Consider the following 48,091-nt stretch of genomic DNA (forward strand, 5'->3'; position numbering starts at 1 on the left):
ATCGACTCCGATACAAAGGAAGGCCGACTAAAACCGGACTTTGCGTCCAACGTCGGCATACCCCTATGAAGGGGCATGTTTCCTTTATCTCCTACAGGGTATGTTCAATTAAGTTCGCCACTTTGCGTGGCAACATTGAACCACCTGGCATGACCAGGCGCAGTCCGTACGTCGCAAAGCGGTCGCTCTGCGCTTTTCTTACTATAATAGAATCTATAGGGTTGTGCAATACTTGATTATGCAAAAGTATTCTCTTAGCCTTTACAAATATTGACGAAATGCCTAAAATCACGTAAGCTTAAGCTTGATAAGATAATTTATGGAGGAAATTCAAAATATATGATAACTGTTTCTAACGTTAGTTTACGATATGGTGATAAAAAATTATTTGAAGATGTAAATATTAAGTTTACATCTGGAAATTGCTACGGTGTTATTGGAGCAAATGGGGCTGGAAAATCGACATTTTTAAAGATCCTTTCTGGTGACATTGAACCACAATCAGGACATGTATCGATGTCTCCTGGTGAGCGTCTAGCTGTACTAAAACAGGACCATTTTGCATATGAGGAACATGGTGTTCTTGATACTGTATTAATGGGACACGAACGTCTTTATGAAGTAAAACAAGAAAAAGATGCTATTTACATGAAAGCTGAGTTTACTGAAGAAGATGGAATGCGCGCTGCTGAATTAGAAGGTGAATTTGCTGAAATGAATGGTTGGGAAGCTGAATCAGATGCAGCAGTCCTTCTAAAAGGTCTTGGTATCGATGAATCGATGCATATGATGAAAATGGCTGATATCCCAGCTGATCAAAAAGTGAAAGTATTACTAGCTCAAAGTTTATTTGGTAATCCAGACATTTTATTACTGGATGAGCCGACAAACGGATTAGATATTCAAGCGATTCAATGGTTAGAGGATTTTTTAATTAACTTCGAGAATACCGTCATCGTTGTTTCCCATGACCGTCACTTTTTAAATAAGGTATGCACCCATATTGCAGATGTTGACTATGGGAAAATTGAAGTGTACATCGGTAACTACGATTTCTGGTATGAATCAAGCCAATTAGCAACTAAAATGGCTCAAGAAGCAAACAAGAAAAAAGAAGAGAAAATCCAGGAACTTCAAGCTTTTATTGCACGATTTAGCGCAAATGCATCAAAGTCCAAACAAGCAACATCACGTAAAAAATTATTAGAGAACATTACATTAGATGATATTAAACCATCTTCTCGTAAGTACCCTTATATTGCATTTACACCAGAACGTGAAATTGGAAATGATTTACTTCGTGTAGAAGGATTAACAAAAACAATTGGGGACAAAAAGGTTCTTGATAATGTTAGTTTTACGATGAACAAAGATGATAAAATTGCTTTAGTAGGTAGTGATGACATTGCTAAAACAACGTTATTTAAAATCTTAATGGGAGAAATGGAACCTGATGCAGGTTCTTACAAATGGGGTGTAACTACCTCTCAATCATATTTCCCTAAAGACAATAGTAAATTCTTTGAGAATAATGATTTACCATTAGTTGATTGGTTACGTCAATACTCACCTGAAGATGAAACGGAAACATTTTTACGTGGATTCCTTGGTAGAATGTTATTCTCTGGTGAAGAGGCACTTAAAAAAGCAAGTGTTTTATCTGGTGGAGAAAAAGTTCGTTGCATGTTATCTAAGATGATGTTGAGTAATGCCAACGTTCTTTTATTAGATGAACCAACGAACCACTTAGACCTTGAATCGATTACAGCATTAAACAATGGGTTAATTAAATTTAAAGGCTCCATTCTATTTACTTCTCACGACCACCAATTCGTGCAAAGTATTGCGAATCGCCTAATTGAAATTACACCAAACGGAATAATCGATAAAGAAATGAGCTACGATGAATATGTAGCAGATAAGAAGTTACAGAAACAAATTAAAGAAATGTATGCTAGTTAAGAAAAAGCTGTCCTATATAGGGCAGCTTTTTTGTTATCATTATAATAAAGATCTCAAAAAGCGCCCTTACAAAAAGAGCGCTTCTCAAATCTTTATTTAACTTTTTCTGCGATTTTCTCTAACATTTCCTTTGTCATTGCATCAATATCATAATCTGCTTTGAATCCCCACTCTTTTGTTGCAGCTGAGGAGTCAATACTGTTTGGCCAGCTATCTGCTATCTTTTGCCTTACTGGGTCAACCTCATAAGAGATTGAAAACTCTGGAATATGTTTCTGAATTGCTTTTGCAAAATCCTCTGGAGCCGCAGAGATTGCTGAAATATTAAAAGCATTTCGGTGTTCTAATTTATCAGCATCTGCCTCCATTAATTGAACAATGGCATTTAACGCATCCGGCATATACATCATATCCATGTAAGTGCCTTCTCCAATATAAGAAGTATACGATTTATTCTTAATCGCTTCATAATAAATCTCAACAGCATAATCCGTTGTACCACCACCTGGAGGAGCAACATATGAAATGAGACCAGGATAACGAACACCTCTAGTATCTACCCCATAACGATGATAGTAATAATCACATAACAATTCACCGGATACTTTGTTCACGCCATACATCGTAGTTGGGCGTTGTAACGTATCTTGTGGCGTATTATCTTTTGGAGTGGATGGACCAAACGCACCTATTGAACTTGGAGTGAAAAATTGTAAATCAAGCTCTCGCGCTACTTCTAACGCATTAACAAGACCACCCATATTAATATCCCATGCTACTTTTGGCATTTTTTCTGCTGTTGCTGATAACAAGGCAGCTAAATGCATTACCGTATCGACGTTATACTCCTTTGCAACATCAAACATACGCTGTGGATCTGTTACATCTAATTTCTCAAAAGGTCCCTGCTCTTTTACACCGGGAAGTTCTTTAATATCGGTAGCTATTACATTGGACGAACCATAAATATCTCTAAGTTTTGTAACAAGCTCTGATCCAATCTGACCAAGTGCTCCGGTTACTAAGATTCTTTTCATGCTTTTACCTCACTAACAATAAAATTAAATCAAGTTCATTTCTTTTCCGACTTTTTCATAGATCGCAATTGCTTGATCAAGCATTTCCTTTGTATGTGCTGCTGTTGGCATATTACGTACTCTTCCTGTCCCACGCGGTACAGTAGGGAAGACAATTGACTTAGCATAAACTCCTTCTTCATAAAGTCGTTTACTAAATTCCTGTGCATCCTTTTCATCACCAATAATACATGGAGTAATAGGTGTTTCACTATCTCCAATATTGAATCCTAGACCCTTCAATCCCTCTTTTAAGTAATTACCATTTTCCCAAAGTTTATCGTGTAGTTCTGTGCTTTCCATTAGAATTTCAACGGCTTTTTTACTTGCAGCAGCATCAGCAGGGCTTACTGCAGTAGAGAATAGAAATGGTCTAGAGCGTACTTTCAACCAATCGATTAGATTTGCTTTACCAGCTACATATCCACCGATAACTCCAATTGCTTTTGATAATGTCCCCATTTGAAAATCCACTTTGTCTTGTAAGCCGAAATGTTTAACCGTTCCTGCACCTTTACCTAGAACACCTGAACCATGAGCATCGTCTACATAAGTAATTAGGTCAAATTCCTCTGCTATCTCAACAATACCTGGTAAATTTGCAACATCACCGTCCATAGAGAAAACTCCATCGGTAATTACCATGATTTTATTATATTGACCAGATTCTACTGCCTCTTTAGCTTTCTTACGTAAATCCACCATGTCAGAGTGGTTAAAACGGATTATTTTTGCCTTCGATAAACGGCATCCATCAATAATCGATGCATGGTTCAACTCATCAGATAAGATTGCATCATTTTTATCCATAACTGCTGAAATAGCCGCCATGTTACAGTTAAATCCAGATTGATATGAGATAACAGCTTCTGTCCCTTTGAACTCTGCTAACTTTTTCTCTAGCTCTATATGTAAATCCAATGTACCATTTATAGTTCTAACAGCACCTGCCCCAACACCATGGGAATCAACTGCATTTTTTGCAACCTGCTTTAATCTGTCATCTGTCGCAAGGCCTAAGTAGTTATTAGAAGAAAGGTTAATTAATTCTTTCCCATCAACCTTAATAGTTGGTCCATTTGCACCTTGAACAGGATCGATTTCATTATATAACCCTTTACCCTTAAGCTCAGCTATGTTCTCATCTAAAAATGTATTCAAAATTTTACTAGTCATCTTAATACCTCCTATTTTATGTAAGCGCTTAACATACTTATCACCACTCAAAACGTGGAAGCTTCCTCTTTAATCTGAAACCATTTTACCATAATTGTATCGAAATGTTTACTAGAAACAAATTGTATGGAGACTTACTGCTATAGTAATGATATTATAATAAAAATCTTACATAGACTAATGCCTTATTACAAGTAAAAATTTCCTTATTATTTATGTCAAAATATGTAGATTTTAATCTATAAATTTATTATACTTTTACATAGTGACAAACTTAGAAGGAGGCAGCTATGGTACGTAAAATTTTATTGACGCTATTTATTATGTTAATTATCGGTATTAGTGTTGTAGGGTTCACTCAAACGGATACAACTGATGAGATTATTAATGAGGAAGACACTACTAATGAAATCAAACTATAACAAAAGGAAGCATCATTTTATAGAATGCTTCCCATACATAATCATCTATTCTTCAATTATAGTAACTTCAACCTCACGAACACCCCACTGAAACGCTTCTTTTTTTGTTGGCACATGAATATCAATTCGTTTACCTTTAATGGCACTTCCAATATCAGCTGCAATGGCATAACCGTATCCTTCAACATGAACTTTTGTTCCTAAAGGAATGACAGTTGGATCAATAGCTATAACTTTTGCATTAGGATTTGTATTTAAGTCGACTCCAGTATACGTAATTCCTGAGCACCCATCACATTTAGCTGTATATGCAGTAGCTTTTACCATTATTTTTTCATTACTTTTTTTTACATCTTGCTCCGATTTATTTATAGTTTTTGTTGACTTCACTTCTGTTTTAGGAGCGTCTAATGTTTTTATCTCTAAATTCTTCTTTTTACTGTTTAGAAGTTTCAACTTTTGGCCTTCTTCCAGTAATTCTGCTTTTAGGTTATTCCATTTTTTAATATCTTTTTCAGACACGTCATGTTTTTCGCCAATTTCTTGTAAGGTCTCACCTTTTTGAACTAAATAAGTTTTATAGATTGATAGTTTTTGTTTCTCTATATGATCACCTGTGACTATAACACGTTCAGTATTGCTTGTTAACTTGTCAGCCGAAATGGGTATTCCAAATGAACTTACGATAATTATTATTGTAATTAGTGTTGCTAATAGTTTTTTCATCATGTTTTCCTCCTTGAAATGCGCAACATTGACTAGTCTATCACACTAAAAGCCTTATTTCCTTTACAAGACTTTTAAAAGACTATTACAAGGATTGCCCAAAAGGAGAGAAAATATTACAAGTTTAATAGAATTTAATATACGGAAAGATTACTCGACTCAATAACCCAAAAAAGAAGAAGCCTCATAGAGGACTTCTTCTTTTAATAACTATTAATTATTCAGCAACTACTGGCTCTTCTTCAGTTACAGCAAGTTGATATAGGTAAGTATCAGATCCAGCTGACATATCGTAGTTAACAACACGTTTGTTAACAGGAATTACTAGAGCACGATATAGAGTAGGGAATACTGGAATTTCTTCAGCCATAAGTTCTTGCCACTCACTGTATACAGATTGACGATATTCAACATCGAATGCTTCTTCAGATAATCCTTCTGCTAATAAGCGATCATTTTCTTCGCTAGCATAACGAGGGAAGTTGAACATTGCGTTACGTCCGTATAATCCAGATGGATCAACGTCAGAACCTACGCCCCAAGCACCTTGGTAAATGTCAATTTCAGGATCATCTTCACCTTTTTGACCAACGCGATCATAGAAACTGTTGAATTCTAATAGACGTCCATCAATTAGTTCTACTTTTAGACCAACATCAGCCCAACGTTGGATGTAGTATTGTGCTAATGGTTCAGCAGTGTCTCCACCAGACATAGAAGCAAAGTTAATTACTAACGGTTCACCATCTTTGTCCTCACGGATACCATCACCATCAACATCTTCATATCCAGCTTCATCTAAAATACGGTTAGCTTCGTCTGGATCATATGTTGGTGTTTCAATTGAATCATCATGATATGCAGGGTGAGATGGAACAATTAGAGTTGTTGCATTCCAACGTAAACCATTATAGAAACGGTCACCTACTGCATTATTATCTACAGCGTACCACATTGCACGACGTAAGTTAACGTCAGCCATTTTCTTGTCTGGGTCTGGAGCTACTTCACCAGCTTCATGGTCCCAAGTACCAAGTTTAAACCCAATATAAGTGTAAGCTAGGTCAATATCACCTAAGAAGTTAACGTTAGACATTTCATAGTTATCTAAGAATTGGTCAGTTGGGAATCCGTCAACCATGTCAACTCCACCAGTTTCCAATTCATTAACTACAGTTTCTGGAGCAATTACACGTAATGTAACTTCTGCAAGACCAGGTGTACCTCTCCAGTAGTCATCATTACGTACATATGTTACAGACTCACCAGGAGTGATTGTATCTACTTCGTATGGTCCAAAACCAATTGGATTTTTACGTACTGCATCAGATTCTTCCATTTCTGCTACTTCCATATCTCCAAAGATATGCTTAGCTAAAGCATATGGCCAGATTCCACCAGTTAATAGTGCAGGTGTAGAATCTTTATAAGTAATTTTTAATTGTTTCTCGTTTAATACTTCAATACCTGAAATAGAATCAGCTTCACCATTGTGGTATTCTTCAATACCTTCAATGTTTGTCATAGAACCACTGTAACGTACACCAGGGTACTCAGGATGTGCAATTACTTCGTGAGCAAATGCCCAGTCTTCTGCTGTTACAGGCTCACCATCATGCCAATTAACATTGTCACGGATAGTGAAAGTAAAGATTCTTCCATCTTCTACTTCAAATGTAGCAGCACCATCTTGTGTATACGTATAGTTTGCATCCATACCTAGTAGTGCTTCATCAAACCAACCGATAACTTCAGCATCAGGAGCACCTGAATAGAAGTTCCAGTTTAATGTACCTTCAAACACTGTGTCAGATACTAAACCATAAGTTAAAGTACCATCTTCAAGTCCTTCACCTGAAGGAGCAGCTGTTTGGAAGTCTTCGATACTGAATACTCCCTCTTCATCTGGTTGAGGACTAGCAAATGCATCCCCTTCATCTCCTTCGTCGTTACCTTCAGAGTTGCCTTCATCATTGTTGCCCTCGTCATTGTTTTCGTTATTTTCAGTGGAATTATTATCGTCTCCACCATTTGATGCATTACCATCATTGTCGTCTCCACCACATGCAGCTAACACAAGTAAGAATACAAGCATTAGAGCAAGTAGCCATTTCGAAAAGCCTTTCTTTCTCATAATTGAATACCCTCCCTTTTATTTTAACCATTTAGGTTTTTTGTCGATTGATTAGATCAAATCGACATTTATACACAACATCAAAAGTTGATGTAGGTAACAATAATCACCACTACCTAGTTATTAAAGCCTCACCCCCTTAAAGTGTTAGTACGATAGATTACTAACCTCTTCTTTGTCTAGCATCAGTTGCCCGTTTCAGTGCTTGCCCTACATTGTTAACAGCTAACATTAGTAGTAGGATAAGGACTGACGCTGGAACCCAAATCCACCATCTATACTCCAATGTTTGTGGATTTCTAGCATAACTTAGCAATGTTCCGAGACTTGGTGTACTTTCTGGAAAACCAAACCCTAAGAATGAAAGTCCTGATTCAAGACCAATATTAGCTGCTAATCCTAATGTCATGGTTACAATAACTAGGGAACTAATATTTGGTAATACTTGTGTAAACATAATTTTTAAATTTGACGATCCTAATGTTTTGGATGCCTGCACATAATCCAGTTCTTTTTCCTGTAAAACCTTCGACCTAATAAGCCGGGCTATTCCCATCCACAAAAAGGCCGTCATTATAAGTGAGAAAGTCATAATGCTATATTCAGGTACGATAGCTACAAATACGATAATAATCATCATAAATGGTAGTACTAGGAAGAAATCAAGAATACGCATTAGAATGTTATCGATATGACCACCATAGTACCCAGAAACTAATCCGAATACGATTCCGATTATCCCACTCATTAAGGTAACTAAAAATCCAATAGAAAGTGAGTTTCTAGTACCTATAATTAATTGCCCGAATACATCACGTCCACCGTAATCTGTACCTAACCAAAAGTCTTCAGAAGGTGGCTTATGGATTTCAAATAAATCAACCCTTACAATTTCTTCTTGATCTAAGAATATTGCAACGCCATACACAAAGACTGAAATCAAGATTAGAAATATCAAGGAAAATAAAGCTAATTTATCTCTGACTAGTTCACGCCATATAATATTAACGCCTGAAGGACTTTTCTGCGCTTTAAGCTGTTCGTTACTAACTTTTGCTGTTGATGTTGCCAATTCTCTCACCTCACAATCTATTTAATTCGAATTCTAGGATCTACTAGACTTAAGATAATATCTGATAACAATGCACCAACGATTGCTGCGATCCCAAATAATAAGGTGACAGCTGTTACAACACTGAAATCACGGAGTAAAATGGATTCTAAAAATAATTGACCCATTCCTGGATATCCAAAAATATTCTCAATAAAAATGGACCCTCCAATTAATGAAGTTATCTCAAATCCAAAGAAAGCTGCAATCGGTAATAGTGAGTTTCTTAGAATATGACGGTTGTATACTCGTGATTCGGGAGCACCCTTTGCTCTCGCTGTTAAAATAAAATCTTTTTGTTTCGTATCGACAATATCATTTCTTAAATATTGAACGGTATTAACTGTAGCAATTAACGCCATCGATAAGGATGGAAGTATTAAGTGATTAATTTTACTTAGTACATATTCGAATGTTCCTGGCTCCAATCCTGGGGTGACACTACCACTAGTTGGGAACCAACCTACCATAAATCCAAATACCCATAACATTACTAATGCGAAAATGAATAATGGTGTCGCAAAGCCAATGTATGTATAAGTTGTAATAGTCTGGTCAAGTAATGAATCATTATAGCGACCACTTAAAATACCTAAAGGAATTGCAAGAAGATATGTAAAAATTAAAGTTGCCAGCGACAGCCAAAACGAGTTAACAACTCGCTGTCCAATAAGTTCCGTAACATCCATTTTGAATCGGAAAGACTTACCAAGGTCCCCTTGCATTAATCCTCCAACCCAATCAGCATATTGCTTATGCCATGGATCATAAAACCCGTGCATATGCCTAAGTTCTTCAATTCTCTCTGGGTCAATGTTTGGATCGATCAATCCAGATAACGCATCACCTGGCATCATTTTAGCTAATACAAAGATGATAATACTTAATAAAATTATTTGAGGTATCATTATTAATAATCTTCGTACGGTAAATTTCCACATACAATCAACCTTTCTCCGGTAAAGCCACACGGTGTGTTTCTGTTACTGGCTGTAACTGATAAGCTAAACCTTCCTCATCAAAGTAATCATTGAAGGATTGTTCATATTCTGTTTTAACCTCTTGACGGAATTGTCGTTGTGCTTCGCGATTTTTAGGGTCGATATCAGGAATTGCTGCTACCAGTCTCTTCGTATAAATATGTTGAGGGTTTGTGAAAATTTCTTCTGTACTCCCCTCTTCTACATAGCGACCTCTATACATAATTCCGATGTTGTCACACATGTGTTTGATAACACCTAAGTCATGACCTATAAAAAGATAGGTTAAATCCAATTCTTCTTGAATATCTTGCATAAAGTTCAGCACTTGCGCCTGTACGGAAACATCTAGTGCCGATACAGGTTCATCAGCAATAATAAGCTTTGGTTTTAAGGCAACCGCTCTAGCAATACCTATACGCTGGCGCTGTCCACCAGAGAATTCATGTGGGTATTTCAAAATACTTTCTGGACTTAGGCCAACTAATTCCATTAATTCCTGCACTCTAATTCTTTCTTCCTTCTTTGTGAGGTTTTCGTAGTTTCTTAAAGGTTCCGAAACTATGTCCAACACTCTCTTTTTCGGATTTAATGAAGAATATGGATCCTGAAATATCATCTGTACATCTTTTCGGACATCTGACTTATTCTTTAAATTTGTAATATCTTGACCATCAAAGGTGACGGTCCCAGCAGTTGCTTTCTCTAATCCAATGATTGCCCTGCCAGTAGTTGTTTTTCCTGAGCCTGATTCACCAACAAGTCCGTATGTTTTCCCTTTTTCTAGAGAAAGAGAAACACCATCTACAGCCCTCACATGATCAATCGTCCTGCCGAATATTCCACCCTTAATAGGGAAATGTACTTTTAAATCTTCAACTTCTAGAAACGCCATGCTGTTCTTCCTCCTCACTGCTCTCACCAGGGAATTCGAAGTGTTTGTAACAGGTACAACGTACAAAGTGCCCTGGTGCTACTTCATGTAATGATGGATGCTCTTCATGAACCGATTCGTCAATCCATGGTATTCTAGGTGCAAAACGGCATCCTTCACGTGGAAGATTTTGTAGAGATGGTACGATTCCTTGAATCACATGTAATTTTGATTTTGCTTCCGCTTTATTAGGTACTGAATCAAATAATGAACGAGTATATGGATGTAATGGTTCATTAAATAATGTATGAACATCCGCAACCTCTACAATTTGACCTGCATACATAACAGCAACTCGATCTGCCATTTCAGCAACAACACCTAAATCATGCGTGATTAAGATAATTCCTGCATCCATATCTTCTTTTAATTCATTTATCAAGTCTAATATCTGTGATTGAATGGTTACATCAAGAGCTGTAGTTGGTTCATCCGCAATTAATAATTCAGGATCATTTGCAATAGCGATTGCAATAACAACCCTTTGTCTCATCCCACCTGATAATTCATGTGGAAATTGTTCATAAACATGCTCCGGTCGAGGTATACCAACTTTATTTAATAATTCAATTACTCTTTCTTTACGCTGCGTTTTAGAAAGTTCACTGTTATGCAACAGTAATGCCTCTCCAATTTGGTCTCCAATTATCATTAAAGGATTTAAAGCCGTTAACGGGTCTTGGAAAATCATTCCCATGTCTTTTCCACGCAACTTATTTAACTTATTTGGTGGTAGATTAGCAATATCTTGATCCTTAAAATAGATATTCCCTTCAATTTTTGCGCGATTATGAAGCCCCATAACTGAAAATGCAAGTGCACTTTTGCCACAACCTGATTCTCCTACAATAGCAAGCACTTCATTTTTATTTACTGTAAGATGCACATTATCAACAGCTGCGTAGTAATCATCCTTAATTCGAAAAGACGTTTTTAGATCTTTTATCTCGAGTAATTTATCAGACAATTGTGCTCCTCCTAACTACCTATGTATTATGCGAACAATAAAGTTGAGAAATTAAAACAATAGAAAAAGCAGATTTCTCATGATGTACCAATCTTTTATGTTATACTGCCCATCTCATCATTATTAGTTTTAATTTTTAAATAATTTAGGTTATGTATTATTACCTACATTATAAATATTAAGATAATTCTCTATAAAAATCAATGTAGAATTTTGTCTACATGAGTAACTCGTAATGAATTTGTAATATAGGTTTGATTTTTTAAAGTATATATTATTTTTATAATTTAGACAAGTGGTTTTTGGGATTTTTATATAAATTTTTTTAAAATTTGCAGTTTATGTAATAATACAATAGGTATTTCGAATGTATAAAATTATTACTTTCTATACATATTAGGACAAGTTTTTTGCAATTTAACGACAATAATATTAATAACAGTGCAAGGCATGCTCCCCACAAATTGTTCCAAATCATATGAACTCAAGATGAGGGGACCTTAGTCCGTGATGAGGATTGACTTTAGATCTCAGAAAGGCTGGAAGCGACTATACTTTCATTAGAGTTATATATAGCTATATATTTTCTATGCAACAAAAAAAGATTGCCGAGTAACTCGACAATCTTTCTTCTATTAGTAATTATTCAGCAACAATTGGCTCCTCTTCTGTTACACCAAGTTCATGTAAATATACACCAGTTCCATCACCAATTGCAAAGTTAACAACACGTTTGTTAACTGGTACTAATACAGAACGGTAAACAGTTGGGAATACAGGTACTTCTTCTACCATTAATTCTTGGAATTCATTGTAAACTTGTTGACGATATTCAAGATCGAATGCTTCGTCAGAAACACCTTTCTCCAATAGTTCTAATTGTTCTTCACTAGTCCAACGAGTATAGTTAGAAACTGCATTACCCCATAGTCCACGAGGGTCAACGTCAATACCTACACCCCAAGCACCTTGGTAGATGTCAATATCAGGGTCATCAGCTTCAACACGATCGTAGAAAGTATTGAATTCCATTAGACGACCATCAGTTAGTTCTACTTTAAGACCTACATTTTCCCAAGCTTGCATATAGTATTGTGCAATTGGTTCTGCAGTGTCTCCACCTGACATAGATGCAAAGTTAATAACTAACTCTTCACCATCTGGATCTTCACGCATACCATCGCCATCAACATCAACGTATCCAGCTTCGTCTAGTAATGCTTTTGCTTTTTCAACATCATAAGTACGACCAGGGTTTGTTTCATCATGGAACTCTGGATGTGACGGTGGAATTAATGTTGTTGCATTCCAACGTAAACCATGATAGAACTTCTGTCCTAATGTATCGTTATCAACTGCATGCCACATAGCTTGACGTAATTTCTTGTTAGCCATTTTAGCATTTGGATCAGGTACTACTTCACCATTTTCTGCATCCCATTTACCTAGTTTGAAACCAATGTAAGTGAATGCACGGTCAACATTACCTAAGAATTCAACATTTGATAAATCAGCATTATCAGGATATTGATCCGTTGGGAATGAACTTACTGAGTCCACGCCACCAGTTTCTAATTCGTTTACTACAGTAGTTGAGCTAATTACACGAACAGTTACTTCGTCTAAGTTAGGCTCTCCACGCCAGTAATCATCATTTTTAACATATGTTACAGACTCACCAGGTACGATTTCATCTACTTTAAATGGACCGAAACCAATTGGGTTTTTACGCACTTCATCAGATGATGACATTTCAGCTACTGGGATATCTTCAAAGATATGTTTAGCTAATGGATATGTCCAGATACTACCTGTCACAAGTGATGGAGTAACATTTTTATAAGTAATTTTTAATGTTTTTTCATTTACAACTTCGATACCTTCGATTGAATCAGCTTCACCATTGTGGTATTCTTCCATACCAACAATGTTAGTGAAGTCAGAACCATAACGGATACCGTCATAATCCGGATGACCAATTACTTCATGAGCAAACGCCCAGTCTTCAGCAGTAACAGGTTCACCATCATGCCAGTTTACATTATCACGAATTGTGAAAGTGAATGTGTTGCCATCTTGTTCATAAGTTGCAGCACCATCGTTAGTGTAAACATAACTATCATTCCAAGTTAGTAATGCTTCATCAAACCAAGAAATAATCTCTGCATCTGGATTTCCAGAGTAGAAGTTCCAGTTTAAAGTACCTTCAAATGCAGTATCAGATACTAAACCGTAAGTGAAAGATCCACCTTCAATAGGCTCCCCTTCATTTGATACATATTGACTGAAGTCATCAATAGAATAAAGACCATCTTCATCTTCATCATTTGATTCTTCAGTGTCGTTATTGCCACTGTTATTGTTTGAATCATTCGAACTGCTTGAGTTCTCATCATCACCGCCACCACACGCAGCAAGCGCTAGTAACAGTACAAGCATGAATGCTAAAAGTAGTTTATTTAAACTAGACTTTTTCATACTTGATCAACCTCCCTTTTTTATGTTTGTTGGTAAGCATAAATGCTGAACCGATTAATTAATACCCAACATCTAGGATGCAAGTATTCACAGACCACTAATTAGTGTAATTGTTCTGACAATTTACTGTTAATCAGCTTGTCTATGTAAGTTATTATACTATTATTTAAATATTATGCAATAGATTTTTTAAAAAATTTTATTATTTTGTACGATTTTTTTTATTACCAATACATTATTGGTTTCAAAACATTGATATATTAATGTTTTTGACTATTATCAACTTTAAATTTTTCATAATCTGCCAGAGAGTTACGCATATATTTTTTAATAAATCAGATATATCTTTTATCATTATTTTTTGAATATTTCGTGTCGCTAAGTAAAAATTTTTCCATCCTATAATACGTGTCTGTTCATATAATTCATGTCGCTAATACAAATAAAAACATCTGGGATTTGAGCCCAGATGTTTTTATTGAATAAATTATTCAGCTGTCATTGGTTCTTCTTGTGTTACACCAAGTTCGTGAAGATAGATTCCTGTTCCATCTCCAATTGCAAAATTAACAACGCGGTTATTTACCGGTACTAGCACAGCACGATAAACAGTTGGGAAGACAGGAACTTCTTCTACCATTAGTTCTTGCCATTGGTTATAAATGTCTTGGCGATACTCAAGATTAAACGCTTCATCAGATACCCCTTTTGCTAACAGGCTATCATTCTCTTCACTTGTCCAACGAGTGTAGTTTGATACTGATTCCCCACCCCAGAGACTACGTGGGTCTACGTCAATACCTACACCCCAAGCACCTTGATATACATCAATACCGGGATCATCATTTTCAACACGATCATAGAATGTGTTGAATTCCATCAAGCGACCATCTGTTAATTGCACATTAAGGCCAACTTGTTCCCAAGATTGTATATAATACTGCGCAATCGGCTCTGCAGTATCTCCACCAGACATGGATGCAAAGTTAATCACTAACTCATTACCGTCTGGATCTTCACGCATTCCATCATCATTTACATCAACATATCCTGCTTCATCAAGAAGTTGTTTTGCTTTCTCTTGGTCAAATGAACGACCAGGATTTGTTTCATCATGATATTCAGGGTGTGAAGGTGGAATTAATGTTGTTGCATTCCAACGTAACCCATGATAGAACTTCTGTCCTAAAGTATCGTTATCAACGGCATGCCACATCGCTTGACGAAGTTTTTTGTCAGCCATTTTCGCATTTGGATCAGGCACTACTCTTCCTTCTTCTGCATCCCATTTACCTAATTTAAATCCGATGTATGTGAATGCACGATCTGTGTCGCCTAAAAATTCAACATTACTCATATCTGCATTATCTGGATATTGATCAGTAGGGAAACTACTTACTGTATCAACACCACCTGATTCTAATTCATTCACAACAGTTGTTGAACTAATAACTTTTACAGTCACTTTATCTAAGTTAGGCTCTCCACGCCAGTAGTCCTCATTTTTCGTAAATGTAACAGACTCACCTGGAACGATTTCTTCTACTATATATGGTCCAAAACCAATAGGGTTTTTACGCACAGCATCAGATGATGACATTTCAGCTACCGGAATATCTTCAAAGATGTGTTTTGCTAATGGATACGTCCATATGCTTCCTGTTAGTAATGATGGAGTTACTTCTTTATAAGTGATTTTTAATGTTTTTTCATCGACAATTTCAATACCTTCAATTGTATCTGCTTCACCGGCATGATACTCTTCCATTCCAACAATATTTGTAAAGTCAGAACCATAACGAATACCATCGTATTCCGGATGTCCAATAACTTCGTGAGCAAAAGCAAAATCTTCTGCAGTTACTGGCTCACCATCATGCCAATTTACATTGTCACGAATAGTAAAAGTTACTGTGTTCCCCTCTAACTCATAAGTTGCCGCTCCGTCATTTGTATAAACGTAGCTTTCATCCCATGTTAGTAAAGGCTCATCAAACCACTGAATAATCTCTGCATCTGGTGCTCCAGAATAGAAATTCCAATTTAGTGTCCCTTCAAAAGCTGTATCTGATACAAGACCATATGTAAATGACCCTCCATCGATTGGTTCACCTTCATTGGTTTTCACATTAGTGAAATCTTCAATTGAATACAATTCGCCCTCTTCAGAGCCTTTGTTACTTGATGAATCAGAATTGTTGTTTCCTTCGTCATCACCACCGCCACAAGCTGCAAGAGCAAGTAACAATACCAGCATGAATGCTAAAGTAAGTTTATGAAAACTAAACTTTTTCATACTATAAAAACCTCCCATGTTGTAATTTTCTAGTTGTGCAATACGGGTTCGTAAAACAAACTAAATTTATACTCAACACCTTTATGGTGTTAGTATCAGAAAAAAACCAAAAAGTATTCCCCAAAGGCTTAACTCCTTCAGGGAATACATATTTTTTACAATAGCGCTTTTATCTTTACTTATTAACCTCTTCTTTGTCTTGCATCTGTTGCACGTTTTAATGCTTCACCAACGTTACGGATAGCTAACATTAATAGAAGGATTAATACGGATGCAGGAACCCAAATCCACCATCTAAATTCAAGAGTTTGTGGATTACGAGCATATCCTAACAAAGTACCTAAACTTGGCGTACTCTCAGGGAAACCAAATCCTAAGAAAGAAAGACCTGATTCTAACCCAATATTAGCAGCTAAGTTTAAAGTCATCGTTACGATAATTAACGAGCTCAAATTAGGTAGTACTTGCGTAAACATTATTTTAAAATTAGATGAACCTAATGTTTTAGATGCTTGTACATAATCGAGTTCTTTCTCCTGCAATGCTTTTGACCTTATCAGCCGGGCTATCCCCATCCAGAGGAACGCCGTCATAATGAGTGAGAAAGTTAACACACTATATTTAGGTACGATAGCAACGAACACAATTACGATCATCATGAATGGTAATACTAGGAAGAAATCTAAAATACGCATTAAAATATTATCCACGTGACCACCATAGTAACCAGCCACTAATCCAAATACTATACCAATTATTCCAGTCATTAACGTAACAAGAACACCAATTGTTAGTGAGTTACGCGTACCGATGATAAGTTGCCCAAAAATATCACGTCCACCATAGTCTGTACCTAACCAGAATTCTTCAGATGGTGGTTGGTGAATGGAAAATAAATCAACCGTAACAATTTCGTCTTGATCTAAAAATATTGCTGTTCCATAAACAAATACTGATATTAAAACTAAGAAGATTAACGAACCAAAGGCTAGTTTATCTTTTACAAGCTCTCGCCATATAATGCTAATACCTGAAGGACTTTTTTGTGCCTTTAAGGCTTTTTCATCAACAACACCTTTATTTGTTTCCATTATTTTCACCTCACTGTTTGCCTAAGATTATTTAATACGAATACGAGGGTCTACTAAACTTAGAATAATATCTGATAGTAAAGCCCCTACGATGGATGCGATACCGAAAAGTAAAGTTACAGCTGTAACTACAGTGTAGTCACGCATAGTGATTGACTCTAGGAACAACTGGCCCATCCCAGGATAACCAAAAATATTCTCAATAAAGATGGTACCCCCAATTAGACTTGTAATTTCGAATCCAAAGAAAGCGGCAATCGGTAATAGTGAGTTTCTTAAAATATGACGATTATAAACTCGTGATTCAGAAGCCCCTTTAGCTCTTGCTGTTAAGATAAAATCTCGCTGTTTTGTATCGATAATTTCATTACGCAAATATTGAACGGTACTAACCGTAGTTATTAATGCCATTGATAAAGCAGGTAAAATTAGATGGTTCACTTTACTTACAAAGTACTCGAATGTCCCTGCCTCAAGACCAGGAGTAACACTACCACTAGTTGGGAACCAGCCTAACATAAAGCCAAACACCCATAACATAACAAGACCAAAAATAAATAATGGTGTTGCAAACCCAATGTAGGTATAACCTGTGATTGTTTGGTCTAATAATGTGTCATTATAACGTCCACTAATAATACCAAGTGGTATAGCTATAAGGTATGTGAAAAGCAGTGTTGCAAGGGATAACCAGAATGAGTTAACAATACGTTGACCTATAAGTTCAGTTACATCCATTTTAAAACGGAAGGATTGTCCTAAATCACCTTGCATTAGGCCGCCTACCCAATCAGCATATTGTACATACCACGGGTCGTTCCAGCCATGTTTTTCACGAAGTTCTTCTAATCTTTCTGGGTCTACATTTGGATCAATCATCCCTGAAAGTGCATCCCCAGGCATCATTTGTGCCAAAACAAATATAACGATACTCAGAGCAATAATCTGAGGAATCATGATTAATAATCTACGTACTGTAAATTTCCACATCTGTTCATCAACCTTTCTCAGGTAAAGCCACTAGATGAGTATCTGAAATTGGTTTCAAATCGTAGGCTAAACCCTCTTCATCAAAGTAATCATTAAAGGATTGCTCGTATTCCGTTTGTACCTCTTTACGGAAAGCACGTTGTTCTGCACGTTTATTCGGATCAATATCTGGTATTGCTGCTACAAGACGTTTCGTATAAATATGTTGTGGATTTGTAAAGATATCATTTACTGTTCCTTCCTCAACATAACGTCCTCTATACATAATTCCGATATGATCACACATGTGTTTGATTACTCCTAAGTCATGTCCAATAAACAAGTATGTGAGATCTAATTCTTTTTGAATGTCTTGCATGAAGTTAAGAACTTGTGCTTGTACAGATACATCCAATGCAGAAACCGGCTCATCGGCCACAATTAATTTCGGTTTTAACGCAACTGCACGAGCAATACCAATACGTTGACGTTGTCCACCAGAGAATTCATGTGGATATTTAAGAATACTTTCTGGACTTAATCCAACAAGCTCCATTAATTCTTGAACACGTATTCTTTCTTCTTTTTTTGTCATGCTCTCAAAATTACGAATCGGTTCAGCAACGATGTCAAGAACACGCTTTTTCGGATTTAATGAAGAATAAGGATCCTGGAAAATCATTTGAATATCTTTACGTACACTTGATTTCGCACGGCGAATATTCGTAATATCTTGTCCCTCATATGTTACCGAGCCAGATGTAATATTATTTAAACCGATAATAGCTCTTCCAGTCGTCGTCTTTCCTGAACCAGACTCTCCAACTAAGCCATAGGTTTTTCCTTTTTCAAGTTCAAATGACACACCATCAACAGCTTTTATATGATCAACCGTACGACCAAATATTCCACCCTTAATTGGAAAATGAACTTTTAAGTCTTTTACCTCAAGAAATGCCATGTTGCTGTTCCTCCTCATTATCAGGGAAATCAAAATGTTTATAGCACGTACAACGAACAAAATGCCCATCATTTACTTCGTGCAATTCTGGGTGATCCTCATGCTCTGACTCTGCAACCCAAGGTATTCTAGCACTAAATCGACATCCTTCACGCGGAAGGTTTTGCAATGATGGTACAATCCCCTGAATAACGTGTAATTTATCTTGTGCCTCGTTAGAATTCGGTACAGAATTTAATAACGAACGTGTGTATGGATGTTTTGGATTAGTAAATAACGTATGCACATCAGCAATTTCTACAATTTGTCCAGCATACATTACAGCCACTCTATCAGCCATCTCTGCTACAACACCTAAATCATGCGTGATAAGAATGATTCCTGCATTCATATCTTGTTTTAAATCATTAATTAGTTCTAAGATTTGTGATTGAATCGTTACATCAAGCGCAGTAGTAGGCTCATCAGCAATGAGCAATTCAGGTTCATTCGCAATAGCCATCGCAATCATCACCCGCTGCCTCATACCACCCGATAATTCGTGTGGAAACTGACCATGAACTTGTTCCGGACGTGGTATTCCTACTTTATTAAGCAACTCAATTACTTTCTCTTTACGTTGTTCTTTTGATAGTTGCTTATTATGAAGTAATAACACTTCAGCAATTTGTTCCCCAATTTCCATCAATGGATTTAAAGAAGTTAATGGATCCTGAAAAATCATACTCATTTCTTTACCACGGATTTTATTTAAATCTGAAGGAGAGATATTTGCAATATCCTTATCCTTAAACATGATATTACCTTCTATTTTCGCACGAGTATGAAGTCCCATAACTGAAAAGGCAAGTGCACTTTTCCCACAACCTGATTCTCCAACAACCGCTAATACTTCATTTTTATTTACTGTTAAGTTTACTCCATCAACAGCTGCATAATAATCGTCTTTTATACGAAAAGATGTACGAAGGTCCTTGATTTCTAATAATTTCTCAGACATAGTTAATTCCCCCTATACTATTGCTAGATACAAACGAATGATTATCTAGGGTGTACTCATTATTATTGTTTAATCTAAATTACATTATTATTGTATAAATTATTCTGATAATTTTGCTTTATTGTATTTAATTGCGTAATTTTGATTATACTAGCTTTCGACAAAAATTGCACGATATTTTTTCAAAAATTATCAAATTTGATAGTTATTTATTTTCTAGATAAAAAAGGAAATTAATTGCCAAACTCATGATATAACTGACTTTAAGTTAATTATGAAAACGTTACACTCTATTAATATTTATTGATATCAACTAATATTAATAACTTGTTCTATTAGTCTGTTTTCTATTTTTCTAAAAATTTAGTGTCGTTTAATAACTGTTTGTTAAAAATATTTAGTTTTCTATTAAGGTGAATATGATTTATCTTTGTAATGTTATTGGAAGGAAATGGATTTTAGAGGTCGTACTGTGGTGGCAGAGGGTTAGGATTTTATCGCAAGTTAAATACTTCTCTGGTTGATATTTTTTGGATATAAAAAAGACTACCCATTAACTATAGGTAGCCTCGAAAAGTATATTTTAATTAAATAGCCCTGTAAAGAATTCCTTAATTAACTGGAAGAAGTCATTAAAGAAATTCCCAACTTTTTTCCAGAATCCTTCATCATTAATAATATCTTCAATCTTATCTTGAACTTTTGAAGCAATGTCATCTAATTGACTTTTTACCTTATCAAAGTCAATATCTAACTCACGCATTTTTTCAAACAGATCAATTAATCTTTGACGATCTTCTTCACTTAATGATATTTCCAATTCATTAAGTTTTTCCGTTATGATTTGTTCAATTTCTTCTATTGAAGCTGGGTTTTGCTCTGCAATAGACTTTTTTATCTCTGTAAGTAATTCACTTACTTTATCTTTATCTACACCTGCATCTTCTGCTAGGTCCGTTGCCACACCCAGTTCCTCGTTAGCTAATTCCATTCTAGCTTTGTCTAACTCTTCGCCTTGAACATCGTATGCTTTATAGATTCCGGTTAAAGCAGAGTGCCCGGATACCTTAACGGGAGAAACAACCTCAACTGTTGCATTTTCTACCCCAGCTGTTAGTAATGCATTGGAGTACATTTCATTAGTTACTTCTGTAATATTCTCCGGAGTTACTATATTAACAGTTAATCCCTCACCTTCTTCTTCCATCGTAATTTTCGCAGATGAAAACATACGGGCATTTGGATTCCCATTAATATAGTTTGCCAAATCTTGTCCTGTCACATTATACTCATCAACCATTTCGGGATTGGTAACGTCTAATAATTCTCTAGTTTTTTCTTTTTGTTCATCAGTTAAGTTATCACCATACACAACAATTGGTACACCTAATTTTTCATTAATACTTTCTTCAGCATGTATTGGAGTCATGATGCCAACAATAAAACCAATCATCAGAAGGGACATTACTACTGTCTTAAAAGTTCGCTTCATAATTAATAGCTCCTTTTCTTTTAAAAATTAGAATGTATAAACTTCTTCTGGGTATCTAGCTCCTTTCGCTGGCAGGTAGCGACTTCCTTCGCCTTCACATGAAAATAGACTTGCCGTTTGGTGAAAGTCAACATCAACCCCAAGCAGGCGCACTAAGCATTTCTTCTATTATTCTATGCATGTCTTGTTTTGTATAGTCATGAATGATTTCTAGTTGTTCTATTCATTATAGCGTTATCAGTATCGTTTGAAAACTTTTAACACTAGACTTAAAGAGTACAAGCTACCTATTTTAACTGGATTTATCTATGCTATTATAACTTAAGCAAAAGACTTTAAATTTCATCTGATTTTCGATATTATTTAGAGTATCGAAATAAATTTTAGAAAGAAGGGCATTTCCATCGATAGTCAAAACAACTTAAGTGTGAATCGTAATGTAGCAATTATGTGGTTCGCTAACTTCTTTATTGCAGGTAGTGTTACCATGGTGCTCCCCTTCATCTCCTTGTACATTGACTCGTTTGGAGATTTTTCCGATCGGTACGTACAAAATTGGTCAGGGTGGATCTTCGCAATTACGTTTGTTGCTGCATTCATTTTCTCACCAATTTGGGGACGTGTCGGAGATAAATTTGGTCGCAAGAAACTATTAATCTTCTTTGCTATTGGATTAGGACTCTCTGTATTTTTAATGGGATTTGCAACCAATGTATGGCAGCTGTTTCTATTGCGCTTACTAATGGGGATGTTCACTGGATTTATACCAATGTCACAAGCACTCATATCTACTCAGACTCCTCAAGAGGTTGCCGGTAAAGTATTAGGTACGCTTCAAACAGGGAGTATTACTGGTTCATTAATGGGGCCTTTAATTGGAGGAGCGCTTGCAGATGCATTTGGATATGGGAATACCTTTAAATGGGTATCCATCACTATTTTCCTTTCAGCATTGATTGTCGCATTTGGCATAAAAGAAATTCTGATTAAATTTGATGAATCTGACAAGGACCATAAAGCATACTCTAGTAAAGAAGTATTCTTACACATTGTTAGGCATCCAGTTTTATTAGTAGTAATGCTTATATCCACTCTTGTTCAAGTAGCACACTTCAGTATTCAACCAATCCTTTCATTATATGTAGAAGAAATCCACGGACCTGCAAGTATTGCGTTCTTCTCAGGAATGGCGTTCTCGGCAGCAGGACTTGGAAATTTGTTAATGACAAGGAATTGGGGGAAATTAGGGGATCGTATTGGTTATATAAAAATACTAATCATCTTATTATTTATGGCTGGTATTGTCTATTTACCTGGTGCATTCGTTACGAATATCTGGCAACTGGTTATTCTTCGTTTCCTACTTGGGGTATCTATAGGTGGAATCATTCCAGTACGAATTGCCTATATCCGCCAAGAAGCTCCATTATCTATGCAAGGAGAGGTATTGGGTTACAACACAAGCTTACGTTTTTTAGGTAATATTATTGGCCCAGCACTAGGTGGGATGATTGCTGGTTTCTACGGAATCTCAGCTGTATTCTTTGTAACTAGTGGATTATTGATATTATGTGGGTTTATCATGCTAACTGCATGGTATAAACATACCTACGCCGACAAACAATCACACTCATTATCTTCACATACAAATTAGAGTTTGAGACTGCCACATAATTTGGCAGTCTTTTTATTTACGTTGAAAATTACTATATATTTTTTAACTTTCCATTTCATATCAAACGTTGTAAACTATTTCTATTGAACTGAAAGAAGGAACACATCATGACTGAAAACAAAACTAAAAACTTAACATTATTTGCACTCACATGGCCAATCTTTATTGAAATCTTGTTGCACATGTTAATGGGAAATGCCGATACGTTAATGCTAAGTCAATACTCTGATAAAGCAGTTGCAGCTGTTGGTGTTTCAAACCAAATCCTGTCTGTTGTTATTGTTATGTTTGGATTTGTTGCCCAAGGTGCTGCCATATTAATTGCACAAAATCTAGGTGCAGAAAACAATAAAACAGCAGGAAAAATTGCTGTCATGTCGATTAGCATGAACTTATTATTTTCTCTTTTGCTAAGTCTTGGCTTACTCATATGGACCAGACAAATTTTAGGTATCATGGATTTACCTAGCGAACTTATGGGAGAAGCCTCCTCTTATATGCAAATTGTCGGAGGGCTTATCTTTGTTCAAGCACTCATTATGACTACAGGGGCTATCTTAAGAAGCTATGGGCATACAAAAGATACGATGATGGTTACGATTGGGATGAACATTTTAAATGTTATCGGTAACTACTTTGTCATCTTTGGTCCGTTTGGTTTTCCAGTATTAGGAGTAGTCGGGGTTGCATATTCAACTGCAATTAGTCGATTTATTGGATTTATCGTATTAGTTATATTGTTAGTTAAACGTAGTGATGGGCAGCTTAATTTTAAGAGCTTTTTCAGATATGAAAAACTTCATGTAAAAAGCTTATTAAAGATTGGGATCCCTTCTGCCGGGGAACAACTATCCTATAATGCCAGCCAAATGGTCATTACTTACTTTGTTGCGCAATTAGGTACCGTTGCTATTACAACAAAAGTATATACCCAAAATATTATGATGTTTATTTTTCTTTTTTCTGTCGCAATTGGTCAGGGCACCCAAATCCTGATCGGGCATATGATTGGTGCAGGGAAAATTGAAGATGCCTACCAACGCGCGATTCGTAGTTTACGGATTTCGTTGGTCATCTCTCTTGCTACAGCAAGCATCGTCTATCTCAGTGGAACATCTCTATTAGGAATATTCACTGACAACTCGACCATTATTGAACAAGGAGCCTTTTTACTGTTAATGACGGTTGCTCTAGAACCAGGTCGTGCTTTTAACTTAGTAATGATTAGTTCTTTACGGGCAGCAGGAGATGTTAAATTCCCTGTTTACATTGGTATTATCGTGATGTGGGGAGTCGGAATCACAGTTGCTTGGTTTTTTGCCATATATCTTGGTCTTGGGCTAATCGGTATTTGGATTTCCTTTATTGCTGATGAATGGATTCGAGGGACCTTAATGCTAAGGAGATGGAAGAAACGATATTGGGTGGATATGAATTTTGTTGCCAAGAAAGAAGAGGTCTAATCAATCAGAACAATTGATAAACATAGGCAGTTGTGTTAAAACTAATGACAACGGAATTCATTGAAAGAATGTGATTAGTATGGGTATTGTTGTCGTTGAAATCTGTGATGGAAATGCAATTACAACGTTAAATATAGAAGAAATATTGGAAAATGAGTTTCCAGAGGTAGCTGTGTTAACTAGTGATTGCTTATCTTTCTGTGGATTATGCAGAGTGAAGCCATATGCACTTGTTAATAATAAGCGCATTTTTGGAAAGACTCCGGAAGAATGCTTAGAAAAAATAAAGATAGCTATAAAAGAAGAACTAGCCATTTATCAATAATGGCTAGTTCTTTTCTATATTCTTTCTAATACGACAAAATTCATTTCCTGGGAAATTCATGTCGTAATTTGCATGATTATAGACTTGCTTTAAAAATTTCGATCGAATCCTGTTTCGTTAGCTTTTTAAAGTTTCCATACTCAGATCGAGCAGCCACTGTTTTTTCAGCCATTTCTTCTACTGAACTCTCATCGATATTGTAATCTTTTAGTCGAGATGGCGCTCCAATTTCTGTCCAGAATGCACGGAGATGTTCAATCCCCTCAAGTGCTGCTTCTTTATCTGATTTACCCTCTGCATTCACTCCGAAGACATTGACAGCTAATTGTTTAAATCGCCACGCATTATCATCATCCAGTACATGCTTCATCCAATTTGGGAAAATAATCGCTAATCCACCACCGTGTGGAATATCATGAACAGCTGATACAGCATGTTCCAAATTATGAGAAGCCCAATCACCATGAGCACCCATACTTAGCATATCATTTAATGCCAATGTACCACTTAACATAATTGTTTCACGGTATTCGTAATTCTCCAAGTCATTCTGTAATTTTGGTGCGGTTTCAATGACAGTTTGTAATAATGATTCACAGAATCTATCTTGAATCGGTGTATTTGTGGCTGGATGGAAATAATGTTCTAACGTATGTGACATCATGTCCACAATTCCATAAATTGTTTGATCCTTTGGTACCGAAAACGTATGTGTCGGGTCTAGAATTGAAAATTTAGGATATGTATTTGGAGAACCCCATCCGTGCTTTTCATTCGTTTCCCAGTTAGTAATTACAGACCCACGATTCATTTCTGACCCTGTTGCAGCGTGAGTTAAAATTGTGCCAAATGGCAAAGCATCACCAGGTTGTTCTTTTTTAGTTACAACATCCCACATATCCACATCTGTTAATGCACCTGAAGCGATTGCTTTCGTACAATCAATGGTACTACCACCACCAACAGCAAGGATAAATTCAATTCCTTCCCGCTTACAAATTTCTACCCCTTTTCTTACTGTAGATATTCTAGGGTTTGGTTCAACTCCTGGTAATTCAAATACTTCTGCATCAATTTCTTTTAGTTTTGCTAGGACATTTTCATAAATTCCGTTACGCTTTATGCTGCCTCCACCGTAAACGACAAGCACTTTTGTCCCATACTGTTTAACCTCATTTGGTAATACATCCAATTGACCTTTACCAAAAATTAATTTTGTTGGATTCTGATAAATAAAATTATCCATTACTACATAACACTCCTTCTTTGAATCTAGGATGACACAGTTCTCAAGCAACTAAGATATTGCTTATCCAGTGTACACAACCGCATCAATTTCTACTAAAACATCTTTCGGCAAACGACTAACTTCGATAGTTGCCCTTGCAGGGTAAGGTTGTTGTAAATACCCTCCATATATTTCATTAACCGTTGCAAAATGATCCATTGACTTTAAGTATATCGTAAATTTAACAACATTTGAAAAGTCGGAATTGGCCTCTGTTAAAATTGCTTTTATATTTTCCATTACCTGTTTCGTCTGTTGTTCAATCCCTTCGACAACTTCACCAGTTTTTGGGTTAATGCCAATTTGCCCAGAAACATAAAGAAAATCTCCTGCTTGTATGGCCTGTGAATAAGGACCAATTGCAGATGGTGCGTTACTCGTTTGAATTGCTTTTAACATGTAAACTCCTCCTAAATACACGATCATGTGTATAACTTTATTTGATAACATCTTTTTTCTGGGGATAAAGTGGATAACTTGTTGATAACTTAATTCCCTCTTACTATTCGACTTATTCCTACAAAGCTCAGGTTTAAAAAGAATTTATAACTTGATTAATCTGTACAGATTGTTACTTAGCTGTGACAAAAAGAAACAGTTGTCTACATTTTTATCCCCAACAAATAGGATTACTCACAACTAATCACACAATATTTTGTGCGAGAATGAATGTTCTCTACAAAATATCCACCTTATCCTCATTTTATCCACATCTTGTGCATAATCAAGTATTTCTCTTTGTGAATAACTCTTTTTCTCTCCATTTACCAAAGCGATAATAAAGGATTGCAAATACACTACTAATGAGAAAACTAACCCCCATACCTATTGCGATACCAGTGTCTCCAAATAAGTTTGAGAACAAGGCTGTTAATGGGAATCTTAACACCCAAAAAGAGATAATATTTAACACTAATACTTGATACATTGCTCCAGAAGCACGAACAATTCCATTGAGAATAAAATTAATGCCTAAGAATGGATAACAAAGCGCTATAATTTGGAGGTATTTTGTTCCGAATGCAACAGCTTCTTCCTCTTGAATAAATAGTCTGACCCCGTATTCTGCTAAAAAGACAACAGCTATTCCAATAATAAACATAACGGCAAAATTATAAATTACGCCATACTTGGCAATTTGTTTGACTCGAGACCAGTTCTTCACACCAATATTTTGTCCGGCCATACTATTCACTGCCGTGCCAAGAGCATGAGCTGGCAGCATTAGAATACTATCTAGTCTTTGGGCAGCACCAAAACCACCTACTACCCCTCCACCAAATGTAGTTATAACACTCATTATCGCTGCCGAACCAGCGGAAATGACAGACATTTGTAACCCAGCTGGAATACCTAAGTTCAAAATCAATACTACTTCGTTTTTAGCTGGTATTTTAGGAAACGTAAATGGTGCGAGCTTTTTATATAATACATAAATAAAACCATACAAAAATGCGCCACCTTGAGAAACAACGGTTGCCATTGCAGCACCTTCAATTCCAAGGTTAAATCCAGAAATAAATAGTGGATCTAAGACAATGTTTAATAAAACAGCCATCATCACAAAGCGAAGTGGTGTTTTACTATCACCTAACGCCCTCAGTACTGTACTAATAAAATTATAGCCAAATAAAAATAAGATTCCTAAGAAATTAATTTGTAAATAGCTTTTGGCACTTGCCATCATCTCTTCAGGTGTTCCTAATAACAGTAGTAATTGCTCTGCAAAAATAAAACCTAATGACCCTAAGAATATAGCCATACTAGCTAAAATAACTACGAAAGCATTTAAGTATCTAGTTAATCCTTCTTGATTTGCTTGCCCTTTTTGTTGCGATAAAATCGTTAGTGCAGCATTATTCAATCCAATAATAAATGACAAGACTGTAAAAATAATTGCACTTGAAATTGCAACAGAGCCTAAAGCATTTGCTCCTAATAAATTTCCGACCCATAAACTATCAGCAAATTGGTACGATGTTTGTAATAGATTCGTTAAAATGATTGGACCAGAGAAGACGATTAACTGCTTTAATATATTCCCTTGAGTAAAATCATGTTGTTTTTTCTTCATTATTTATAACAACCCTTCATGCAATTGTTCCTCTTTATTGTAGCACGCTCTACTATTTAACACTCCTAATCTAACCTCAAATATTTATTATACATAGAATATTATTAAAATATTATAAATAATTATAATAATATGATATTATAAAAACAAGCTAGTATAAAATCAAAAAGGAGATGGTCGTAAAATGATGCAAGTCCCACTAACAGTAGGGTCTATTTTAGAACATGCAGAGAAGTTTTTCCCTAAAAAGGAAGTCATTTCACAAACCCATGATAAACTTCATCGTTTAAATTATGGTGAAATTGGACAACGTACTCGTCGGTTAATGAGTGTCCTTGATGAGCTAGGTATTCAAAAAGGGGATCGAGTAGGAACGTTAGCATGGAATCATCATCGTCATTTAGAAATATACTTTGCAGCACCTGGAATGGGAGCCGTACTCCACACCATTAATATTCGCTTATCCCCAGAACATATTATTTACATTATTAATCACGCAGAAGATAAGGTGTTATTTGTTGATGAAGATATTTTACCTCTTGTTGAAGCAGTAAAGGACCACTTAACAACAGTTGAAGCGATTATCGTCATGACCGATAAAACAGAACTCCCAGGATCAAACCTTAATCCACTTTATTCCTACGAAGAATTACTTACAACTGGTGACCCAACCTATCCGTTTACAACAGAAATCGATGAAAATGAACCGGCAGGAATGTGCTATACATCAGCCACAACCGGTAAGCCTAAAGGTGTTATATATTCACATAGAGGAATTGTCCTTCATAGTTATGCTTTAGGACTAGCCGATACAGCTGCCATATCTGAGTCAGATGTGTCCATGCCAGTAGTCCCTCAATTTCATGTAAACGCATGGGGAACGCCTTTTGCATGTACTTGGTTTGGCACCACTCAAGTCATGCCTGGTCCACGCTTTACTCCTAAACGGTTAGCCGAATTTATCGATCGATTTAATGTCACCATTACTGCAGGCGTTCCGACCATTTGGCTTGGACTATTAAGGGAAATTGAACAAGGCGACTATGATATGTCTAGTCTACGTGCTGTACTTTGTGGAGGAAGTGCTGCACCACTTGGGCTTATTAAAGCATTCGAAGAAAAACATAATATTCCGTTCTATCATGCATATGGAGCGACAGAAACTACGCCATTAGTTACTCTTTCTCGTTTAAAGAGCTATCAACAAGATTTAACGAAGGAGGAGAAACTTCAAGAAAGAGCACGACAAGGTATTTTAGTACCTGGCCTTGAAATGAAAGTTGTAGGAGATAATGGTGAGGTTCAATGGAATGGAAAAGAAATGGGTGAATTACTTCTACGTGGACCATGGATTGCAAGTGAATATTATAAGGATGAAAGAACTGAACAAGCATTTGTAGATGGTTGGTTCCATACCGGAGACGTCGTTACAGTAGATGAAGAAGGAACGATACAAATTGTTGACCGTACAAAAGATTTAATTAAAAGTGGCGGAGAGTGGATTTCTTCGGTTGAACTTGAAAACGCTATCATGGCGCATGATGCTGTTTTTGAAGCCAGCGTAGTATCCATTCCTGACCCTGAATGGCAAGAAAGACCTGTTGCCTGTGTCGTTTTACATGAAGAATTCGCAGGAAAGGTATCTAAAGATGATATTCTCGATTTCTTAAAACCTCAATTTGCCAAATGGTGGCTGCCTGATGACGTATTATTTATGGAAGAAATACCGAAAACATCGGTTGGTAAATTCCTAAAACGACAATTACGTGAGAAAGTTAAAGAACATTATAGCTTACAATAGTAGGGGTTAGAATAAAGTGGGTATGGTTTCTTATAAGGAGATCATGAGATCATACCCACTGGTAATATTTTTCATTTATGTACTTGACAATATTAAGAAAATTCCATATGATAAGTTAAATCATACAATTAACTAATTTGCTAATTATGTACATTTAAAATTTACTGAAACTTCAATATATTAACGCGTTACCATACAGGAGGAGTCAAGGTGAAAATTAAAATCGCAGTTTTTGGAAGGGATGAACTACTTACACGATTTGACGACTACATACATAAACATGATGACGTTGAAGTAATTCCTTTTAATTATAAGGATGCCAAACAAGCAGTTGAACTTATTGAGAAATCTTTTATGTGTGATGTGAATTTATTCCTGGAGTCTCTTCCATACTTATATGCAAAAAATAAAATTAAAAAGAAACGGCTACCGGTTGTTCAAGTACCATTTGATGAGTACATGATTCTAACCTCTTTTTATCATGTAAAGAATACATATAATCAACAATTAAACCGATTATCTATTGATGTATTAGATAATCGTTATGTCAAAGAAGTATTAACCGACCTCGAATTACGGGATAGTGACATTTACACTTATAACTATGGTGTGGACGAGCCTGTCGATTTAGACCTCATCGTTAATTTTCATAAGAAACTCTATGAAGAAGGTAAAGTAGATTATATTCTAACTTCACTTTATGAAGTAGATATCAAGCTAAAAGCGCTGGGTATCCCTTCTTATTGTATGGTAACACCTAAGATTAATATTGATAAAGCAATCGAGAGAGCAAAATCAATTACAACATTAAATAAAAGTAAAAGTGCCCAAATCATATCAGGTTATGTTCGAATTAAAAACTGGGATTTACTTGTAAAAGAGAATGGGTTAGAAGCAACAGAGGAATTACAACAAAAATTAAACCAGATTCTTATTAAATTTGGGGAAAAAACATTTGCTTCCATATTACCAAGCAGTGACAACCAGTATGTTATCTTTGGTACTCGTGGAGTACTTGATCATATCACTAATCATTTTCGAGACTTTCCTTTATTACAAGAAATTGAAGCCGCTGTAAGTACACCAGTAGAAATTGGATTTGGACTTGGTTTGACAGCGAAGCAAGCAGAAGATCACGCTAGACTTGCAATCGAAGCATGTTCAACTACTACGAACAGTAGTTGCTATATTGTTAATGATCGCCAAGAAACAATTGGGCCTCTAGGAGTCAAGAAACATTTTGACACATCTAGACTCTACCAAGCACTGATTCATAAAGCTAGATTAAATAATGAACTGTCCTATAACTTTATTGATTTTGTGAAACTTAGAAACAATGAACCATTCTCCTCTCATGACATAGCAAATTATTATCAAGTAACGAAAAGAAGCGCAGAAAGAACAGTAAATAAGCTATTATCAGGGGAAGTCATTAAAGTAGTCGGTGAGGAAAAACCATACGTGAAAGGACGACCAAGGAAATTATTCCAAATTAATATGTAAAAAACGCACCCGAGTGCGTTTTTTTGTTTTGGATTCTGGAGAATTAAAGGAACTAGGGACCATCTCAATATTTTGATGGTTCCTCATTCCGTTATTTCACGAATAAGATCACTTTTAAGCACGCAATGTAATCGTCGTTCCTTTATTTGCCCTTTTCACCTTCTAATACCATTAGTTTCAGAGCTTTAACGGAGCGAGAATCCGTAAGACCACCAATTATAGACCATTTTTGTCAATTAACGGAAACAGAGACCACCTCACACTACTGGTGGTCTGTCATTCCGTAATTTCTACGCCACTTACATGCAGGATTTCTCTCGTACTATTGTATCACTTCACCTTTATTCATCTGGATAATACTCAACGCTTTCTCATATTCACTATCACTGACTTTCCCCTCTAATACATGAATAATATTGTTTTTTCGATTACTATTTTCAGTAAAACCTGTTGCTGCAAATCCAAAGTTTGTTGTACTTTGATTTAATGCAATAACAGGAAATACTGAGTCCAATTCCTCTTCATTTGTAATTTCATCTATTGTGACATCATGAATATGTAGCTTTCTTAAGCTAGCCTCTGCAGATAATAAGTTATCCTCTGATTGAAAGTATGCTTGAATGGATTTTGCCATTATAATCTACCTTTCCTATTTAGAACTATTTTCCATTCATAGCATTTTCCATTGCATTTAAATTATTCACAAAGACAAAAAAACGTAGTGCAACAATGTTAAAATATCAATTAACCAAAAAAAAGAAGGCAAAAATTCACCTTCTTTTACTAAATACTTAATAACTCTCGAACATCTTCCTCACTCAGACTGGAAAGCATTGTTTCTCCTGGCTGGATAACTTGGTCGATTAGTTCGCGTTTTTTCTGTTGTAGTTCAAATATTTTTTCTTCTATGGTACCTTCAGTAATCATTCTAATAACTTGAACAACATTCTTTTGACCAAAACGGTGAGCTCTACCTGTAGCCTGATCCTCCACGGCTGGATTCCACCATAAATCATAAAGGATGACCGTATCGGCACCAGTTAAGTTTAGACCAGTTCCACCTGCTTTAAGAGAAATAAGAAAAATATCTCGTTCCCCGTTATTAAAGCGATCACTCATAGTTACTCTATCCTGTGACTTCGTCTGTCCATCTAAATAAAAATAGTCAATTCCCTTATCTTCAAGCTTTTTCCTAATGATTTCATGCATGCTCGTAAACTGAGAGAAAATCAACATGCGTTTATTGTTATTTAGAGCATTTTCAATTGTTTCCATTAACTGTTCTAATTTTCCAGATTTCCCTAAATAGTTTTCCATAAATAATGATGGATGACAACAGATTTGTCTAAGCCGTGTTAAACCAGCAAGAATCTTCATCCGGTTCTGTTGAAAGCCACTTTCCTTCATGGATTGTACTGCATCTTGTTGTACTTGTCTTAAATACCCAACATAAAGTTCTTTTTGTTCATTTGTAAGTTCTGATACACTGACTGATTCAATTTTATCTGGTAATTCTTTTAGAACGTCTTGTTTTAAACGACGTAAAATAAATGGCTTTGTAATAGCAGCTATTTTCTCATTTCCTAGTTGTTTAAACGTCTTTTGATTTGGCATTAAACCAGGAAGAACTACTTGGAAAATGGCCCACAACTCTTCAATTGAATTCTCAATTGGTGTACCACTTAAAGCAAAGCGCTTACTTGCTTTTACATTACGTATCGCTTTTGATGTTTTGGTGGCATAGTTTTTAATATATTGAGCTTCATCTAAGATAAGTGTTTCAAACGACAGTTCCTTATAAAAATCAATATCTTGCCTTAACGTCGCATATGATGTAATCCAAATATCCTTCTTCTCATCTTGTTCAAATTTTTGATGGCGAATTTCTGGAGAACCGGTCATAATTTCTACACTTAACTTTGGAGAAAATTTCTCGAATTCATTTTTCCAATTATACACAACAGATGATGGCGCAACGATCAAATGTGGCTTATCACTTGGGACCGACGTAATAAAGGCAATACTTTGCAATGTCTTTCCAAGCCCCATATCATCAGCTAAAATACCACCTAGATGGTAATCACTTAATGACTTAAACCATTGATAACCCGTCATCTGGTAGTTTCTTAACGAAGCATTTAAATCTTCTGGCAGCTCATACTCTTGCTCTTCCGGTGAATGTAATCGATGAAGAAGCTTACGAAATGCCGGATCATATTGCTTTTTAGTGTCTATTAACTCATCGATTTGTGATCCACGAAATACAGGCATTTGTACACTACCGTCTTCAATATCTCCACGTTTAATATCTAGCTCATTAAAAAGTTTTTGAATGGATGTATACTCTTCTCCTTCTAGTGAGAGCATTTCTCCACCTGGAAGGCGATAATACCTTTTCTTCTCAATAACCGCATCTAAGATTTTGTGAATTTCACTATCATCCACACCATCTATATCAAAACCTATTTCCAATAAATTAGTTGAAGATTCTAACCGAACGCTAGTCGTTGGTGTTGGTTCTTGTTCAACAATGAGATTGCGAATTTCTGATGTTAAGTACAATTCAACATATTTGTCTAATATAGGCAAGACACTATATAAAAAGTCATATAGTTCTTCTTCATCTGCTTCGATATAGAGAGTTTTTCCATTGTATCGAAAGTTCGCTTGTTCAATCAGACTCATTACTTGGCGTTCTTTTTCAACATCACGAATAATCATAACATCATGATCTTCACGTCCATTAAATGGATTGATTGTATGTGACCCATAATGATATTCAAGATTACCCACAATCCAATCCGCTTGAATTTCCAAATACAACTTCGCTTTCAGTGGAACTTGAATAATTTCTGATTGTACGTTCTCAGAGACTTCTACATCCCCTACTTTTTTCAAAGAAGGCAATATCTCAGATAAAAATGTATCAGCTTGACTCTTTGCAATTGGTAGTTCATGGTCCAACGATCCAAACGCACTGACTTGTTCAATGATTGGAACTTGCTCCTTTGATGGAAAGTAGAAAGTACCTTGATAAAATAATATTTCATAGTCTTTATAATATGCACCGTAGTCCACATCTTCCATCGATAAGACCATATCACCCCTACTATTTTTCGTGATTGAAAAATGGTAGGGGAGTTTTCCTTTTTCGATTGCAACTTCTTTATAAGTCTTTTCTGCCCTCCATACCATCAAATCGCGTTGTATTAATTCGTCTAAAAGAGTTTCAGCAATTAATGGGGGAATGGTGATTGAACGTTTATCTCGGCTAGTCGTTTGTATATAATATGATTGATAATTATTATAAATCTTCTCATTACGGGAAATAGAGTACAATTTTTCAAAGATGGATAGGTCTTGTTGTAAGATATAATGTTGATCAGGAGAATAGGTAAAAGTTTTCGTAAATGGATGCTCTCTCCCAGCTAATACATCTGTTATAAAAGCAATAACATCCTTTACAACAAATCGTCTTTTTTCTCCAGCCTTTAACTCAAGAACTAGATTACTATCGTACGTCCATTTTAAGAAATACTCAATGTGAATAGGTACTTTATTCGACAGTACATCCGTTTCTTGTTGTGGAATACTGCTTAATGCTTGGATGAAGCGATTCGTTGTCCGATAATCATATTCGGAAAACTCGGGTGGTTGATCTGATTCTTTATTCGCTATTCCTATTAATGTGGCGACAATATGTTTACAAGAATGATAGGTATCGAATGCTGGACAATCACAATACGTTTCAATGGATCCTTTATCATAATCTTTCATATTAATTTCCACAAAATAATTTTCCGTGCCGTACACTCTTGCTGTCCATACTTTAAAATTCAGGTCATAGCTAAGGTCCCTCACTAAACCTTCTTTAAAATAATCTAATCCACGTTTATATATAATCGGGGGAAATAACTTCTGTATATTAACATCACTTATTTTATTCAAGACTCTATTAACCTGCCTTTTTACATACTCTATTAATATTGTAAACGAGATGTACAGATTTTTAAACAAATACACGAGTATTGATTCTACTTTAATAGGATAGGGATTTTTAAGCCAAAATATACATTTTTTTAAGTGGCTAAATCACAGTAAAATGAAATCCCTGAAGACGAATAATAGGAGGTAAAGAAGTTTATGATTTTACGAGGCAAGTCTATTAATTGTAGATAATTGAATTACGCTACGGACAGTCGCTTTCCGTGGGCACGGCTTCAGCCTCCTCGCGGAAAAATCGCCGCTGTGGGGTCTTCAGACACGTGCTGTTCCCACAGGATAAGGAAAACTACGTCAGCGATACATCGCACGCAGAAAATGCAAATAAAAATGCATTTTCAAGGAGTCGACTGTCCTTCGCTCCAATCAACAATACAAATAGTAGTCAATCCTTAAGACCTTCTTTTCCGGTAGGATATGGCATATATAGGGATTCATGATGCACTTCCTTCTAAACCAAATCTTCCGCTCCCCCACACCACTATTTAATATGTCTTTCTAACTCGGCAAACCATTGTTTTGTTTTTGTTTCATCTTCCTGATTGATAATGAAATAGTCTTCCCCTTTGACGACAAGTAAATATGGGCCTTGGTCACTGTTTATAAATAATTTCCCTTTTCCTAAATCCTCTAGGCGAAAATTCCCTTTCAATCGACCAGCAAAAGAATAGCCATTAGTACGTATGAGAACTTTCGGAAGTTCTTCTAATAATTCTACTCTTTCAATGGAATTGATATCCCATTCAACACCATAGAATCCAGTAACTTCCACATAGTCTGACTCTATTTTTAAGTCATTATCAACAAATCCTGATGCTAAAGCAACAGCAGCAACGGTTATCGTTAGAAGAGTAGTAACCGTCGAAATGATATAACCCTTCTTCTTTTTATGAGGGAGTTCATATTTCTGAACGTAAATCATTCCACCTAATACAATAAGTAGCATAACACCTAATGATCCTTCAAAAGCATACGATACATTGAAGAGGACCAATACAAAGCCTATCGCTAACACAATTCCTCCAGCTAATAGAACCATCCCCATTGCTTGCGGAAATCCACGTTTAATTAATTCCTCTTGTTCTTCTTTCGGACGTCGGTTAAAACCAGAAATTAATCCATAGTATCCGTTTCTTACAATCAAATGGGCAATCCCCAAAAACATAAACATAATAAGGCCATGTATAAATAATACAACCAAGTTATCTTCCATAATCGTTCACCTCAAATAAGTTATACGTACCTTGGTATATTAAAGTTTCGTTAATTATTGTCTATTCTTCTCGCTCGAATCACAAGAAATACATACAACATCATAGAAATAGCAATCGATATTGCTGATGTAGAATAAATGGCGCCATAATTAAATATAGAGGCAATTTGCCCAAATAATATAGCACCCATACCGATCCCTAAATCAAAGAAAGAAAAGAAAGTTGCATTTGCCATTCCTTTACGATTATTCGATGCTTTTTCCACGGCCCATGCTTGTAAGGCCGGCTGAACACTTCCAAAGCCTAACCCGTATAACCCGGCAGCTACTAATAAAATAACTGTACTAGGTAACCAGGATAATAGAATCATAGCAATTAAAATCATCGATGTACCAGGCAAAAATACATACAGATGGCCTTTTTTATCATAGATTTTTCCTGCAAACGTTCTAGAAATCATCAGGAATATCGCATACACAAGAAAATAGGACTCAATTCCACCTACGCCTTTTTCAATAGCATGTAAGGGCAAGAAAGTCGCAATTCCACCAAAAGTAAACGTAATAAATAACAGTAATAATGATGGCTGAATCGCTGTTTTCTCAAAAATATCAAATTTAGGAGCAACCGATTGATTAGATGATTGCTCCACTTGTTTATATTTTATCGTTGAGGATAAAACAAAAGCAACTAACCCCAATGACCCACAAATTAAAAATAGTGATGTGAATGAGATTTGGTCGACTAAAGTAAGCCCCAAAGCTGGACCGAATGCTAACGCAATATTACCGGATAAACCGAAATAGCCCATTCCTTCTCCCCGTCTTTTCGGAGGAATAATGTCTGTTGCGATGGTACCCGTTGCTGTTGTAGAAAATCCCCATCCGATCCCTTGTAATACACGTACAATTAGTAATACAACAATACTTGTAATAAATGCAAACGAACCAACCGTTACGACAAATACTGCTAAACCTATCATATATACAAATTTTCTACCCTTCGTCTCTAATGCATGACCAGCAAAAGGACGCATGACTAAGGCTGAGAAGGTAAAAATACCAACGATTACACCAACTAATTGGTCACTGCCTCCTAAATCTTTTACAAATAATGGCAAGGTAGGAAGTGTCATTTGAAAACCTAAGAAAATAAAAAAATTAGCCAAACAAACCAGGACAAAATCACGTGTCCATATTTTCTCAACTGGTTGATTAGCCGTTTGTGTGTTTGAATTCGGAATCCCCATGTAAGTCTCCTCTTTCCTTCGATACTCGAAATATATTATACATGAGTATTATATATATGGGAATGGGTGAGGAGTAATTCTTATATAAAATGGTATGTACTTACCAGATTGATAAGAAAAGAACAGAGCGCTCGGAGCTAGACATTTCTGAAATTTTGTACATTCTTATCTTTTAAAAAAGGAAAAATAGACCTGACACAAGGCCAGATCTATTTCACATATTACTATTAAAATAACCGAACAAGAAAATCAGACACTAGTAACATAATCAATGCTACGAACCATGCTAATGTCGTTGGAACAGACCATACTAAGATTTGTTCTTTTACATTTTTAATTCCTAACATTCTATTTACAACCCAGAATAAACTATCATTAAAGTAAGAGAAGATCATGGCACCTAATGCAGCAGCCTGTGCAGCTAATACTAGATTAACATCTAAGCTAGCAACGATTGGTGCTGAAATTGACGCAGCTGTAATCATTGCAACTGTTCCACTCCCTTGTACTAAGCGTACAAATGTTGAAATAAAGAATGGAATTAAAATAGCAGGGATAGACCACATTGCTACCTGTTCTGCGATTAAATCACCAGTACCACTTGCACGAAGTACATTCCCTAATGCACCACCGGCACCTGTTACTAGTAAGATAATACCAGCTGTTTTTATTCCTTCTTCCATACGATCTAATGTTTCAGCTTTACGTAAGTTGTTTGTTAATGTGTAAATCGCTACAATTAATCCAAGACCAACAGCAATTACCGGGTTACCGATAAATTTAATATAAGAAAGAACTGTTTCATTTAATGTTAATACACCTGAATCATGTAGTGCACCAAATGTTGTATTGATGAAAATTAAAATAATCGGGATTAAGATAGGCATAATTGCTTTTGTAAAGGAAGGAAGTTCTTTTTCTCTTTCATCCACTGCTTCTAGGAATTCCTGGTAAACAGCTCCTTCCTCTAAACGAACATAGCCTTCTCCATCTTCTGCTGGAACTTGATGAATCTTTTTGCCAATCCATTTTGCATAAAGAACACCAACGATAATAATAGGGATTGAGAAAACAAGACCTACTAAAATCATTAGACCAACATCAGCTCCAAAAATCCCTGCTACACCTAATGGACCTGGAGTTGGAGGTACTGCATGGTGTGTAACAGCTAGTCCAACAGCCAATGCTACTCCTAATGCGACAACTGACTTCCCTGTCTTTCTAGAAAGAGCTTTAACAAGAGGGTGAAGAATTACAAATGCCGAATCAACAAAGATCGGAATAGCTACTACATAACCTGCTACAGCCATAGCCCACTCTTCTTTTTTCTCCCCTAATTTCTTTATCAATGTGTAGGCAAGCTTTTCAGCAGCTCCAGACACTTCTAAAATCCGTCCCATCATTACCCCTAAACCAATAATGATACCGATAGATCCTAACGTACTACCAAAACCATTCGTTATTTCTGCTACAACTTCATTGGGATCCATCCCACCGACAATCCCTGTAATGGAAGCAGCAATAATAAGTGCTATAAATGCATGAATCTTTGTCTTTAGAACTAAAAATATTAAAAATGCGATCCCTAAAATAAGACCGACAATCATTTGTGTTCCGGATACTTCCATGACTTTTTCTCCTCTCGGATGTAATGGCTTACATTACGATAAGAACTGTACTGGGGCTATCACCCTACTTAACCCCAGTCAGTTTGATTGGTACTATTATTCCATTGTGTCACTAGTGAATTTTGGTGCATATTCTGCTGCAAGTTTGATACATTCTTCCATGCTAACACTTGAAGCAATATTTTTTCCTGCAATGTCAAAGGCAGTACCATGGTCAACTGATGTTCTTAAGAATGGTAGACTATTCGTAATCGAAATTGTACGATGGAAATCTGTCATTTTCGCTGCGATGTGTCCTTGGTCATGATATAGTGACAATACCGCATCATATTTTCCATTTAATGCTTGGAAGAACACTGAATCTGCAGGAACAGGACCAACTGCATCAATTCCACCTTTTACAGCCGCTTCAATACCTGGTCCGATTTCTTCCACTTCTTCCATTCCAAATAAACCACCTTCCCCACTATGTGGGTTAAGACCAGCCACAGCAAACTTACGGCTTTCCACTCCTAAACGTTGAAGTGCTTTATCACAACGATTTAAGTAGTCATGAACGCGTTCTTTCGTCATTTGCCCGATCGCATCTTTTAAAGATAAGTGACGCGTTAGGAAAAAGATGCGCATCCCATTCACTTGGAACATCGTCAATGGATCTTTCGTGTTGGTAAGGTCTTCTAGCATCTCTGTATGCCCAATATAAGGTACACCAGCTGCTTTAAGTGATTCTTTATTTATAGGTGTTGTTGCTAATGCTTTCACATCTCCATCTTTGGCTAGTTCAACAGATGTTTTAATATATTCAAATGCTGCTTGACCACACTGAGCTTGTACTTCACCATATTGTAGTTCTTCCATATCAATATTTTTTAGATCAATAATATCTACTTTTCCATGTTCAAATAACCCATCTTCAGGTTTTTCAATTATATTTAATGTTAAGTTTGCATCTACAATTTCAATTGCTTTAGCAAATACATTTGCATCTCCTACAACAACTGGTTTACACATATTATATATTTCTTCATTTACTAATGATTTTGCTGTGATTTCTGGCCCTATACCTGCTGGGTCCCCCATTGGAATTGCAATAATTGCTCTCTCTTTATTCATTATTTTGTTCCCTCCTGTGAGTAATTGTTCTTAAATATTTAACACTTGCATAAATCGATTTTTTGTCTCCAACCATTCCACCTTTTGTAACGATCGGTAAACCATGGAAGTATCCTCCAATTAACGTGCCATAAGCAGCTAACGGCAATACTTCATCTTCAAGTTTTATTCCTGATGCCATGCATAATGCACATAGGGAAGCAGTAACATCTCCACCACTAGTAAAGCACCCTTGAATAGGATAACTTGTTTGTTCTAATACTCTTCTAGTAATTTTGGCTAGGCCATCTGTAATTCGCTTAGCTAACATATCCTGTGTAGTATTTTCTTTCTCAGCGATGGCTTTAAAGTTAACCAAACCGGCACCTTCTTTATCGGTCGTGATGATAAGGACATCATCTTGATGAATTCGTTCTAACGCTACTTCAATCGCTCTGCCCACTTCTTCTTCCCAACTAGACTGTAAGGTTGCTAATTTCTCTGCTGAAACATACACTGGCGTGGAATTCGTTTTGTCTTTTAAATATTGTAGTTGTCTGCCGGATAGTGATGTTACACTACCTACCGTTACGATAACTTTCCTCGCTTCTACCAATTGATGAGAATACACTTTTGAATAAGCTGCAGTCAGTGGACCAGGGTCTACTGGTACTAACGTAACATGCTGTATGTTCACCATGGATTCTGCAATTATCTCAATATCTTCATCTGTTACAGCATCGACTACAATAATGCGCTTGCCTTGTTTAATTTGTTCTTCCAATGATTGTGTTAATGATTTAACCCCTGTTAAAACATTGTCCAAGCCAACATGTCCAACTGAGTATTCACTTTGTTCCTTAATAATATCCGGTACATACGATTTGGTAATCGGCATTACCGGATCCTTAGCCACATCCGTATCTTGTACTGGTATTCCATCTACTAATAAATATCCACCAGAAGATATTCTTCCTGAATCAGGGAATGAAGCAACAACGATTGCCACACTATCCTCCCCTAGAGAATTGAGAACGGTATCAATTTCTAGCCCAATTTTTCCTCTTACCGTACTATCAATGCGCTTACAAATTACATTAACATTCCAATCTTGAAATTTTTGAACTGCTTCTTTGACACGTTTTTCGACGATTTCATCTTGTGCATATCGTGAATCTGTATCAATACAAACAGCATTGATATCACTTGATTCAGGGATTTCGTCATTAAAGACGATCGTTGCGGCTGTAAATCCTTGTTTACTTAAACGTACCCCTGTTGCATTTGCACCTGTCAAATCATCTGCAACTACGCCAATTTTCATGATGTTCACCTCGTTTGTTATAACACCTCTATAAATTCAGATAGTTCCTTTTTGGTATCTATTGATATCTCATTATCGGTAATAAATCCATTTATTTCTTTTAGATCACACACTTTAGAAAAAGCCTTTTGTTGTATTTTACTAGAATCAGCTAGCAACCACGTGTTTTCAGCTGATTGAATCATAAGTTGCTTCACTAATGACTTTTCAAACGTAGGTGAGGTAACTCCCGCTTTAAGATCAATTGCATGCGCACCTAAGAAAAATAAATCAACATGAATATCCTTTAACAGTTGATGTGTTTGTGGTCCAAATAATGCTCCAACATCATTTTGCAATTCTCCACCAGTAACAATTACTCTTAACTGGCTATCAAGTAATTCAGCTGCAATTTTGATATCGTTTGTAATAATGGTCAAGTTTTCTCTTTGCTTAAGTAATCTCGCCAATTCTAAAGTAGTAGTACCAGAATCCAACAAGATGGTTTGACCGTCTTTAATATACGATATAGCCTTATTAGCGATTGCTCTCTTTTGATCCATCCTTTTACTCTCTTTCGTAATGAAAGGGGTTTCAGTAATGAGTGGTTTTGGTAGGACAGCTCCGCCATGAATTCGGATAACTTGCCCATCCTCCTCAAGTTGATCAAGATCTCTACGTATCGTCATTGTTGAAACATCTAATTCTCTTGCTAATTCGTCAATTTCAACTTTTCCATTGTCTTTTAGTAGTTGTAAAATCCATTCCCTACGTTTATTCGGTTGCATGGTATCAACCCTTCACAATGTTAATTTCAAACATATTTTGTAACTTTATAACACCATTATGTTACTTTATCACAAATTCGTCAACAGTTTTGTTAACTTTTATCACTTTTATCATTAAATAGTAACTTTAATAGTATCATTTGTTAATTTGACAACAAAAAATCTGAACTCTCCATGTAAAATAGTTCAGATTTTTTAGGGGTTATATTTTTTGGGTATATTATTTAAATTCATTTATTCTGCTATTACACCGCAAGCGATTCGTTCTCCAGCATCTCCAGATGGCTGTGATTGATAGTCATCTGCTTTTTCATGAATCATCAATGAGGTACCTCCCTCTTGAAAGAGAGAATGCTCCTGCCCTTCTTCTAACGTAACCATCTCTGCTAATACTGTTTTAGATACTTTTCCATCTTCATCTACTTCAATGTTCGGTAAATCGCCCGCATGTGGACCTTCTGGATCATTGAAGCCATGATTTGCTTTTGTTGGATTAAAATGTCCTTCAGCTGACCCAAACGTTGGAGCCTGACATAACCCTTTTTCGTGGATATGGAATCCATGTGTACCAGGCGGTAAATTTTCGGCAACAAGAGTGATTTCCACACCTTTTTTCCTTTGTTCAAATTTTGCTTTTCCTACTTTTTCTCCTTTGGTATCCTCTAATGTAACTATTAGTGCTTTTTCATTTACATCTTCCATACTTGCTGTCTCAATACTCGGTTCATTATGTGTTTCTTTTTTCCCTTGATTATCTTCAACATCATCTGCATTTCCACAGGCAATTAGTGTAATACTTATGATGGGTAGTACTAGTAATTTTCGAAGCAAATTGTTTCCTCCTTGTTCAAAAGTAATCATCAATCATTGTTTACAATTTGTACAACTTCTAAACTTCGACAAAGCTTTCGTTATATACTTGTAAATCTATTGATAAAATTTAGTTAAAATATGGTAGGAGATGATTTTCATGGGATTATTTGATGGAATGATGGGAAATGCATCCGAGATGATAAGAAAAGCGCAGAGCGCCCGCTTTGCGACGTACGGACTGGACTGAGGCGTAGGAGATAAAGGAAACACGACGACTAACGGGAGTCGATGTTGACTTATCGTACGGAGGTGAAGGAAGTCTCGCTAGTCGCAGGCGCTCGGAGCTAGACATCTCTGATATTTATATTCACCTATCATTATACAAAAGACGCAGAAAAGGAAATGAATGAATTATTATCGCCTAATGAAAGAGTAGAACATGCCTACAAACTAATTCGTGATTTAATGGTGTTTACGAACAACCGATTAATATTAGTCGACAAGCAAGGTGTCACAGGTAAGAAAATAGAATATCACTCTATTCCGTATAAGAGTATTACACATTTTTCTGTTGAAACTGCAGGGACATTCGACTTAGAAGCCGAATTGAAAATTTGGGTTTCAGGAAATGACGTACCAATAGAAAAAACATTCAACAAACAACTGAACATTTATAAAGTACAAAGTGTCTTAGCGGAATATGTAGCATCGTAATAATCTAATAAGCGTATAAAAAAAGTATTAGGAATTGAATCCTAATACTTTTTTTATTTATCCCGCATGTAACGAGCAGTATTACCTTTTTATCTTCACTTTATGCTAAAGCTACATCTTTCTGATTTTGATCTTTTTCTTTTTTAATTGGTGTATGCCCTTTTAAGAATGGAATTACCCATCTGTCTAGGCCATAACGACCTGCATTGAAGCCAGCTACAATTAAGAATACTGTTAGTAATACCATTTGTGCGTTTGTGCTAACTGTACCACTGAATAAGAATGCAAAGTTCATTGTAATACCCATTAATGCAGCAAAGTTAGTGAAGATTCCCAAGATCAATGCTGCACCTACAAGTACTTCTCCCCACATTACAAGAAAACTAAATAGTCCTGCATTCGGAATAGCAACCGCTTCTAAGAATGTTGCCCACCAACCTTGTACTGCTGGATGTTCTCCACCTGCACTTGCTACTGCTCCGCTTAAAAAGCCTGTTGCGTCAAATCCTCCACCTGTTACTTTACCCCAACCACTTGTTAACCAGCTGTACCCAATATAAACTCGAATGATTGCTAAAATACCTGCTACTACTTTATTATTGCGAATAAAATTCATAATCATTATAGTCAACTCCTTGTTTTTTGTAATATTTTACTTGTTCAAAGATTCACATTCATGAATGAAGTTGTTATCTTTACTACACTTTGATAATACCATGTGAACTTAAAAACGTAAATACTTTTTTGCTCACTTTTTCACATTAATTAAGGTGTATATGTCAAAAATGTGAACATCTGCTACTTTTTAGATGAAACCTTTACACCTTATAATCGTAATACAATAGGAAAAGGATTATGCATTGGTTTTATGTTATTCTTTCTGTAGTAATGATTTTACTGCTTAATACCGACGATACATAAATGGAGGGGTATATTAATGGAAGTCATGTTAACCGTTGAAGGATTAGAGAAGTCCTTCAAAGACAAAAAAGCATTAAAAGGCATCTCTTTCGACGTTCGAAAAGGCGAAATCATGGCCATCTTAGGGCCAAATGGTGCCGGTAAATCAACAACTATAAGAAATATTATGGGGATTATGTATCCAGATAATGGAACAATTAATTTCCACCATCATAATGGTAAAGAAATCCCACGAAATAAGATTGGTTATTTACCAGAAGAACGTGGTCTTTATAAAAATGTAAAAGTGATGGATATTTTACTTTACTTAGCTGACCTTAAAAATTACCCTCTAGATAAAGCAAAGGCTAGAGTATTAGAATACCTAAAGAAATTTGACTTAGAAGGAAAAGAAAATGTATCAGTTGAAGAGTTATCAAAAGGGATGGGACAAAAAGTTCAATTTATTGGTGCAGTCCTACATGAACCAGAATTGCTGATCCTTGATGAGCCTTTTTCTGGACTTGACCCTGTAAGCCAGGAGATTTTTAAAGATGAGATTAGAAACCTGGCAAATAAGGGTACTGCCATTCTTCTATCTTCACACCAAATGAATTTAGTAGAGGAAATGTGTGACCGTCTATTTATGATTCAAAATGGGCAAAAAGTTATTTACGGCACATTAGATGAAGTAAAAACGAAATATGCAAACTTTAAATGTACTGTTCATGGTAAAAATGATATCCGCGACTTGGAGAACATACCAAATGTGCAACGTATTGAACAAGATGGTTCTGCTACTGTTCTGCATCTTGATAAAGACGTAGAACCCGTATCATGGTTGAAAAACTTACCAGACCACTTAAATGTTCAAGAGTTAAAAATAAATCGTATCTCACTACATGAGATTTTTGTAGATATTGCAACCGATAAAAATTTAATCCAGGAAGAAGGTGAAGTAAATGCGTAACTCGATGAAGGTAGCAAAGTGGGAAATCAGACGAAATATGAAAAATAAAACCTTTTTAATTGGATTATTTATTACCCCCTTAATCATGATTGGATTTATTGCATTTGGGATGTTCTTTGGTGATTCAGATGAAGAAGCTGAAGAAGAGTTAACACGTGTGTTTGTTAACGACCAATTAGATATCTTTGCAAGTGTAGAGGAATCAATTGAACAAACTGGATTTAATTGGGAATTGCATCAAACAGACATTGAAGAATCAGAAGCTGAAAGTGAAGTAGCAAGTGCAGAAAACACAGCTTATATTTTCTTGAATGAACAAGCACTAGTTGACGGTACAATCCCTGTTTACACTAGTGATGAGATTGATCCTTTCTTCATGAACCAAGTGCAATTCTTAGAGACTCCATTACAAGCATTACAAATGGAGCAATTAGGTTTATCTGAAGAAGAGTTAGCAATAGTGTCACGCGGCTTTTATTTTGAAGAAGCCAACGTGACACTAGATGAGTCTAACGTCGAGACGACTTCACCCTTTGGTAGTTCCGAAGAAGATATATTAGAACGTGCTATTCCAGGTGCATTTGCTGGATTTATCATGTTATCCATTGTCTTCACTGGTATGGCCATATTCCAAAGTGCTTCACAAGAAAAGAAAGATAAAATTGCTGAGATTATTCTTTCGTCCTTAACACCTGGTGAACTAATGCAGGGTAAGATTTATGGTTATTTTGTATTAGGCTTGATTCAAGCAATTGTATCGATTGCTCTGGTTCTACCGGTGATTTTATGGAGAGTTGATATTCCAATTATGGAGTATTTATTAGTACCTGAAGTACTATTATTAGTCGGTATTGCTATTCTTGGTTACCTTCTATTCGCCGCTATATTTGTCGGTGTTGGGGCAACGATGGCTGATATGACAACAGCTGGTAACTTCCAAGGTATGGTTATGATGCTACCATTCCTACCATTTATCTTTATTGGTCCAGTTGTAAGTGATCCAAATGGATTAATGGCTCAAATTGGTTCGTACGTGCCATTCACTTCACCTGGAGTCCTATTATTGCGCCTGTCTCTTTTAGAAGAATGGCCATGGATTCAAATCATTATTTCTCTAGTTATCCTAATCATCAGTATTTGGATCTTTATGAAGCTAGCAGGAAAAATATTTAAAGTTGGCATTCTAATGTATGGTAAAAATGCAACACCAAAAGAAATCTGGAAATGGATTCGCGCATAAGCAAAGTGAGTAGCTATTAATTTAAAGAAGACGCTGGGACATAACTAAAAAGTCATTACCAAAGACGAACAAATTGCTATCTTAGCGGAGGGAATATACGTAGACTCCTCGGAAATAATGAACAATTTCCTTCGTGCGATGTATAAGCTTTCGAAGCCTTTCTTGTTCTGTGGGAACAAAGGCATCGGTGAGACCCCATGATGCGCTTGCGTCTACAAGTAATGCTACGCAGTGGGCTTCCTCAGCGCAAGGGTGCTAGGAAGCCTAACCAAGT

The 48,091-nt window shown here is 36.1% G+C and carries 38 protein-coding genes; 10 read left to right on the forward strand and 28 right to left on the reverse strand.

What is annotated here, in order from left to right; genetic code table 11:
• Positions 1 to 339 precede the first annotated feature (339 nt).
• Complete coding sequence (locus BUB12_RS10210) at positions 340 to 1,962, forward strand: ABC-F family ATP-binding cassette domain-containing protein (RefSeq protein WP_072890637.1); 1,623 nt, start codon at positions 340 to 342, stop codon at positions 1,960 to 1,962.
• Positions 1,963 to 2,054: 92 nt separating this feature from the next.
• On the opposite strand, the gene BUB12_RS10215 is transcribed toward BUB12_RS10210, so the two are convergent.
• Positions 2,055 to 2,999, reverse strand: a complete 945-nt coding sequence (locus BUB12_RS10215) for an L-threonine 3-dehydrogenase (protein ID WP_072890639.1) — start codon at positions 2,997 to 2,999, stop codon at positions 2,055 to 2,057.
• 24 nt (positions 3,000 to 3,023) lie between these two features.
• Positions 3,024 to 4,214: a glycine C-acetyltransferase gene (locus BUB12_RS10220; protein WP_072890641.1), complete on the reverse strand. Its 1,191-nt coding sequence runs from the start codon at positions 4,212 to 4,214 to the stop codon at positions 3,024 to 3,026.
• 290 nt (positions 4,215 to 4,504) lie between these two features.
• On the opposite strand from BUB12_RS10220, the gene BUB12_RS18185 reads away from it, so the two are divergent.
• The gene (locus BUB12_RS18185) at positions 4,505 to 4,636 is read left to right on the forward strand and encodes a hypothetical protein (protein ID WP_268801938.1); all 132 of its coding nucleotides are present in this window, start codon (positions 4,505 to 4,507) and stop codon (positions 4,634 to 4,636) included.
• A gap of 45 nt (positions 4,637 to 4,681) precedes the next feature.
• Here BUB12_RS18185 and BUB12_RS10225 read toward each other — a convergent pair whose 3' ends face one another.
• The 13 genes from BUB12_RS10225 to BUB12_RS10285 all read right to left on the reverse strand — a co-directional run bounded on the left by BUB12_RS10225 (position 4,682) and on the right by BUB12_RS10285 (position 21,775).
• Positions 4,682 to 5,362 (reverse strand): 3D domain-containing protein, encoded by a 681-nt coding sequence (locus BUB12_RS10225; protein WP_072890642.1) that lies wholly within the window; start codon positions 5,360 to 5,362, stop codon positions 4,682 to 4,684.
• 217 nt (positions 5,363 to 5,579) lie between these two features.
• Complete coding sequence (gene opp4A, locus BUB12_RS10230) at positions 5,580 to 7,496, reverse strand: oligopeptide ABC transporter substrate-binding protein (RefSeq protein ID WP_072890644.1); 1,917 nt, start codon at positions 7,494 to 7,496, stop codon at positions 5,580 to 5,582.
• 163 nt (positions 7,497 to 7,659) lie between these two features.
• Entirely contained in the window at positions 7,660 to 8,568 is a 909-nt protein-coding gene (locus BUB12_RS10235; RefSeq protein ID WP_072890645.1) for an ABC transporter permease, read from the reverse strand.
• Between the two features lie 17 nt (positions 8,569 to 8,585).
• Positions 8,586 to 9,548, reverse strand: a complete 963-nt coding sequence (gene opp4B / locus BUB12_RS10240) for an oligopeptide ABC transporter permease (protein WP_072890647.1) — start codon at positions 9,546 to 9,548, stop codon at positions 8,586 to 8,588.
• 4 nt (positions 9,549 to 9,552) lie between these two features.
• On the reverse strand, positions 9,553 to 10,482 hold the full coding sequence (locus tag BUB12_RS10245) for an ABC transporter ATP-binding protein (RefSeq protein ID WP_072890648.1): 930 nt from the start codon (positions 10,480 to 10,482) through the stop codon (positions 9,553 to 9,555).
• Entirely contained in the window at positions 10,463 to 11,488 is a 1,026-nt protein-coding gene (locus BUB12_RS10250; RefSeq protein ID WP_072890650.1) for an ABC transporter ATP-binding protein, read from the reverse strand. Before BUB12_RS10250 ends, BUB12_RS10245 begins: the two co-directional genes overlap by 20 nt.
• A gap of 642 nt (positions 11,489 to 12,130) precedes the next feature.
• Positions 12,131 to 13,966 carry an oligopeptide ABC transporter substrate-binding protein gene (gene opp4A / locus BUB12_RS10255; protein WP_072890652.1) on the reverse strand — a complete coding sequence of 612 codons (1,836 nt, stop codon included), beginning with the start codon at positions 13,964 to 13,966 and terminating at the stop codon, positions 12,131 to 12,133.
• Between the two features lie 487 nt (positions 13,967 to 14,453).
• Entirely contained in the window at positions 14,454 to 16,262 is a 1,809-nt protein-coding gene (gene opp4A, locus BUB12_RS10260) for an oligopeptide ABC transporter substrate-binding protein (protein WP_072890654.1), read from the reverse strand.
• Between the two features lie 182 nt (positions 16,263 to 16,444).
• Positions 16,445 to 17,353 (reverse strand): ABC transporter permease, encoded by a 909-nt coding sequence (locus BUB12_RS10265; protein WP_072890655.1) that lies wholly within the window; start codon positions 17,351 to 17,353, stop codon positions 16,445 to 16,447.
• Positions 17,354 to 17,380: 27 nt separating this feature from the next.
• Positions 17,381 to 18,343 carry an oligopeptide ABC transporter permease gene (gene opp4B, locus BUB12_RS10270; protein ID WP_072890657.1) on the reverse strand — a complete coding sequence of 321 codons (963 nt, stop codon included), beginning with the start codon at positions 18,341 to 18,343 and terminating at the stop codon, positions 17,381 to 17,383.
• A 7-nt stretch (positions 18,344 to 18,350) separates the two neighbouring features.
• Positions 18,351 to 19,283, reverse strand: coding sequence for an ABC transporter ATP-binding protein (locus BUB12_RS10275; RefSeq protein WP_072890658.1), 933 nt, complete (start codon positions 19,281 to 19,283; stop codon positions 18,351 to 18,353).
• Positions 19,270 to 20,283, reverse strand: a complete 1,014-nt coding sequence (locus BUB12_RS10280) for an ABC transporter ATP-binding protein (protein ID WP_072890660.1) — start codon at positions 20,281 to 20,283, stop codon at positions 19,270 to 19,272. The genes BUB12_RS10275 and BUB12_RS10280 overlap by 14 nt, the downstream gene beginning before the upstream one ends.
• 583 nt (positions 20,284 to 20,866) lie before the next feature.
• Entirely contained in the window at positions 20,867 to 21,775 is a 909-nt protein-coding gene (locus BUB12_RS10285) for a DUF1002 domain-containing protein (RefSeq protein ID WP_072890662.1), read from the reverse strand.
• 448 nt (positions 21,776 to 22,223) lie between these two features.
• Here BUB12_RS10285 and BUB12_RS10290 point away from each other — a divergent pair, with 448 nt between their 5' ends.
• From BUB12_RS10290 to BUB12_RS10300, 3 genes are all read left to right on the forward strand, one after another.
• The gene (locus tag BUB12_RS10290; RefSeq protein ID WP_072890695.1) at positions 22,224 to 23,429 is read left to right on the forward strand and encodes an MFS transporter; all 1,206 of its coding nucleotides are present in this window, start codon (positions 22,224 to 22,226) and stop codon (positions 23,427 to 23,429) included.
• 128 nt (positions 23,430 to 23,557) lie between these two features.
• Positions 23,558 to 24,913: an MATE family efflux transporter gene (locus BUB12_RS10295; protein WP_072890664.1), complete on the forward strand. Its 1,356-nt coding sequence runs from the start codon at positions 23,558 to 23,560 to the stop codon at positions 24,911 to 24,913.
• Between the two features lie 79 nt (positions 24,914 to 24,992).
• Positions 24,993 to 25,238, forward strand: coding sequence for a YuzB family protein (locus BUB12_RS10300; protein ID WP_072890666.1), 246 nt, complete (start codon positions 24,993 to 24,995; stop codon positions 25,236 to 25,238).
• 76 nt (positions 25,239 to 25,314) lie between these two features.
• Here BUB12_RS10300 and BUB12_RS10305 read toward each other — a convergent pair whose 3' ends face one another.
• The 3 genes from BUB12_RS10305 to BUB12_RS10315 all read right to left on the reverse strand — a co-directional run bounded on the left by BUB12_RS10305 (position 25,315) and on the right by BUB12_RS10315 (position 28,600).
• Complete coding sequence (locus BUB12_RS10305) at positions 25,315 to 26,484, reverse strand: iron-containing alcohol dehydrogenase (RefSeq protein ID WP_072890667.1); 1,170 nt, start codon at positions 26,482 to 26,484, stop codon at positions 25,315 to 25,317.
• Positions 26,485 to 26,547: 63 nt separating this feature from the next.
• Entirely contained in the window at positions 26,548 to 26,925 is a 378-nt protein-coding gene (locus BUB12_RS10310) for a RidA family protein (protein WP_072890669.1), read from the reverse strand.
• 325 nt (positions 26,926 to 27,250) lie between these two features.
• The gene (locus tag BUB12_RS10315; protein WP_072890671.1) at positions 27,251 to 28,600 is read right to left on the reverse strand and encodes an MATE family efflux transporter; all 1,350 of its coding nucleotides are present in this window, start codon (positions 28,598 to 28,600) and stop codon (positions 27,251 to 27,253) included.
• Positions 28,601 to 28,784: 184 nt separating this feature from the next.
• Here BUB12_RS10315 and BUB12_RS10320 point away from each other — a divergent pair, with 184 nt between their 5' ends.
• Complete coding sequence (locus tag BUB12_RS10320) at positions 28,785 to 30,401, forward strand: long-chain fatty acid--CoA ligase (RefSeq protein WP_072890672.1); 1,617 nt, start codon at positions 28,785 to 28,787, stop codon at positions 30,399 to 30,401.
• Positions 30,402 to 30,611: 210 nt separating this feature from the next.
• Positions 30,612 to 31,904, forward strand: coding sequence for a hypothetical protein (locus tag BUB12_RS10325; protein ID WP_072890674.1), 1,293 nt, complete (start codon positions 30,612 to 30,614; stop codon positions 31,902 to 31,904).
• Positions 31,905 to 32,226: 322 nt separating this feature from the next.
• Here BUB12_RS10325 and BUB12_RS10330 read toward each other — a convergent pair whose 3' ends face one another.
• From BUB12_RS10330 to BUB12_RS10370, 9 genes are all read right to left on the reverse strand, one after another.
• On the reverse strand, positions 32,227 to 32,538 hold the full coding sequence (locus BUB12_RS10330; RefSeq protein WP_072890675.1) for a hypothetical protein: 312 nt from the start codon (positions 32,536 to 32,538) through the stop codon (positions 32,227 to 32,229).
• A gap of 149 nt (positions 32,539 to 32,687) precedes the next feature.
• Positions 32,688 to 35,852 (reverse strand): DEAD/DEAH box helicase, encoded by a 3,165-nt coding sequence (locus BUB12_RS10335; protein WP_072890677.1) that lies wholly within the window; start codon positions 35,850 to 35,852, stop codon positions 32,688 to 32,690.
• A gap of 535 nt (positions 35,853 to 36,387) precedes the next feature.
• A complete protein-coding gene (locus tag BUB12_RS10340) occupies positions 36,388 to 37,119 on the reverse strand; it encodes a DUF3784 domain-containing protein (protein ID WP_072890678.1) in 732 nt (243 codons plus the stop codon).
• A 50-nt stretch (positions 37,120 to 37,169) separates the two neighbouring features.
• Positions 37,170 to 38,369, reverse strand: a complete 1,200-nt coding sequence (locus tag BUB12_RS10345; protein ID WP_072890680.1) for an MFS transporter — start codon at positions 38,367 to 38,369, stop codon at positions 37,170 to 37,172.
• A 227-nt stretch (positions 38,370 to 38,596) separates the two neighbouring features.
• A complete protein-coding gene (locus BUB12_RS10350) occupies positions 38,597 to 39,997 on the reverse strand; it encodes a GntP family permease (protein WP_072890681.1) in 1,401 nt (466 codons plus the stop codon).
• 96 nt (positions 39,998 to 40,093) lie between these two features.
• The gene (gene pdxA, locus BUB12_RS10355) at positions 40,094 to 41,110 is read right to left on the reverse strand and encodes a 4-hydroxythreonine-4-phosphate dehydrogenase PdxA (RefSeq protein WP_072890683.1); all 1,017 of its coding nucleotides are present in this window, start codon (positions 41,108 to 41,110) and stop codon (positions 40,094 to 40,096) included.
• Positions 41,103 to 42,413 (reverse strand): four-carbon acid sugar kinase family protein, encoded by a 1,311-nt coding sequence (locus BUB12_RS10360; RefSeq protein WP_072890685.1) that lies wholly within the window; start codon positions 42,411 to 42,413, stop codon positions 41,103 to 41,105. Before BUB12_RS10360 ends, pdxA begins: the two co-directional genes overlap by 8 nt.
• Before the next feature lie 17 nt (positions 42,414 to 42,430).
• Positions 42,431 to 43,180 (reverse strand): DeoR/GlpR family DNA-binding transcription regulator, encoded by a 750-nt coding sequence (locus tag BUB12_RS10365; RefSeq protein ID WP_072890686.1) that lies wholly within the window; start codon positions 43,178 to 43,180, stop codon positions 42,431 to 42,433.
• A 234-nt stretch (positions 43,181 to 43,414) separates the two neighbouring features.
• A complete protein-coding gene (locus tag BUB12_RS10370; protein ID WP_234982654.1) occupies positions 43,415 to 44,011 on the reverse strand; it encodes a superoxide dismutase family protein in 597 nt (198 codons plus the stop codon).
• Between the two features lie 336 nt (positions 44,012 to 44,347).
• Between BUB12_RS10370 and BUB12_RS10375 the strand changes: the two genes are divergently transcribed.
• Positions 44,348 to 44,707, forward strand: coding sequence for a PH domain-containing protein (locus BUB12_RS10375; protein ID WP_072890689.1), 360 nt, complete (start codon positions 44,348 to 44,350; stop codon positions 44,705 to 44,707).
• 100 nt (positions 44,708 to 44,807) lie between these two features.
• Here BUB12_RS10375 and BUB12_RS10380 read toward each other — a convergent pair whose 3' ends face one another.
• Positions 44,808 to 45,329, reverse strand: a complete 522-nt coding sequence (locus BUB12_RS10380) for a DoxX family protein (RefSeq protein WP_072890691.1) — start codon at positions 45,327 to 45,329, stop codon at positions 44,808 to 44,810.
• Positions 45,330 to 45,644: 315 nt separating this feature from the next.
• On the opposite strand from BUB12_RS10380, the gene BUB12_RS10385 reads away from it, so the two are divergent.
• Both BUB12_RS10385 and BUB12_RS10390 read left to right on the forward strand, forming a co-directional pair.
• The gene (locus BUB12_RS10385) at positions 45,645 to 46,577 is read left to right on the forward strand and encodes an ABC transporter ATP-binding protein (protein ID WP_072890692.1); all 933 of its coding nucleotides are present in this window, start codon (positions 45,645 to 45,647) and stop codon (positions 46,575 to 46,577) included.
• Positions 46,578 to 46,581: 4 nt separating this feature from the next.
• Positions 46,582 to 47,817, forward strand: a complete 1,236-nt coding sequence (locus BUB12_RS10390; protein WP_327196142.1) for an ABC transporter permease — start codon at positions 46,582 to 46,584, stop codon at positions 47,815 to 47,817.
• Positions 47,818 to 48,091 lie beyond the last annotated feature (274 nt).

Origin of the sequence: Ornithinibacillus halophilus (genome assembly GCF_900129485.1) — a bacterium.
Classification (GTDB): Bacteria; Bacillota; Bacilli; order Bacillales; family Amphibacillaceae; genus Ornithinibacillus; species Ornithinibacillus halophilus.

Bases quoted from the DNA above. Each gene is read 5' to 3' on its own strand.
- BUB12_RS10210 (WP_072890637.1), top strand. From the start codon at position 340: ATGATAACTGTTTCTAACGTTAGTTTACGATATGGTGATAAAAAATTA.
- BUB12_RS10215 (WP_072890639.1), bottom strand. From the start codon at position 2,999: ATGAAAAGAATCTTAGTAACCGGAGCACTTGGTCAGATTGGATCAGAG.
- BUB12_RS10220 (WP_072890641.1), bottom strand. From the start codon at position 4,214: ATGACTAGTAAAATTTTGAATACATTTTTAGATGAGAACATAGCTGAG.
- BUB12_RS18185 (WP_268801938.1), top strand. From the start codon at position 4,505: ATGGTACGTAAAATTTTATTGACGCTATTTATTATGTTAATTATCGGT.
- BUB12_RS10225 (WP_072890642.1), bottom strand. From the start codon at position 5,362: ATGAAAAAACTATTAGCAACACTAATTACAATAATAATTATCGTAAGT.
- opp4A (WP_072890644.1), bottom strand. From the start codon at position 7,496: ATGAGAAAGAAAGGCTTTTCGAAATGGCTACTTGCTCTAATGCTTGTA.
- opp4B (WP_072890647.1), bottom strand. From the start codon at position 9,548: ATGTGGAAATTTACCGTACGAAGATTATTAATAATGATACCTCAAATA.
- BUB12_RS10245 (WP_072890648.1), bottom strand. From the start codon at position 10,482: ATGGCGTTTCTAGAAGTTGAAGATTTAAAAGTACATTTCCCTATTAAG.
- opp4A (WP_072890652.1), bottom strand. From the start codon at position 13,966: ATGAAAAAGTCTAGTTTAAATAAACTACTTTTAGCATTCATGCTTGTA.
- opp4A (WP_072890654.1), bottom strand. From the start codon at position 16,262: ATGAAAAAGTTTAGTTTTCATAAACTTACTTTAGCATTCATGCTGGTA.
- BUB12_RS10265 (WP_072890655.1), bottom strand. From the start codon at position 17,353: ATGGAAACAAATAAAGGTGTTGTTGATGAAAAAGCCTTAAAGGCACAA.
- opp4B (WP_072890657.1), bottom strand. From the start codon at position 18,343: ATGTGGAAATTTACAGTACGTAGATTATTAATCATGATTCCTCAGATT.
- BUB12_RS10275 (WP_072890658.1), bottom strand. From the start codon at position 19,283: ATGGCATTTCTTGAGGTAAAAGACTTAAAAGTTCATTTTCCAATTAAG.
- BUB12_RS10280 (WP_072890660.1), bottom strand. From the start codon at position 20,283: ATGTCTGAGAAATTATTAGAAATCAAGGACCTTCGTACATCTTTTCGT.
- BUB12_RS10285 (WP_072890662.1), bottom strand. From the start codon at position 21,775: ATGAAGCGAACTTTTAAGACAGTAGTAATGTCCCTTCTGATGATTGGT.
- BUB12_RS10290 (WP_072890695.1), top strand. From the start codon at position 22,224: ATGTGGTTCGCTAACTTCTTTATTGCAGGTAGTGTTACCATGGTGCTC.
- BUB12_RS10295 (WP_072890664.1), top strand. From the start codon at position 23,558: ATGACTGAAAACAAAACTAAAAACTTAACATTATTTGCACTCACATGG.
- BUB12_RS10300 (WP_072890666.1), top strand. From the start codon at position 24,993: ATGGGTATTGTTGTCGTTGAAATCTGTGATGGAAATGCAATTACAACG.
- BUB12_RS10305 (WP_072890667.1), bottom strand. From the start codon at position 26,484: ATGGATAATTTTATTTATCAGAATCCAACAAAATTAATTTTTGGTAAA.
- BUB12_RS10310 (WP_072890669.1), bottom strand. From the start codon at position 26,925: ATGTTAAAAGCAATTCAAACGAGTAACGCACCATCTGCAATTGGTCCT.
- BUB12_RS10315 (WP_072890671.1), bottom strand. From the start codon at position 28,600: ATGAAGAAAAAACAACATGATTTTACTCAAGGGAATATATTAAAGCAG.
- BUB12_RS10320 (WP_072890672.1), top strand. From the start codon at position 28,785: ATGATGCAAGTCCCACTAACAGTAGGGTCTATTTTAGAACATGCAGAG.
- BUB12_RS10330 (WP_072890675.1), bottom strand. From the start codon at position 32,538: ATGGCAAAATCCATTCAAGCATACTTTCAATCAGAGGATAACTTATTA.
- BUB12_RS10340 (WP_072890678.1), bottom strand. From the start codon at position 37,119: ATGGAAGATAACTTGGTTGTATTATTTATACATGGCCTTATTATGTTT.
- BUB12_RS10345 (WP_072890680.1), bottom strand. From the start codon at position 38,369: ATGGGGATTCCGAATTCAAACACACAAACGGCTAATCAACCAGTTGAG.
- BUB12_RS10350 (WP_072890681.1), bottom strand. From the start codon at position 39,997: ATGGAAGTATCCGGAACACAAATGATTGTCGGTCTTATTTTAGGGATC.
- pdxA (WP_072890683.1), bottom strand. From the start codon at position 41,110: ATGAATAAAGAGAGAGCAATTATTGCAATTCCAATGGGGGACCCAGCA.
- BUB12_RS10360 (WP_072890685.1), bottom strand. From the start codon at position 42,413: ATGAAAATTGGCGTAGTTGCAGATGATTTGACAGGTGCAAATGCAACA.
- BUB12_RS10365 (WP_072890686.1), bottom strand. From the start codon at position 43,180: ATGCAACCGAATAAACGTAGGGAATGGATTTTACAACTACTAAAAGAC.
- BUB12_RS10380 (WP_072890691.1), bottom strand. From the start codon at position 45,329: ATGATTATGAATTTTATTCGCAATAATAAAGTAGTAGCAGGTATTTTA.
- BUB12_RS10385 (WP_072890692.1), top strand. From the start codon at position 45,645: ATGGAAGTCATGTTAACCGTTGAAGGATTAGAGAAGTCCTTCAAAGAC.
- BUB12_RS10390 (WP_327196142.1), top strand. From the start codon at position 46,582: ATGAAGGTAGCAAAGTGGGAAATCAGACGAAATATGAAAAATAAAACC.